This window comes from Pseudomonas sp. DF11 (genome assembly GCF_058148565.1).
The window spans coordinates 460,637-518,082 of record NZ_JBYVYN010000004.1 but is presented as its reverse complement, the minus strand read 5'-3'; the positions used below and the strand labels follow the sequence as shown (position 1 = coordinate 518,082).

The window sequence follows — 57,446 nt, the reverse complement described above, 5'->3', positions numbered from 1 at the left end:
CTGCCCAAGACCTGCGACCAGTCGGCCAGTGTCTCGCTGGCGCTGAAAATGGATTCCAGCGCCGGATCCAGATCCCGCGTGACCGAACTGAGCAGCAGTTGCCCTTCATGGATCACATACACCAGTACATCGCGGGTCTGATCCTGGCGAGTGATGTGCTGCACGACATGAATCACCCCCTGCGCATCCGCCTCGACACGCTGGATGGTGGCGGTCACGTTCCTTGTGCTGCGCAACCAGTAGCGATGGCTCAGCAACCCAGTGACCGCGTCGGCTTGCCAGATGATCAGGTTCTGTGGGTCGTAGAAATAGCAGGAGCCGCCCGCCACCGCGCCCAGCACCGCCGCATCGACGCCTGGCAGCTCATCGCGAATGAACAGGAAACGGTCGTCCTTGGCGTCGTACCAGGCCGTGACGTAGCGGGGCTCGTCCGGCTTCTCGAACGGCACCAGGTAACGATGAACCGGCGTATACGGCATCGCCAGGCGGTGTTGCCTGGCAAGGGTCCTGAAGTGCTCCTGCAAGGCCTGCCTATCCATGCTCGCAGGCACCTCCTGCTCGACAACCACGAGCTTGCCCGCCTCCAGCTTGAACACTTGGTTCTGGCTGATCCGCAGCAGCACGTCATGACGCCCCGATCCACTGAGCGTCACCTGGACGTCACCGATGAACAGCCTCGCGTAGCGCTCGAGCCGGACATCACTTTCCTGGGCCCAAGGAGCGTCCAACACCCAACTCGAGTTCAACGGGCGCGTCGTATCGAGGGCCAGGCTCACGCCGGGATGGAGCAGCAGTGCACAGCGCTTGCCGGCACCCTGGATCTCATAGGTGATTTTTCCGTGCCAGGCCGGTGGCAGCACGGGCACCACCAGAGAGCGATCGATGTCATCGAGCAACACCTTGATCGCTGTCGGTCGATAATCCGGGACCAGGCGATAGAGGATGTAGTCACTGGGGAACGAGTAGAAGGAAAACAGAAACAGCCATCCTCCCTGCGCGTTTTTTTTCTCCAGGCGCCGTGCCGTGTCGAACCCGGTGTCATGGCGCAGCCCGGCGAAGGGTAAGGCCTTGTACTCGTAGCGGTAACAGGTATGCGGTGTGCAGGGCAGGACGATGACCGAGCCTGCCGGTGGCGTGAATCGGGCTCGACCTGGCAGATTCAGCTCTCGACGGATATCGATCGCCCGCGCGTAATCGTCATCAAAGGTAGGCACTCCGAAATGATCGCGCAGCGGATACAACTTGGGGCTGTCCAGCATCAGCTCGGCGCGGGTCAGATCCAGCGTATGAACGATCAGCGATGAACGCGGCAACCACGCACCACCGCTGGCATCAGAGCGATAGGGCTGGAGATGGGCGGTTGCCACCTCATCGAAAAACAGCCCGACCTGCTTGGCTTCTTCGGCAATGGTGGCAAAACCCTGGGCCAACGCCGCCACCCCCACTGCCAACCCACCCAGCATCACGGCAGCACCGCCCAGCACTGCTCCAGCGGTGGTGGCTCCGGCGGCGTAGGCGCCCACCGACAACATCAGGCTGGCCGAGTCGAACGCCAGTTGGGTACCGAACTGAGCGCGCTCGACTTCGTTTTGGGTGGTCGACAGCTGGTAGATGTCGAACCCGACATTCGCCAATTGCAGCAACCCCCCGGTCGCTTCGCTCACACTGCTTCCCACTGCCGCCTTGACCACTGGCGCGACGGTATGGGCAATCAGCTTCTCCTGGGCCAGCGCCTGCCGAACCAGGCCGACCAGGCCGGCGATATCGGCCACGTTGCCATGCACCAATTGCGCGTAATTGACATAGGCATGCAACCGGACCGCCAGGCTCAATGGCCGCTCAGGCCCCTCTCGGCCCCGCAAGGCGTTCATCAGCGCTTGTATGGCGAACCCGGCGTTCAGGGTGTGGACGCTGCCCACCTCGGTCGGATCGTTCGGCACGGAAGGTCTGTTGGCCAGGACCGAAAAGCGTTCCGAGAGGTAGTTCTTTATCCGCAAGAGTCGATGGTCGTCGGTCACGATCCGTACCAACTGCTCAGGCTTTTGCGGATCGATCAGGTTCATCCGGTACGACCCGTTCGACATGACCTCCAGGGTGTCGAACAGCGGCACAAGGTGTGGCGCCAGCTGATTGGCTTGCTGAAGATGGGTCGTCACTTGCTCGATCTGCTGGCCCCACCAATGGCCATCCAGCGCCAGCAGACAGCTACCCAATCGAGGATTGCTTTGCAGCGATTGCCCACGTGCGCTAGCCAACCGCTGCCTGACGGGGCGTGGCGACGGCCCGGACAAAGCGCCGGGTTGCAGCAGGTGCTTGACCGTGACCCCATCGGAGAGTTGCCAGGCCGAGACCTTTTCACTTTGCAGGTCGATCAGATCGAATTCAGGCCGAGCTTCACTACCATAGGCGGCGTAGTAACGGGCCATGCCCTCTTTCTGGAAAAAATGCTCCAGGCCACGCTGGAATGCATCCGGCTGCTCGAATTTACACAAACCAAAGTTGGGATCGAAAAAATGATATGTCGCACGTTCTGCACTGACGGTCTTGGCCACCAGCATCGAATGATTGTCAGAGTTGAGCATCAGCGTACGCGGGCCGGCGTGTTTCTCCAAAGCGGCGGTGACCTGATCGAGGCTAGCCTGTCCAAGCGTGCTACCGACGTCACTCATCGGGACGTCCCGCAGCTCTTCCAACGCTTGTAGAAAGGCTTGGGAATCGTCCTGCCCCGGCTCGAGCACCGCCAGGAAGAAGCGCTCGCGCAAGTGCCCGGAGGCGGCATCACCCTGCGCAAGTGCCGCACTCATCACCAGCGCCAGGGGATAGCAACGCCCACCAATCGTTTCGCCATCGCGGTTGAGCAGCAAATCCTGGGGAACCATCTGCACACCGTTATGCCCGAACCCATCAAGCAATTGCCCTGACCGCTCGATGACCTGGATACGGTGCTCAAGGGTGGCCACCTTCTGGATCCGCCCGACATGCCGCCCCCACTGATACAGGGTCCGCGCCTCCTTCAAGGCGGTTTTTTTCAGTTCCAGAGCGCTGTCGGATGGCATCGACGCGTACGTCGGATCACTCCCCAGGCCACTCATGAACCTCGCGGCCTTGCGCTTGTACAACTGGCGTTCGATGACCGCGTAACGCCCGGAAACGCCCTGCTCGGCGACGCCATTGGCCAGGTTCTCCAGCTCACTGGTGGCCGCATTGAAATGTGGGTTGTCCAGGGAATCCAGCCCCAACAACACGCCCAGCGCCAGTCTTTGCAAAGGACTCGCTTCAATGAAACGACGAGAGCCATTGGCGATGTCACTCAGCACCTCATCGATCCCCTGGTCGCGCATTTTTTTGTCACTCAGGAAGACCGGAACAAGCGCGTCGGACGCCTGACTCTTGATGAGCTCGCGGTCATCGAAACTCAGCGGCAGCGGCTTTTCGAAACGGATCTCACCGTCATGCCCCTGCCTCATCGCCTCGATGAATGGCTCGCCGAGCCCCTCGACCAGTCGCTCAAGCACATCGGTCAGCAGCACCGCGCGCCCTTCGATCAGCGGCCATCCCTGCTGAAACTCAATCGTCGAATGCTTGAGCAACTGCGCGATATCGCCCTTGTAGCGGGCCTTGTACTGACCTTCGCGCCAACGCGCCTGCTCGGTGCTGACCCATTTCTCGGGATCGTTTCCATTCTCTTTCCAGGAGTGATCCTGCTCCTCTTCCGTGGCGCCATTGACCGTCAGATAGGGGGAAACGCCAGCCTCCTCGTGCAAAGTCTTGGCAACTGCCGCGCTCAAGTGCGCATTCGCGTAGTCGGCCATGCCGTCGCGCATGGCGCCGGGGCCCGTCAGATGGACGGTTCCTTCGCTTTCGAAGCGAATGCCGTCGCCGAAGTGGGTCGCGACGCCCGATATCCGCGCTATCGCCCTGAGCACTTCGCCCATCGGCAGGCGGCTCAGCGGCCCATGGTTTTTTTCGAATACTTCTTCCACCAGGGTCAACATGCCGGCAACGTCGCTCAATGCGACATCGCGCTGGGCAGCCAACTGGACCGACGCGTCAACCAACTCATAGTTGGAGCGCAGACGGTCGATCACGCTTTGAAGAATCTCGGCGCCCGGATGGGCCATCAGAAATGCATTGGATAACGACAGTTCCATGCTCAGGGCACGCAACGCGAAAGGTCGGGCCGACCGCTGCGCCGGCAACTCGAAGACCTCACTCAAGCTTGGCCGGCTTCGCGCGAACGCTTCCAGTGCCGACAGATGCTCGGCGGGAATATGCGCGCGATAACGGGAGGAAGCCTGGCGGCCGGGCATCCATTCGGGATTCTCGTTCAGCAGTAATTGCAGGGTCCCCAGACGGGCATCATGGCCAAAACCGCTGATGTCGACTCCGCCCAGGGTGGCCGATAACGGCGGAAGGTGGTCGATATCGGTATACCCGCCACCTTCGGCAAACAGGACTTCCGCGCGCACGACATCCGATGCCGACGCCATATTGCCCAGCAACCGCATCTCTCGGTCATAGACATCCTGCAACTGCAACGAAACTGCACCGGCAGCAAGGTCACGCAACTTGAAGCCGTCCATGGCCAGGATACTGCGACGATTGCGTTCCAACTGTTGGCGCAGCACTTGCGCATCCTGACCATAGGCGCGGGTCAGTAAATCCAGCCGGGCTTCGTCGGCTGATCCGCCCTTCGCCACGGCGGCATTGATATGGGCTTGCATCTGTTGTTTCAGGACAATGGCCCGTTCGTTATACAGGGCACCCAGATCAACTTCGGCAATACGCTCATCTACATCATGTAAGAAGACATCGGCCTTGGCGGCTTCGACAATAAGCTTATTGGTTTGCCACGCCAGTAACGCATCACTGTCATACCAAAGATTCAAGATATAGCCGTGCCGGGCCAATACCTGTCGCCATACATTGAGATAATCGCGCTGGATGTCGCCAAGACCGCCACCGAGCCAGACGAAGTGCAACGTCTTGGGCACCTCCGCTGGCAACTTCCTCATTTGCTCGGTACTGAACTGAAGGCGTGCTTCGTGATGCTCGATTTTGTCGTATATCTGCGCCAGGTCCACACCAGCTCCGGCGGGAGCAGACACACGCCCGTCCTGGCTGCGCTTGACCCTGCGGTTGCTCAATAGCTGGGCCAGCGTCTGTTTCAAAAGCCCCAATGGTTCGAGCAGCCTGTGGGATTCCGGCGTAGCGATACAGGCAAAGTAATAACGGAGGACCGCCTCGTATTGTTCGCTTTTTTTATATGGCGACAACGCCTGCTCAAGATCCGACAACTTGAAAAGACTGATGAACTTCACCAGGCCGTCGCTGCTTTTAACTTCTGCATCCTGCATAAAAACACTCCTCGCCCAACTTCACTAACAGCCAGACTAAAATAAATAAAGATCCACTGCCGCACCAGGCAGAACTAAGAAACGATAGAAGACAGGCAAACTAACGCCTAAAACCCAACAACTCAAACAGGAAGGCTTTCAATGCATTTCAAAGATTCAAGATTCAATTACGAGAATCGAGAGTTGCAATCGAACAGGGCGGCCAGGCAGGCCGCCCTCATTCAGGAGGCTGGCTTGGATCCATACCAGCGAGGCGTATAGACCCAGCTGGCGCCGGACGCGCGCGGGAATACGCAGGTAGTGGAGGAGCCGATCAACACCATGGTGCGCATGTCCACTTGGTCCGGGGTCAGTGCCCCCAGCGTAGTGACACGCAACGTCTGCCCCGGACGACCGATATCGCGCCCCAGCACCACGGGCGTTTGCGCCGTGCGATGTTGTCCGACGATCTCCAGCGCCCGGCCCAACTGCCATGGCCGGGAGCGGGAGATCGGGTTGTAGAAGGCCAGGGCCAGGTCGGCTTCGGCCGCCAGGTCCAGGCGCTTCTCGATGATCGACCAGGGCTTGAGGTTGTCCGACAGCGACATCACGCAAAAATCATGGCCCAGCGGCGCACCGGCCTGGGCGGCGGTGGCCAGGGAAGCCGAGACACCCGGCAGGATCTGCAAGTCGACGGTGTGCCAATGGGCATCCGTCGACTCATGCAACGCTTCAAGCACGGCGGCAGCCATGGCGAACACGCCCGGATCGCCGGACGACACCACCACCACGGAACGGCCCTGGGCCGCCAGCTCGAAGGCATGGCGGGCCCGCTGCATTTCTTCGCGGTTGTCGGTGCAGTGCTGCACCTGGTCGGCCCGAAAGGGCCCGGCCATGCGCACGTAGGTTTCATAACCGAGCACATCGGTGGCACGGTCGAGTTCGGCGCGCACCGCCGGCACCATCAACTCGGCGGCACCCGGGCCAAGGCCGATCACCGCCAGGCGCCCGCGCGGACGACCGACCTGCTGCGGATCGAGGGGTTGCGCGGCCACGGCGATGGCATGACTGCCCATGACCAGTAACGATGCCGGTTGAGCGAGGGCATCGCTCAACCACGTTTCGAGGTTGCCATTGGCCGCGGCAAAACGCAGCGGCACACCCAAGGCCGATGCCATTTCGTGCAACTCTGGACGGGCCATGTCGCTGTCCGCCGCCAGCAGGCACGCCAGCGACTGCGCCGCGAGGCCGGACTCTGCCAATATCGCGCCGATGTCCACCGACGCCCCCGCACTCAACGCCACCAGCACATTGCGCGGATAAATACGCAGTTCATCCGCCGCCGGTGTACCCGCAGCACTGTCGATACGGATCGCCAGCCGTGCCTGCTCATCCTCGGGCAACTGCGCCTGGGCCAGCCACGGCGCGGCGCCTTCGATGCGCACCGATTCACCGGCCAGCAGATCGGAGACAAAACGCTTGCCTTGCTCCAGGTCGCCGAGGCTGTAGCCACTCGGCGGATTGAGCAGGCAAGTGCCAAAACGCAATTCACCGCTGGTGGTGATCGCTGGCGCGACGTGCAGTGCTGCGGCGATTTCCCGGGCCATGACATTCACCCCGCCCAGGCCGCCCAACAGCGGGACCACGGCGCTGCCATCCTCGGCCACCGCCAGCACTGGCGGCTCGACGCCTTTTTCCAGCAGCAGCGGCGCCAGGGTGCGAATGACGATACCGGCCGCGCACAGGGCGATGATCGGTGTGTCCTGTTGATAGAGCTCGCGCAACGTCGCGCCGAACTCATGATATGGACGATCCACGCCCTCGACCCTTCCACTCAGGCCATGGATCAGGGCATCAGGGTAGCGCAGCTGGATCCGTCGGGCGGTGGCGAGACTGCCCGGGCCGAGGATGACGATGGCCGGCACTTTGGAAGTCATCACCCTTGCCACCGTTCGCCCGGTACGATGATCAGCGAGAAGTACGGCGACGACATCGGCTCGACTTCATCCAACGGCACGATCTTCTGGTTGGCCATGGTCGCTCGCTCGACATACAGCGCCCGCCCGTCCATATCCAGTTCCTGAAGCACTTGGCGAACCTTGGGGAAATTGCGCCCCAGTTTCATGATCACCGCCGCATCGGCGTCGGCCAGGCGCCGCTTGAGTTCTTCATGGGGTAGAACGCCGGAGAGCACCGACAGGCTCTGGTTGCGATAGACCAGCGGCGCACCGAGTACCGAGGCGCCGCCGAGCATCGAGCACACACCGGGAATGACTTGGGCCTCATAACGCTCGGCCAGGCGATCGTGCAGGTACATGTAGGAGCCGTAGAAGAACGGATCGCCCTCGCAGATCACCGCCACGTCGCGTCCGGCATCCAGGTGCACGGCCAACTGTTCGGCGGCGGTGTCGTAGAAATCGGCGATCACCTGTTCATAGGACAGCGGCGCCGGCAGCACTTCGGTGGTGACCGGGTAGACCAGCGGCAGCAACGTCTGCGCATCCTGCAAATGCGCCTCGATGATGCCAAAGGCGTTGCCCTTCTTGCCCTTGGCGACGAAGTACGCCACCACGGGCGACTCGCGCAGCAGGCGCAGGGCCTTGACGGTAATCAGTTCCGGATCACCGGGGCCCACGCCGAGGCCGATCAGACGTCCAGGCTGCTGCATCATTCAATCTCCGTAGCGAGGGCGTTGACGGCCGCGGCGGCCATGGCGCTGCCGCCGAGGCGGCCTTGCATGATCACGAACGGCACACCACGGCTGTTGGCCGCGAGCATCGCCTTGGATTCGGCGGCGCCGACAAAGCCCACCGGAAAACCGAGGATCAAGGCCGGTTTCGGTGCGCCGGCATCAAGCATTTCCAACAGGTAGAACAGCGCGGTCGGCGCGTTGCCGATGACCACGACGCTGCCCTCCAGATGCGGACGCCACAACTCCAGCGCTGCCGCCGAACGGGTGTTGCCCAGCTCGAGGGCCAACGCCGGCACGCTTTCGTCGCGCAAGGTGCAGATCACCGGGTTGTTGGCCGGCAGCCGGGCCCGGGTCACGCCTTCGGACACCATCCGCGCATCGCACAGGATCGGCGCGCCAGCGGCCAGCGCCTGACGCCCGGCCGTGCCTGCGCCCTCGGAAAACTGCAGGCCGTCGACAGCCTCGACCATGCCGCAGGCGTGGATCACCCGCACCGCGAGTTTCTCCAGATCGGCCGGAATGCGCGCCAGGTTGGCTTCGGCGCGGATGATCGCGAAGGAGTTGCGATAGATCTCCTGACCGTCGCGGATGTAATCAAGCATCAAGGGGGCTCCGGGGGCGAGCGTCGAGCCAGTGGCCGAGCGCTTCAATAGTCAGATTGTGTGCCTGCAACGCGCCGAAACCCGGCAGCGTGGCATCGTGAAAATACAAGTCATAGCGACCGGGGGCGACCGCCAGCAAAGTGACGGGCGCGACATGGGCCGCCGCGCAGGAGCGCCGGCAGCCCGATAGATGGACCTTCAGGGACCGGCCCTGGGCTTGCAGCAGCTCGGCCAGTCGGCGGGCGTCGGCCTTGGTGTCGGCCAAGGCCTTGGCGCAACCACTGGAGCCGGTGCAGGCGATGAGTTGCGCCAGGGGTTGCTCGACAGAGCACAACAAGCCCAACCCCTCGAGCCCTGCCAGCACTTCGTCGGCATCCGCACGGCGCACATTGGGCAGCAACAGGCTTTGCCAAGGGGTGAAGCGCAGGCTGCCGTCGCCCTTCTCCCGCGCCAACCGCGCCACGCCCCGCAGCATGCCGGCGTCGAGCCGGCCAAGGGGTGCGGCGGCGCCGACGTAGACACGCTCGTCGTGCTGGGGATGGCTGCCGATGTGCAGTCCGTCGTTGGACATGTCCCGCTGCCAATCCAGGCAAGCTTGCAGCGGCACGCGACGGGCCAACCGGGCCATGAATTCATCCATGGGGATTTCAGCCAGCAGGTGGCGCATGCGGATCTGGTCCGGGCGAGCCAGGTCGAGAAACAATTCCAGCACCGCCACCACCAGGGCATGCCCCAAGGCCAGGGGCACCCTGCCCGCCGGTCTATCCAACGGGACACCAGCCAAGCCGAAGGCCAGCCAGGGCTCGCCGTCGCGGACCAGGGCCGACAGCCACAGGTCGTGGTGATGTTCGAGCATCGCCAACGCTTCGCCACCGTCCAGTTGCACGGCGAACTTGGCCGACAACTCATGGAAGCGCGCATGGGTTTGCAGGGTGACGAGGATCTGCGCGGCCAACGGGCGGGTGTTGAACAACATCTGCCGGTCGATCCCCGCCGAAGGGCTGAGCATCAGGTTGCGCACATCATCGCCAGCCGGGGTTCGGGGCCCAAGCCCGGCGACCAGCAATGGTTCGATCAGCGCGTCGTGCCCTGGACCGATGCCGCGAATTTGCAGGTTGCCACGGTTGGTCGCCTCGATCACGCCCCCGGCAAACCGCTCGGCCACCGCCGCCACGGCGTCAGCCTGATCCGCCAGGATGGAACCGCCATCGAGCTTGATCCGGCAGATCCCGCCATCCAACGCCTGGACGACACGCAGCAACCCCGGGCAACCGGAGGGGCGTACGACGTTGGAGGATGGACGTTCGTTCAAGGGCAGACCGAGAAATGAGGCACGCCATGACGGCGAAGGAGCGCCATTATGCCTGCTTTGCCGGGGGTCATGAAAAGCTTGCCTGTCGGATTCTCAGGGCTGGGCACAAAACTTGTGAACAACCCCACTCAAATTGTGGGAGCGGGCTTGCTCGCGAAAGCGGTTTGCCTGAGACGGTGATGTTGAATGGATCGACGCCTTCGCGAGCAAGCCCGCTCTCACAGGAGGATTGTGGCGAACACACACTTTGCGGACACCCCAATCAAAACTGTGGGAGCGGGCTTGCTCGCGAAAGCGGTTTGCCTGAGACGGTGATGTTGAATGGATCGACGCCTTCGCGAGCAAGCCCGCTCTCGCAGGAGGATTGTGGCGAGCACACACTTTGCGGACACCCCAATCAAAACTGTGGGAGCGAGCCTGCTCGCGATGGCGGTCTGGCTGTGACGAAGATGTTGCGCCAGGCGCCTGATCCGCCGGGGCACGGTATGATAGCGGCCCGGTTCGCGGGAGAGACAGACCCGCCGATCAAACAGAACTATTCGAGGAACACAGATGACACCCTGGCTGACCGTAGTGGGCATCGGCGAAGAGGGCTTCAAAGGCCTGGGCAAGGTTGCTCGCCGCGCGCTGCTCGGTGCTTCGCGGATCGTTGGAGCGCAGCGTCAGCTGGATCTGCTGCCGGTGTGTATCCGTGGCGAACGAGAGCTGTGGCCCATCCCGTTCTCCCTCGAACCGCTGCTGGCCCGACCAGGTGAAGCGGTGTGTGTGCTGGCCAGTGGCGATCCGATGTTCTACGGCGTGGGCGCCAGCCTGGCTAGACAGGTGCCGGGCGATCAGATGCTGATCATCCCGGCCCCCTCCTCCTGTTCGCTGGCTGCGGCGCGCATGGGTTGGCCACTGCAGGACGTGGTCACGCTATCGCTGGTGGCACGCCCGCTGGCGGCGCTCAATGTGCATTTATCCACAGGCGTCAGGCTGTTGCTGCTGAGCAATGACCGCCACAGCCCCGCCGCCGTGGCGACATTGCTGCGCGAGCGCGGGTTCGGCCCCAGCCCCATGACCGTGCTGGAACACCTCGGCGGGTCGGCAGAACGACGGATCGAAAGCACTGCAACGCAATGGTCCGACCCGGCCGTCGCCGACCTGAACCTGATCGCCATCGAATGCCGGGCCGAACCTTCGGCACCGCGCCTGTCACGCCTGGCCGGCTTGCCGGACACCGCGTTCGAACACGACGGCCAATTGACCAAGCGCGACGTGCGCGCGATCACCCTGGCCCGCCTCGCCCCGACGCCCGGCGAACTGCTCTGGGATGTCGGCGCCGGCAGCGGCTCCATCGGCATCGAATGGATGCGTAGCCACCCCAGTTGCCGGGCCCTGGCCATCGAAGCCGACGAGGGCCGCCAAGCCTTGATCGAACGCAACCGCGACACCCTCGGCGTGCCCGGCCTGCAACTTATTCGCGGGAAAGCCCCGCAGGCTCTGGAAGGACTCGAACGCCCGGACGCGGTATTCATCGGCGGCGGTGTCACCCGCGAAGGCGTACTCGACGCCTGCTGGGCCCAGCTCAAGCCCGGCGGCCGACTCGTCGCCAACGCCGTGACCCTGCAAAGCGAGATGACGCTCATGACCTGGCGCGAACGTCACGGCGGCGAGCTGACCCGGATCCACATCGCCCAGGCCCAGCCACTGGGCGAGTTCGACACCTGGCGCCAGGCCTTGCCGATCACCTTGCTCGATCTGGTCAAACCCCTCGATGCGTGACGAAACCGCCGAACAACCCGCCCCCCTGCGCAGTGGCCTGACCACCGGCAGCTGCGCCACCGCCACCAGCCTGGCGGCGGCCCGCTTGCTCCTGAGCGGCATCCACGCCGATGCCGTGGAAATCGTGCTGCCCAAGGGCAAGCTGGTGCAGATGCGCCTGGAATTCTGCCGACTGACCGAGCAGGGTGCCGAGGCCGGGACGATCAAGGACGCGGGCGACGACCCGGACGTGACCCACGGCGCCCTGCTGTTTTCCCAGGTGCGCCTGATCGCCGAACCCGGCGTGCGCTTCGTCGCCGGTCGCGGCGTGGGCACGGTGACGCGACCGGGGTTGGTGCTGGGTGTCGGTGAACCGGCGATCAACCCGGTGCCGCGCAAAATGATCAACGACCACCTGGGACGGCTGGCCGAGGAAAGCGGTTATGCCGGTGGTTTCGAAGTCACGGTCAACGTCGAGGGCGGCGAAGCCCTGGCGCTGAAAACCATGAACCCACGCCTGGGCATTCTCGGCGGCCTGTCGATCCTCGGCACCAGCGGCATCGTCCGACCGTTCTCCTGTGCGGCCTACATTGCCTCGATCCACCAGGGTATCGACGTGGCGAAAACCAACGGCTACCTGCACATCGCCGCCTGCACCGGCAATGCCAGCGAAGACACCATGCGCCGGGTCTACAACCTGCCGGAAATCGCCCTGATCGAAATGGGCGATTTCGTCGGCGCCGTGCTCAAGCACGTGCGCAAGGTGCCGGTGGAAAAACTCAGCCTCTGCGGCGGCTTCGGCAAAATCAGCAAACTCGCCGCCGGCCACATGGACCTGCACAGCCGTCACTCGAGCATCGACCTGCCACAACTGGCCGAATGGGCCGCCGCCATCGGCGCCGATGAGGCGTTGCAGCAAGGCATCCGCCAGGCCAACACCAGCCAGCAAGCCCTGGCAATGGCCAGCGCCGCCGGCATCGCCCTCGGCGACGCGGTGTGTGAGCATGCGCTGGCTTTCGCCCGCAGCGTGGTGCCGGCCCAGGTCCAGGTCGAAGTCTTCGCCATCGACCGCCAGGGCGGCATCGTTGGCCACGCTGGAGCCTTGCAATGAAACGCATCTTGCTACTGGGCGGCGTCACCGAAGCCCTGGCCATCGCCCGCACCCTCGGGCCCCAGCATATCTACAGCCTGGCCGGCATTGGCCGTATCCCCACCGACCTGACCTGCCAGGTGCGCGTCGGCGGCTACGGCGGCGCCGAAGGCTTGGCGCAGTTCATTCGCGCCGAAGGCATCGACCTGTTGCTAGACGCCACCCACCCCTACGCCGCCCAGATCAGCCACAACGCCGCCCAAGCAGCGCGCGCCTGCGCCATCCCCTGCTGGGCCCTGCGCCGCCCGGCCTGGCAACCCGAGGCCGGCGATGACTGGCGAGAAGTGGCTGACTGGAACGAACTGATCCAGGCCTTGCAACCCTTCCACCGTCCGCTGTTCACCCTTGGTCGCGAGCCACTGCAACACCTGGACGAAATTCCGCCAGAGCAATTCTGGACCCTGCGGGCCCTGGACATTTACCCCGGTAATGAACGCTGCGAAGTGATCGGTGCCCGTGGCCCGTTTCACATCGAGGGCGAGCGTGAACTGTTCGAACGGCGGCGGATCGATGTGCTGGTCAGCAAGAACAGCGGCAGCACGGCTACTGAGCCGAAACTGGAGGTGGCTCGGGAGCGAGGGGTGCCGGTGTTGGTGTTGAAGCGACCGGTGTTGCCGGGGGCGGATCGGGAGTTTGGGACGGTGGATGAAGTGTTGCAGGGGCTACGGCATTTGGTCTGACAGAGACCTGTCCTACAAGCCTATCCTGTTGGAACTACGCCAGCAGGCTACGTCACTTTGCGCCGCTGCCTACAACTACGCCAGAATCCGCCGGCTTGTGCGCCTTGGAGGCCGCCGGTAACTTGATTCCCGTCACTGCCCATCAGTGATCGGGTTTAGTCGCCCTAGGTTTTCAGCAGGTTCACAAGCTCCGTCAGTCAGGTATCTCATCCCTGCACTCGATGGTGGTTGTGCGCAGGGCGCCTTGTGGCGAGGGGATTTATCCCCGCTGGGCTGCGCAGCAGCCCCAAAAAATCAAATGCAATCTATCTGATACACCGCGATGCCAGATCTCAGGGCTGCTTCGCAGCCCAACGGGGATAAATCCCCTCGCCACAAAAATCTCATGCACTCGCCACGACTGCGTTTGTTGCTACTGTTAACACCAGCCCTGCGACCCTACACCGCACGTGGCCTTTTTACTTATCAACCCCGATCAGGCTAAATACCGCCACCTGATCGCCCAACCGAGCGGATTGCCCCCATGTCCCGACAACGGCTTGCATTTGCCTGGATCGCCTGCTTCGCAGTGCTGTTCAACATGCTTGCCATGCCCCTTTCCGGCAGCGGTGGCACGGTGGCGAGTGCACCGACCGAACAAGTGCTGTGGGGTAGTTTCTGTTCCTCCAGCGGCACGAAAATGCTGGCGATTTCCCTGGGCAAGTTCGAGCAGGGCACGCCGCAGAAGGACAATCATTCGACGATGCAGCATTGCTGGTGCTGCTCAGGTTCGGCGCCGCTGGTGGCGCTTACCGGGCATACTCCACAGTTGTATCTGGATGCAGAGCTGGCGCATCGCAGGAGCGCCCATTCGAAACTCGACAGCCCGACACCGCGCCAGCAATGGCCGAGCCTCAATCCCCGCGCCTCACCTCTGGTCTGATTCCTCCGCATTTGAACCTGCGCCTCGAATCGTTCTGGAGAATCATCCATGTTGAACAGACTTATCCTGCTGGCTGCCCTGCTGCTTCCCGTCGGCTTCGCCCAAGCTCACCAGTACAAAGCGGGCGAGCTTGAAATCGCCCATCCGTGGTCCCAGGAATTGCCGCCCAATGCGCCGACCGTGGCCGCGTATTTCGTGATTCACAACAACGGCAGCACCGCCGACAAACTGCTCGGCGTCGACTCGCCGATTGCCGGCAAGGCCGAGCTCCACGAACACGTGATGCAAAACGACCTGATGAAAATGCAACCGGTGCCTGTCGTGAATATCGCCCCCGGTGCCACCGTCACTTTCGCACCGATGGCGTATCACGTGATGCTGCTGGACCTGAAAGACCGCAGCCTGCTCAGCGATGGCAAACGCTTTGCCATGACCCTGCATTTCGAAAAGGCGGGGGATGTCACGGTCGACGTCGCGGTCCAGAAAAAAGCCCCCGGCGGCGACAAAAACCAGATGCACATGCACTAAGCGCGTCTGCCCGTGGCTCTTCCTCGCAACAGGTCCGCCATGCCCCGCCGTCAGCCCATGAGCCTGACACGCGGCAGCCGGCTCAGCCTGTTCGCCATGCTGATGATCTTTATCGGTCCACTGATTTCTCAGTCGATGCCGATGGATCAGCGCATGTCTTCGTCCATGCCTGTGTCTATAAGCATGAGCATGGAGATGGACATGTCGGCAGGAGCCCACGCCGAGCACGCGGCACCGGCGGCCGAACACTGCCAGCCCAAGAGCGAGCATCACGCGCTGTGGGAAAAATGCGGCTATTGCAGCCTGCTGTTCAATTGTCCAGCGCTGACTGGCGGTCATAGCTTCACCGTCTTCGATACACCGCTCGTCAACATCTACACCAGCCCCTCCCCACGCCTGGGCCACGCCCGGCAAGCGTTCTTCCCGGGTGCTCGCACCCGCGCACCGCCCCTCGACGCGTAAGCCCGACACTTACCTCACCCGGTCGTACAAGACAGCCCCAGGCTGCCCGACCGTGTCGTCTACGTCTGTTCGATGGAATCATCATGTCCAGGTTTTCTGCTGGCACCGCTTTGGGCACTGCCCAGGTTCGCTGCCCCCCGAACGAGCCACGGGTTCGTTTACGTCATACGGTCGCCGCACTGTGCGGCCTGCTGCTCACGCCCTACGCATTTGCCGACGAGCATGAGCATCAAGACCATCAGGTCGAGGAACTGAGCCCGACGGTCATCACCGCCATCGCCCCCAGCTCACCCCTGACCGTCGTCACCACCCCCAAGGACCCACGCCAACCGGTGCCGGCCAGTGATGGCGGCGACTACCTCAAGACCATTCCCGGCTTCGCCCTGGTACGCAACGGCGGCACCAATGGCGACCCGGTGCTGCGCGGCATGTTCGGCTCGCGGCTGAACATCCTCACCAACGGCAGCATGTTGCTGGGCGCCTGCCCAGGCCGGATGGACGCGCCGACCTCCTACATCTCGCCGGAAACCTACGACAAGCTCACCGTGATCAAGGGCCCGCAAACCGTGCTCTGGGGCCCCGGTTCATCGGCGGGGACCATTCTGTTCGACCGCGAACCGGAACAGTTCGGCGAACTCGGCACGCGGGTCAACGCCAGCGTGCTGGCCGGCTCCGACGGCCGTTTCGACAAAGTGGTGGATGCCGCCGCCGGTGGGCCGCTGGGTTATGTACGGGTAATCGGCAACACCGCCCATTCGGACGATTACCGCGACGGCAACAACGACACCGTGCCGTCGCGCTATGACAAGTGGAACGGCGACGTCACCCTCGGCTGGACCCCGGACGCCGACACCCTGCTGGAGTTGACTGCGGGCAAGGGCGACGGCGAAGCGCGTTACGCCGGGCGCAGCATGGACGGCGCGCAGTTCAAGCGCGAAAGCCTCGGGCTGCATTTCGAGCGCTCGAACATCGGTGACGTGCTGGACAAGGTCGAGGCACAGGTCTACTACAACTACGCCGACCATGTGATGGACAACTACACCCTGCGCACACCCTCCGGCACCGGGATGATGGCCGGGCCCATGGCCTCCAACGTCGACCGCCGCACCCTCGGCGCACGTATCAAGGCCACCTGGCGCTGGGCCGATGTGCAATTGATCAGCGGCCTGGACGCCCAGACCAACGAGCATCGCCAACGCAGCAGCATGGGCGTGGACACCTATAAGGACCTGCCCTACACCAAGGACGCCGACTTCCACAATTACGGCGTGTTCAGCGAATTGACCTGGTACGCCGCCGACCGCGACAGAGTTATCACCGGCGCCCGCCTCGACCGCGCCTCGGCCAAGGATTACCGCCAGAGCATCGGCTCCGGCATGTCCGTGCGGCCCAATCCGACTGCCGACGAGACACGTGCCGACACCCTGCCCAGCGGCTTCGTGCGCTACGAACACGACCTGGACGACAGCCCCACCACCCTCTACGCAGGCGTCGGTCACGCGCAACGCTTCCCCGACTATTGGGAGCTGTTCTCGGCGAACGCCGGCCCCAGCGGATCGCTGAATGCCTTCGACGCGATCAAGCCGGAGAAAACCACCCAGCTCGACTTCGGCCTGCAGTACAAGACCGAAACCCTCGAAGCCTGGGCCTCGGGTTACGTCGGGCAGGTACGCGACTACATCCTGTTCGATTACACCCCCGGGATGATGGGCACCACTTCCCGGGCCGAGAACATCGATGCGCGGATCATGGGCGGTGAGCTGGGCGCGGCCTACAAGCTGACCGAGCGCTGGAAAGCCGATGCGACCCTGGCCTACGCCTGGGGCAAGAACAGCAGCGACGGCAGTGCCCTGGCGCAAATGCCGCCGCTGGATGCACGCCTGGGCCTGACCTACAGCGAAGACCGCTGGAGTGCCGGCGCCTTGTGGCGGGTAGTGGCGGCGCAGCACCGGGTCGATGAGAACAAGGGCAACGTGGTCGGCAAGGACTACGGCAAAAGCTCGGGCTTCGGCGTGTTCTCAGTCAACGGTGCCTACCGTATCAACCAGCATTGGAAGGTCAGCAGCGGCGTCGACAACCTGTTCGGCAAAGCCTACGCCGAGCACTTGAACCTGGCCGGCAACGCCGGGTTCGGCTACCCGGCGAACGACCCCCAGGCCATCAACGAACCAGGGCGCACGCTCTGGACCAAGGTGGATATGAGTTTCTAAAAACTTGCCCGAAGCAAACATAAAACCTGTGGGCGCGAGCCTGCTCGCGATGCGATCTATCAGACACATTGGTGCTGAATGTACCGCCGTTATCGCGAGCAGGCTCGCTCCCACAAAGGGTTCCATCGTTCAACCCAATTTGCCCTGCGGAGCGCTTTCTAATGAGCCAACCGAAACCCAATTTCTACAACCTGGCCTGGCGCTGGCATTTTTACGCCGGGCTGTTCGTGGCGCCTTTCATGGTGATGCTGGCCCTGACCGGGATCATTTACCTGTTCAAGCCGCAACTCGACCCACTGATGTACGGCAGCCTGCTGAACGTACCCGCCGGGCATCACACCCTGGCGGCGGACGACTTGCTCAAACAGGTCCGCCAGGCCTATCCCGAAGGCCAGGTCAAACAGTACCTGCCACCGATCAACGCCGAGCGCAGCGCGCAATTCGTGGTGATCGACCAGGGGCGGGAACTGAACGTGTTCATCGACCCGTACCACGGCGATGTCCTCGGCGAGCAGGATGCGAAGAACAACCTGCAAGCCATGGCCCGGGCCATCCACGGCGAGCTGCTGATCGGCACGGTCGGTGACCGCCTGGTGGAAATGGCCGCCGGTTGGGGCGTGGTGCTGGTGGTGTCGGGGTTGTACCTGTGGTGGCCGCGCGGGCAATCGTCGGCTGGCGTGCTGTGGCCACGCTGGAACGCGCGCGGTCGGCTGTTCTGGCGCGACCTGCATGTCGTCGTCGGCTTCTGGGGCGCAGCGTTGCTGCTGGTGATGCTGCTCAGCGGCATGACCTGGACCGGCTTCTGGGGCAAGCAATACGCCAACCTCTGGAACCGCTTTCCGGCGGCGATGTGGAACGACGTGCCCAAGTCCGACGTCGAGGCCGGTAGCCTCAACAACGCCCACCGCCAGACCGTGCCCTGGGCGGTGGAAAATACGCCGATGCCGATGTCCGGCGACCATGCCGAACACATGGCCCATGGCGGCATGCACGAAGGCCCAGCCGCCCCGACCGTCAGCCTGCAAGCGGTGCAGGACATCGCCACTGAGCGCAAGGTCGAACCCGGCTACAGCATCACCCTGCCGACCACCTCCACCGGCGTATTCACCATCGCCGTGTTCGCCGACGACCCGCGCAACGACGCCACCTTGCACGTGGACCAGTACACCGGCAAGGTCCTGGCCGACGTGCGCTGGGCGCATTACAGCGTCGTCGCCCGTGCCACCGAAACCGGCGTGATGCTCCATGAGGGCAAGATGTTCGGCCCGCTGAACCAGATCATCGTGCTGTTGATTTGCCTGATGATCCTGCTCAGCGCCGTGAGTGGCCTAGTGATCTGGTGGAAGCGCCGACCGGAAGGCAAGTTCGGCGTGCCGCCGCTGCGTCACGATCTGCCGACCTGGAAGACCGGGGTGTTTATCATGTTGGCCCTGGCGCTGGTGTTTCCGTTGGTGGGGGCCTCACTGGTGGTGGTGTGGTTGCTGGACCGGCTCGTCAGCCGACTCAATCGCCAGCCTGAGATCGCTTCATCTTCAAGCTGAAGACGGTGCATTAACGGAAGGCGGCGCGAAACCTCTACAATCGCGCCCGCTATCAAGCTGCAACCACAGTCCCTTGTGGGAGCGAGCCTGCTCGCGATAGCGGTGGATCAGCCAACAGAGATGTGACTGACCTACCGCTATCGCGAGCAGGCTCGCTCCCACAAGGGACTGTGTGTCGACCCAATAATTTGAGTAGCTGCATGACCTTCCTAACCCTCTCCCACCTCGCCTGGACACCCCTGGGCCATGGCCACTGCCATCACCAGTTCCAACTGCGTGACGTGACGTTGCAGGTGGCGGCCGGGGAGTTCGTCGGCTTGATCGGGCCCAATGGCAGTGGCAAGACCAGCCTGTTGCGCTGCGCCTACCGCTTCAACCGGCCGGAACATGGCGAGGTCAAACTCGAGCATCACAACGTTTGGAGACAGTCCTCGCGCTGGTGCGCCCAGCGCATCGCCGTGGTGCTGCAAGAGTTTCCCGACGCCTTCGGCCTGACGGTGGAAGAAGTGGTCGCCATGGGCCGCACGCCCCACAAAGGCCTGTTCGACAGCGACAACCTCGAGGACCGCCGCCTGGTCGCCCAAGCGCTGCAATCGGCGGGGCTTGAAGGCTTCGGTGACCATGGGTTCGCCACCCTCTCGGGCGGTGAAAAACAACGGGTGATCCTCGCCCGCGCCCTGGCCCAGCAACCGCAATTGCTGATCCTCGACGAACCGACCAATCACCTCGATCCCCACTATCAATTGCAGTTGCTGCAACTGATCAAGGGCCTGGGCATCGGTACCCTCGCCAGCCTCCACGACCTGAACCTGGCCGCCGCCTTCTGTGACCGCCTGTACGTGATCGAACACGGGCGCATCGTTGCCAGCGGCACGCCCAAGGACGTCCTCAGCGCCGAGCTGCTGCGTGAGGTGTTCGGCGTCGACGCCCTGGTGGATGAACACCCGCTGTCCGGCTACCCACGAATCACCTGGATAACCCAACCATGACCTTGCGTTCCCTGCTGTCGCTCGCCCTGCTGCTGGGCAGTACCCACGCCCTGGCCGAGCCCACCCGCTACCCGCTGACGATCCAGAGCTGCAACCGCCAGGTGGTGTTCAACGAAGCCCCCCGCCATGCCGTCAGCCATGACATCAACATGACCCAGATGATGCTCGCCCTGGGCCTCAAACCACGCATGGTCGGCTACAGCGGCATCAGTGGCTGGAAATCGGTGACGCCCGAGATGGCGAAGATCCTCGACGGCCTGCCGGAATTGGCGGCCAAGTACCCGTCGGTGGAAACCCTGCTCAACGCCAACGTCGATTTCTTTTTCGCCGGGTGGGACTACGGCATGCGAGTGGGCGGTGACCTGACGCCGCAGACCCTGCAACCGCTGGGTATCAACGTCTACGAGCTGACCGAGTCCTGCGCGTTCGTGATGAAACGCCCGGCGGCCTCGTTGGAAGACACCTATAACGACCTGCGCAATCTCGGCAGGATTTTTGACGTGCAGGACCGCGCCAACGAACTGATCGCCACGATGCAGGCCCAGGTGGCTGAAGTGCGCAAGCACCTGCCAGCCGACCAGCCCCGGGTGTTCCTGTATGACAGCGGCGAAGACCGCGCCATGACTTCCGGTCGCCTGGGCATGCCCCAGGCCCTGATCGACGCCGCCGGTGGACGCAACATTCTGGATGATGTGGAAACCAGTTGGACCCGGGTGAACTGGGAGAACGTGGTCGAGCGCAACCCGCAGGTGATCGTGATCGTCGACTACGGCGAAGTCAGTGCCGAACAGAAGAAACAATTCCTGCTGGACAACCCGGCCCTGCAATCGGTGGACGCGATCAAGCAACGACGCTTCATCGTGATCCCTTACGTGCAGGCCACGCCGGGCATCGATAACGTGCTGGCGGTGCAAACCCTGGCACGAGGGTTTCACCACCAATGAACGGTCGTCGTTATGGCGCCCTGTTGGTGCTCCTCGGTGCGCTGATGCTGGTGTCGTGCGTGGCGTCCCTGGGTTTTGGTCCGGCACGGGTGCCGGTGGCGGTGGTCTGGGACATCTTGCTGAACAAGGCTTTCGGTATGGGCGAGGTGCATTGGACGCCGGGCCAGGAGCATATCGTCTGGTTGATCCGTGTACCGCGCTTGTTGCTGGGGGCCTTGGTAGGCGCCGGACTGGCGTTGATCGGCGCGGTACTGCAAGCGGTCACGCGCAACCCGCTGGCCGATCCACACCTGCTGGGCGTGACGTCCGGTGCGACCTTGGGCGCGGTCATCGTGGTGCTGCATCTCGGCGAAATCATCGGCTTGCTGACCCTGCCGCTGGCGGCGTTCATCGGTGCGTTGCTGAGCATGCTGCTGGTGCTCGCCATCGCCAGTCGCCAGGGCCGCCTGGAAAGTGACCGGTTGTTGCTGTGCGGCGTAGCGGTGTCCTTCGTGATGATGGCGGCGGCCAATCTGCTGCTGTTCCTGGGGGATCACCGCGCCAGCTCCGCGGTAATGTTCTGGATGCTCGGTGGCCTGGGCCTGGCACGCTGGGAGCTGCTGGCAGTGCCGGCGGCCAGTGTGTCGCTGGGGCTGGTGTTACTGCTGGGCATGGCCCGGCCGCTGAACGCGTTGATGGCCGGCGAACAGACCGCCGTGACCCTGGGTTTGAACGCGGCGAAGGTGCGCTTGTGGATCTTCTTGATCGCGTCGCTGATGACCGGTGTGCTGGTGTCCATCAGCGGCTCGATTGGTTTTGTCGGGCTGATGGTGCCGCACATTGCCCGGCGCCTGGTGGGTGCCGAACATCGGCGGCTGTTGCCTGCCTGCGTGCTGCTGGGTGGCCTGTTCCTGGTGTGGGTGGACGTGGCGGCGCGGACGCTGATCGCGCCGGAAGACTTGCCGATTGGTGTCGCCACGGCGGCCATTGGCGGCTTGTTTTTTATCGGTCTGATGCGCCGTCGCTAACCTTGTGGGAGCGGGCTTGCTCGCGAAGGCGTCGGCACTTTTAACATCCCTGTGACTGGCCCACCGCTTTCGCGAGCAAGCCCGCTCCCACAGTTGATAGAGAGCGACAATGATATCTGCGCCCTAATGTGGCGCACCTCCTCGCACCAGCCCCCGCAATGCGTTCATTCATGGTGCATTACCTCGCACGCAGCCCACGCCAATCCCGCATTTCCAAGCCTTTTCCGGACCGGGCACACCCCTTGCAAAAGCACCTTCAGCGTTTGCATCTGCCCTCGAAAAAAAACTCATAAGTCCACGGAGATCGCACAATGAAGCGTCGTAGCTTGATCAAGGCTTTTACACTCTCGGCAAGCATTGCCGCGATGGGCATGGCCTGGACCGTCCAGGCCGCCGAGACCATCAAGGTCGGCATCCTGCATTCGCTGTCCGGCACCATGGCGATCTCCGAAACGTCCCTCAAGGACATGGCGCTGATGACCATCGATGAGATCAACGCCAAGGGTGGGGTGAACGGCAAGAAGCTTGAAGCGGTGGTCGTGGACCCGGCGTCGAACTGGCCGCTGTTCGCGGAAAAGGGCCGTCAGCTGCTGACCCAGGACAAGGTCGCCGTAGTGTTCGGCTGCTGGACGTCGGTGTCGCGCAAGTCGGTGTTGCCGGTGTTCGAAGAGCTCAACGGCCTGCTGTTCTACCCGGTGCAATACGAAGGCGAAGAGATGTCGCCGAACGTGTTCTACACCGGTGCCGCGCCGAACCAGCAGGCGATTCCAGCGGTGGAATACCTGATGAGCGAAGAAGGCGGCAGTGCCAAACGCTACTTCCTGCTGGGCACCGACTACGTCTACCCGCGCACCACCAACAAGATCCTGCGCTCGTTCCTGCACTCCAAAGGTGTGGCGGACAAAGACATCGAAGAGGTCTACACCCCGTTCGGCCACAGCGATTACCAAACCATCGTTGCCAACATCAAGAAGTTCTCGGCCGGCGGCAAGACCGCGGTCATTTCCACGGTCAACGGCGACTCCAACGTGCCCTTCTATAAAGAACTGGCGAACCAGGGCCTGAAGGCCACCGACGTACCGGTCGTGGCGTTCTCGGTGGGCGAGGAGGAACTGCGCGGCATCGACACCAAACCGCTGGTGGGCAACCTGGCGGCGTGGAACTACTTCGAATCCGTGGATAACCCGACGAACAAGAAATTCGTCGATTCCTGGAAGGCCTACGCCAAGGCCAAGAACCTCCCAGGGGCCGATAAGGCGGTGACCAACGACCCGATGGAAGCCACTTACGTCGGCATCCACATGTGGGCGCAAGCGGTGGAAAAAGCCAAGTCCACCGACGTCGACAAAGTCCGCGAAGCCCTGGCCGGCCAGACCTTCGCCGCACCGTCGGGCTACACCCTGACCATGGACAAGACCAACCACCACCTGCACAAGCCGGTGATGATCGGCGAGATCCAGGCCGACGGTCAGTTCAACGTGGTCTGGCAGACCGAAGGCCCGATCCGCGCCCAACCGTGGAGCCCCTTCATCGCCGGCAACGACAAGAAGCCTGACTATGCGGTGAAGAGCAACTGAGCCAATGGGTGTCGGTCCCGAATCCCGGAACCGACACACAACCCTTGTGGGAGCGAGCCTGCTCGCGATGGCGGTGGGTCAGCCAGAAAAGATGTGACTGACCCACCGCCATCGCGAGCAGGCTCGCTCCCACATAGAAAGAAGTTCGCGCAAGGCCTAGCATATGCCCACCGCCCTTTACCGCCTCATCCTCGCCCTGGTGCTGCTGTTGCCACTGGAGGCCCACGCCGGTGACGCCGAAGACTTCGTCGCCGCCAACCCGACCCAGCAGGCCAAGCTCCTGGAAACCTGGGCCGCGCAGCCCGAGCCGGAGCGTGTCGAACTGATCAATGCCTTGCAGCAAGGCCAGTTGACCGTCGATGGCCAGCCCAAGACCCTGCGCCTGAACAACCGCTTGCGCGGGCTGATCGAAACAGCCCTGGCCAGCCATCAATTGCTCGCCGTCGATGCCCGCGTACGCCTGGCTGCCGCACAGCAATTGCAAAAAAGTGCCCGCCCGGCCCAACTGGCCTTTCTCGATCGGCAACTGGCCGGCGAGCAGGACGAAGACGTGCACGCCGCCCTGAGCCTGGCCCTGGCGAACCTGCAACTGGTGGACGCCAACCCGAGCGTGCGCCTGGCCGCCGTGCGGTTGCTGGGAGAAACCGGCGATCCGCTGGCCCGCACCCGCCTCGAAGGCTTGCTCGAACCCGGCGTCGAAACCGATGTCAGCGTACGCACCGCCGCGCAAACCAGCCTCAACCAGGTCAAGCGCAAACTGCTGGTGGGCGAGTTGCTGGGCCAGGCCTTCAGCGGCATGTCCCTGGGCTCGATCCTGCTGCTCGCCGCCCTCGGCCTGGCAATCACCTTCGGCCTGCTGGGGGTGATCAACATGGCCCACGGCGAGATGCTCATGCTCGGCGCCTACTCTACCTACGTGGTGCAGATGCTGTTCCAGCGCTTCGCCCCGAACGCCATCGAGTTCTACCCGCTGATCGCCCTGCCGGTGGCGTTTTTCATCACCGCCGCCATCGGCATGGCTCTGGAGCGCACGGTGATTCGCCACCTCTACGGACGGCCATTGGAAACCCTGCTCGCCACCTGGGGCATCAGCCTGATGCTGATTCAACTGGTGCGCCTGGTGTTCGGCGCGCAGAACGTCGAAGTCGCCAACCCGGCCTGGTTGTCGGGCGGGATCCAGGTGTTGCCGAACCTGGTGCTGCCATACAACCGCATCGTGATCATCGCCTTCGCCCTGTTCGTGGTGGCGCTGACCTGGCTGTTGCTGAACAAGACCCGCCTGGGCCTGAACGTGCGCGCCGTCACCCAGAACCGCAACATGGCTGCCTGCTGCGGCGTGCCCACCGGTCGCGTGGACATGCTCGCCTTCGGCCTCGGTTCCGGCATCGCCGGGCTCGGTGGCGTGGCCCTGAGCCAGATCGGCAACGTCGGCCCCGACCTGGGCCAGAGCTACATCATCGACTCGTTCCTGGTGGTGGTGCTCGGTGGCGTCGGCCAGTTGGCCGGTAGCGTGTTCGCCGCGTTCGGCCTGGGCATCGCCAACAAGATTCTCGAACCGCAGATCGGCGCCGTGCTCGGCAAGATCCTGATCCTGGCGTTGATCATTCTGTTCATCCAGAAGCGTCCGCAAGGCCTCTTCGCGCTCAAAGGACGGGTAATCGACTGATGAACCAGCCCCTGATGCTCACGGCCTCGCAAAAGGCCGGTCCCAAAGTCACCCTCGCCGTCGGTGCGCTGATCCTGGCTGTGCTGCTGAGCCTGCCGTTGCTGTCGTTGTTGGCGGCGGACAATCCGTTGCACGTCTCGGCCTATACCCTGACCCTGGTGGGCAAGATTCTCTGCTACGCCATCGTCGCCCTGGCCCTGGACCTGGTCTGGGGCTATGCCGGTCTGCTCTCCCTCGGCCACGGCTTGTTCTTCGCCCTGGGCGGCTACGCCATGGGCATGTACCTGATGCGCCAGGCCGCCGGGGATGGCTTGCCGGCGTTCATGACCTTTTTGTCGTGGACCGAATTGCCCTGGTACTGGACCGGCACCGACAGCTTCCTCTGGGCCATGTGCCTGGTGGTGCTGGCGCCGGGGTTGCTGGCGTTGGTGTTCGGCTTCTTCGCCTTCCGCTCGCGGATCAAGGGCGTGTATTTCTCGATCATGACCCAGGCCCTGACCTTCGCCGGAATGCTGCTGTTTTTCCGCAACGAAACCGGGTTTGGCGGCAACAACGGCTTCACCAACTTCCGCTCGATCCTGGGGTTTGGCATCACCGAGCCGGGCACCCGGGCGGTGCTGTTCCTCGCCACGGTATTGTTGCTGGTGGCGAGTCTGTTCATCGGCTGGCGCCTGGCCCGCAGCAAGTTCGGCCGAGTGCTGACCGCCCTGCGCGACGCGGAAAACCGCCTGATGTTCTGCGGCTACGATCCACGTGGCTTCAAGCTGTTCGTCTGGGTGTTGAGCGCGGTGTTGTGCGGCCTGGCAGGCGCGTTGTATGTGCCGCAGGTGGGCATCATCAATCCCAGCGAAATGTCACCGACCAACTCCATCGAGGCTGCCGTGTGGGTCGCACTGGGCGGGCGCGGTACGCTGATCGGGCCGCTGCTGGGCGCCGGCGTGGTCAATGGCATGAAGAGCTGGTTCACCGTGGCCTTTCCTGAGTACTGGCTGTTTTTCCTCGGTGCGCTGTTCATCGTCGTGACGCTGTATCTGCCCAAGGGCGTGATCGGCCTGCTGAAGAAAAGAGGTGAACAATGAGAATTACAGCGAGTGCCGAATTCATGCTCGAACCCGCTTTTTTTCCGCCCGAACCCAACCAGGACGCCGGCAGCAGCCGCGACGCCATCGGCCTCGGCCAGGCGGCGGGCGTTGGCCTGAACACCCGTCACGGCACCATCCTGACCCTGGAAGACATCAGCGTCAGCTTCGATGGCTTCAAGGCCTTGAATGATCTGAACCTGTATATCGGCGTCGGCGAATTGCGCTGCATCATCGGCCCCAACGGCGCCGGCAAGACCACGCTGATGGATGTGATCACCGGCAAGACCCGGCCCAGCCATGGCAAGGCCTGGTTCGGCGAAACCCTGGACTTGACCAGCATGAGCGAGGTGCAGATCGCCCAGGCCGGCATCGGTCGCAAGTTCCAGAAGCCCACGGTGTTCGAAGCCTTGAGCGTGTTCGAAAACCTGGAGCTGGCGCTCAAGACCGACAAGTCGGTGTGGGCCAGCCTGCGGGCCAAACTCACTGGCGAGCAACACGCGCGCATCAGCGAAGTGCTGGAGACCATTCGACTCACGACATCGGTCAATCGCGCCGCCGGGTTGCTGTCCCACGGGCAGAAGCAGTTCCTGGAGATCGGCATGCTGCTGGTGCAGGACCCGCAACTGTTGCTGCTCGACGAACCGGTAGCGGGCATGACCAACGCCGAAACCGAGTTCACCGCCGAGCTGTTCAAATCCCTGGCGGGCAAGCATTCGCTGATGGTGGTGGAACACGACATGGGCTTCGTCGGCGCGATTGCCGACCACGTCACCGTGCTGCACCAGGGCAGTGTGCTGGCCGAAGGGTCGCTGGAACAGGTACAGGACAATGAGCGGGTGATCGAGGTGTACCTCGGTCGCTGAGGCGCTAGGTTCCGGCTTTTATGTGGGAGCGAGCCTGCTCGCGATGACTGCGGCACATTCAACAATGATGCAAGCTGAACCACCGCTATCGCGAGCAGGCTCGCTCCCACAGAAGTTCGAGGAGATTGAAGATGCTGCAAGTCGACAAGCTGCACCAGTACTACGGCGGTAGCCACATCCTGCGCGGCCTGTCGTTCGAGGCCAAGGTCGGCGAGGTGACGTGCCTGCTGGGGCGCAACGGCGTGGGCAAGACCACCCTGCTCAGATGCCTGATGGGCCTGTTGCCGGCCAAGGAAGGCGTGGTGAATTGGGAAGGCAAGGCCATCACCACCTTCAAGCCGCACCAACGGGTGCACGCCGGCATCGCCTACGTGCCCCAGGGTCGGGAGATTTTCGGGCGGCTGACGGTGGAAGAAAACCTGCTGATGGGCCTGTCGCGGTTTCCCGGCTCCGAGGCCAAGGAGGTGCCGGCGTTCATCTACGAATTGTTCCCGGTGCTGCTGCAGATGAAACAACGCCGTGGCGGTGACCTGTCCGGCGGCCAGCAACAGCAGCTCGCCATTGGCCGGGCGTTGGCCAGCCGTCCGCGCCTGCTGATTCTCGACGAGCCCACCGAAGGCATCCAGCCCTCGGTGATCAAGGAGATCGGCGCGGTCATCAAGAAACTGGCGGCCCGGGGCGACATGGCGATTTTGCTGGTGGAACAGTTCTACGACTTCGCCGCCGAGCTGGCCGATCAATACCTGGTGATGTCCCGGGGCGAGATCGTGCAGCAGGGGCGCGGAGAAAATATGGAAGCCGAGGGTGTGCGCGGGCTGGTTACGATCTAGTCTGTAGCGTCCTGACGATAATCAGAAATCATGAATCTACCTGTCTCATTACTGGCCCCTTCTGCGGTGTTCACCCCCAGTTGGCATGCCGAGCTAGATCTGGGTTACGCCCGCTTTGGCGATTGCACGCGCCCGGTCCAGCGGCGCCACAAAGGCCCGCTGCGGGTGCAGAAGCACCTGTACGCCGAAGGCCCCGAGGTGTGCCAGCACATCATCGTTCACCCGCCTGGCGGGATTGCCGGCGGTGACCGCCTGGACATCTCGGCCCACGTCGGCCCCGGCGCCTGGGCGCAGCTGACCAGCCCCGGCGCGGCCAAGTGGTACCGCGCCGCCGGCCCGGCGTACCAGCAACTGAACCTCAGTGTGGCCGCCAGCGCGACCCTGGAATGGCTACCCCAGGAAACCATCGTCTTCAGCGCGGCCCAGGCCGAACTCAGCACGAGCATCGACCTGCACGGCGATGGGCGGCTGTTCTACTGGGACATGGTTGCCCTCGGCCGACCAGCCAGCGGCGAGCGGTTCGACCTGGGGCATTTCCAGTCACGGCTGGACATTCGCCGCGACGGCCAGTTGCTGTGGCATGAGCGCCAGCGCATTGTGGGCGGTGACGGGTTGTTGGACTCGCCCATCGGCCTGGGCGGTGATCCGGTGTTCGCCACGTTGTTGGTGACCGGCGAAATCGACAGCGAGCTGCTGGAGCAATGCCGATCCCTGGGCCATGACGTGCGCGGCGACCTGACGCAATTGCCCGGGCTGGTCGTGGCCCGCTGCCTGGCGAGCGAGGCGTTGCTGGCGCGGGGGTGGTTGATTGAATTGTGGCGGCTTTTGCGCCCGGCGTTGCTCGGCCGAGAAGCTGTACCACCGAGAATCTGGAGTACATGAATTTGCTTTTCTGTGGGAGCAGGCTTGCTCGCGAAGGCGGTGTGTCAGCCAACTCAAATGTTGAATGTGAGTCCGCATTCGCGAGCAAGCCCGCTCCCACAGGGGGACATGTTTTTAGCCCAATTTTTCTATCTGCCCTTATGGATTGCACATGGACCTGACCCCACGCGAAAAAGACAAGCTGCTGATCTTCACCGCCGGCCTCGTCGCCGAACGGCGATTGGCCCGTGGCTTGAAACTCAATTACCCGGAGGCCATGGCCTACATTTCCGCGGCCCTGCTCGAAGGCGCCCGTGACGGCCAGACCGTGGCCGAGCTGATGCATTACGGCACCACGCTGCTGACCCGCGAGCAAGTGATGGAAGGCATCCCGGAAATGATTCCGGAGATCCAGGTCGAGGCGACGTTTCCCGACGGTACCAAACTGGTCACCGTCCACCAGCCCATCGCCTGAGGCCGTGTCATGACTCATCACATTCGTGACGCCCTGCCTGCGGACCTTCCAGCGATTCGTGACATCTACAACGAAGCCGCCTTGAACACCACGGCGATCTGGAATGAACAGGCCGTAGACCTGGCTAATCGCCAAGCCTGGCTCAGTGCCCGGCAATCCCAAGGCTACCCGGTGCTGGTGATCGTCGACGCCGACGAAAACGTGCTTGGCTATGCTTCCTTCGGCGACTGGCGACCCTTCGATGGTTACCGGTACACCGTGGAGCATTCGGTCTACGTGTGCAGCGACCAGCGCGGCAATGGCCTCGGCCCACGGTTGATGACCGCGCTGATCGAGCGCGCCCGGACGTGCGGCAAGCATGTCATGGTGGCGGCCATCGAAAGTGGCAACGCCGCCTCGATTCGCTTGCACGAGCGCGCCGGTTTCGTCACCACCGGGCAAATGCCGCAGGTGGGTACCAAGTTCGGCCGCTGGCTGGACCTGACTTTCATGCAGTTGGTCCTCAATCCCGGGGCGCAACCGCCCGCCTTCGACAAGGAGTGATGCCTATGAACCCCGCCCAGTTGCGCCGAGTCCACGCCGAGAGCTTTGCGCATTATCGCCAGGGCCTGATCGATCTGTTGCTCGATGCCGTCGGCTACGGCGCCAGCGTGGGGTTCATGGCCGATCTCGATGCTGTCCAGGCCCGCGCCTATTTCGACGAGGTCCAGGCCAGCCTCAACCAAGGCCACCTGTTGTTGTGGGTGGTGGTCAAGGATGAACAGGTGCAGGCCAGTGTCCAGCTCGCCTTGTGCCAGAAACCCAACGGCCTCAACCGCGCCGAGGTGCAGAAGCTGCTCGTGCGCGGCGAGGCTCGCCGTCGGGGCCTGGGCCAGCAATTGATGAGCGCCCTGGAACTCGGCGCCCGCCAACACAAACGTGGCCTGCTGTACCTCGACACCGAGGCCGGTTCCGAGGCCGAGGCGTTCTACCGCGCCATGGGCTATACCCGCGTCGGCGAACTGCCCGACTACTGCCAGAGCCCGGACGGGACTTACACCCCGACCGCCATCTACTACAAGCTTTTGGGGCAACCGCAATGATTCCAGGCCAATACCAGGTCCAACCCGGCGATATCGAACTCAACGCCGGCCGCCGCACCCTGACGCTGAACGTCGCCAACAGCGGCGACCGGCCGATCCAGGTCGGCTCGCACTATCACTTTTTCGAAACCAACGACGCCCTGACCTTCGACCGCGCCGCCAGCCGTGGCATGCGCCTGAACATCCCGGCCGGCACGGCGGTGCGCTTCGAACCGGGCCAGAGCCGCGAGGTGGAACTGGTGGACCTGGCTGGGCATCGGCGGGTGTTCGGGTTTGCCGGGCGGGTGATGGGCGACCTGTAAGTCATAGGGTGTCTGCACTGGCCCCATCGCGAGCAGGCTCGCTCCCACAGGGGAATGCGATCAACTGTGGGAGCGAGCCTGCTCGCGATGAGTGAGCGAAGCGAACGGTTTCCACATTCAATTGAATTCCAAGGCAAGCACATGAAGATTTCGAGACAAGCCTACGCCGACATGTTCGGCCCCACCGTCGGCGACAAAGTCCGCCTGGCCGACACCGAGTTGTGGATCGAAGTAGAGAAAGACTTCACCACCTACGGCGAAGAAGTGAAGTTCGGCGGCGGCAAGGTGATTCGCGACGGCATGGGCCAGAGCCAGTTGCTGGCCTCCGAGGTCGTCGATACCTTGATCACCAACGCGCTGATCATCGACCACTGGGGCATCGTCAAGGCCGATGTCGGCCTCAAGGACGGGCGCATCGCTGCCATCGGCAAGGCCGGTAACCCGGACATCCAGCCCGACGTGACCATCGCCATCGGTGCCAGTACCGAAGTGATCGCTGGCGAAGGCATGATCCTCACGGCAGGCGGCATCGACACCCACATCCACTTCATCTGCCCGCAGCAGATCGAAGAAGCGCTGATGAGCGGCGTCACCACCATGATCGGCGGCGGCACCGGCCCGGCCACCGGGACCAACGCCACCACTTGCACCTCCGGGCCGTGGCACCTGGCGCGCATGCTCCAGGCCGCCGATGCCTTCCCCATGAACATCGGCTTCACCGGCAAGGGCAACGCCAGCCTGCCGGAGCCGTTGATCGAACAGGTCAAGGCCGGCGCCATCGGCCTGAAGCTGCACGAAGACTGGGGCACCACGCCGGCGGCCATCGACAACTGCCTGAGCGTGGCCGACCAGTACGACGTGCAGGTGGCGATCCACACCGACACTCTCAACGAATCGGGTTTCGTTGAAACCACCCTCGCCGCGTTCAAAGGCCGGACCATCCACACCTACCACACCGAAGGCGCCGGTGGCGGTCACGCGCCGGACATCATCAAGGCCTGCGGCTTCGCCAACGTGTTGCCCAGCTCCACCAACCCGACCCGGCCGTTCACCCGCAACACCATTGACGAACACCTGGACATGCTGATGGTCTGCCATCACCTGGACCCGAGCATTGCCGAAGACGTCGCCTTCGCCGAGAGCCGCATCCGCCGCGAGACCATCGCCGCCGAAGACATTCTCCATGACCTGGGCGCGTTCTCGATGATCAGCTCCGACAGCCAGGCCATGGGCCGCGTCGGCGAAGTCATCACCCGCACCTGGCAGACCGCCGACAAGATGAAAAAGCAACGCGGCGCCTTGCCCGGTGACGGCGAAGGCAACGACAACTTCCGCATCAAACGCTACATCGCCAAGTACACCATCAACCCGGCGATCACCCACGGCATCAGCCATGAAGTGGGCTCCATCGAAGTGGGCAAGTGGGCCGACCTGGTGCTGTGGCGCCCGGCGTTCTTCGGCGTCAAGCCGACGCTGATCCTCAAGGGCGGGGCGATTGCCGCCAGCCTGATGGGCGACGCCAACGCCTCGATCCCGACACCGCAGCCAGTGCACTACCGGCCAATGTTCGCCAGCTATGGTGGCTCACGACACGCCACCAGCCTGACCTTCATCAGCCAGGCCGCCGCCGAGGCCGGGTTGCCGCAACAGCTTGGGCTGAAAAAGAGAATCGCCGTGGTCAAGGGTTGCCGCGATGTGCAGAAGACCGACCTGATCCACAACGATTATCTGCCGAGCATCGACGTCGATCCGCAGACGTATCAGGTCAAGGCCGACGGGGTGTTGTTGTGGTGCGAACCGGCTGACGTGCTACCGATGGCGCAGCGCTATTTTCTGTTTTGAATGGAGTGAGGGCCTGAGAGCAAGACTTGTGGGAGCAAAGCTTGCTCGCGATACAGGCGCCTCAACGCTTGAGGACCGAGTTGAATTCATCGCGGGCAAGCCTTGCTCCCACAGATTGGCGCTTGCTCATCGAGCATTTATCACTCCACCAACCGCCCCAACCGCTGCTTGAGCATGCGGTTTTCGCTGCGCAGTTGCTGCACCTCTTCCAACAGATCCAGCGCCAGGGCGACGCCTTCCCATTCCAGTTCCAGCTCGCGGCGCAGCTTGGCCGCACGGCGAGCCAGGACCAGTTCGTAATCGGTGAAACGCCAATCGGTCGGCGCCGCGCCGTGGGGCTCGAGGATGCCATGGGCGACGATTTCGATCACATGCACATCCGCCAACGCGGCGGCCTCGCAGAATTCCGTCAGAGTCAGTTCAATGATCGGGTTGTTCATGGTCTGCTTCTCCCAATGCTTTAACTGTCGAGTCTAGCCCCTCAAAACAATCAGAAGTTCTCCCGCGGATCGAATGCGGCCTTCTTCGCCAACTCCGCCCACAGCGCCTTGACCGCCTCGTCGTTGGCCTTGGGCATCACGGCCTTGAGCTGTACGAACAGGTAGCCGCGCTCGCCGGCCTTGTTGCGCAGGCCGTGGCCCTTGGCGCGCATGCGCTGGCCGTTCTGGCTGCCAGCCGGGACCTTGAGGTTGATCTTGCCGGTCAGGGTCGGCACCGCCACCTCGGTGCCCAGCGCCAATTCCCACGGCGCCAGGGGCAAGGTGATGATCAGGTCCTGGCCTTCGACGTCGAACTTGGGGTGCGGCGCGAAACGAATGGTCAGGTACAGATCGCCGTTGGCACCGCCGCCAATGCCGGGGGCCCCCTGGCCCTTGAGGCGGATACGTTCGCCGTCGGTCACACCCAGCGGAATCTTCACATTCAGGCTTTTGCTGGTGTTGCTCACATGCTGGCCGGCAGCGTTGTACTGCGGTACCTGGAAGCTGACTTTCTTCGACTCGCTCGACAGGGTCTCTTCCAGGAAAATCGGTAGTTCCATTTCCACGTCTTGCCCTCGACGGCCGGCGCTGCGACCTGACTGTCCGCCACCGAAACCCGACCCGCGATTGCCGAAGATCGAACTGAAGAAATCCGAGAAATCCCCGGTGTCCTGGCCACCAAAACCGCCACGGCTCTGCCAGCCCGGCGGGCCCTGGAACGGTTGGCCATGCTGGCCGTAGCGGCGCAGGTCGTCGTATTCGGCGCGTTTGTCGGCGCTTTTCAGCGCTTCATAGGCTTCGGAGACGTCCTTGAACTTGGTCTCGGCGTCCTTTTCCTTGCTCACATCCGGGTGGTACTTGCGCGCCAGTTTGCGATAGGCGGCCTTGATCGTGGCGTCGTCAGCCGTCGGCTCCACACCCAGAATCTTGTAATAGTCTTTGAAGTCCATCGAAGGATCACCATCCGTTATCGATATCGCACCGCCACCCGCAGCATGCTCGTGATACAAGTCCTGGGGTTTGACCGATCTCAAGGTTTGTGACCGGGCGGCGCTTCAGAAGTTTATCGGCAGCCGGTGGCGGTTCTTGTACCGCCCTGTGCTACCAGGCCCATGCCAGCAAGTTTGGGGGTACAAGCGTCGCTTTCAAGGCCAACGTTTACGAATTAGCGGATAACCGGCCTTCGAATCCGCGCCGCACTGGCATACACTGCGCGGCCGTTTTTTCAACTGGAACCCGAAAGACATGAAAAACGCATCCCCGGCCCGTGCCTGCGGCATCGACTTTGGCACGTCCAACTCCACTGTCGGCTGGCTGCGCCCCGGCATGGAAACGTTGATCGCGCTGGAGGACGACAAGATCACCCTGCCCTCGGTGGTCTTTTTCAATCTCGAGGAGCGCCGTCCGGTGTATGGCCGTCTGGCCCTGCACGAATACCTGGAAGGCTACGAAGGCCGACTGATGCGCTCGCTCAAGAGCCTGCTGGGCTCCAAGCTGATCAAGCACGACACCAGCGTGTTGGGCACGGCGATGCCGTTCAAGGATCTGCTGGGGTTGTTCATCGGCCAACTGAAGAAACGCGCCGAAGCCACCGCCGGTCGGGAATTCGAAGAAGTGGTCCTGGGGCGCCCGGTGTTTTTCGTCGACGACGATGAAATGGCCGACCAGGAAGCGGAGAACACCCTGGTGGACGTCGCCCGCGCCATCGGTTTCAAGGAAGTGTCGTTCCAGTACGAACCCATCGCGGCGGCCTTCGATTATGAATCGACCATCGAGAAAGAAGAGCTGGTGCTGATCGTCGACATCGGCGGTGGTACCTCGGACTTCTCCCTGGTGCGCCTGTCCCCCGAGCGTCGCACCCACGACAACCGTCATGCCGACATCCTCGCCACCGGTGGCGTGCACATCGGCGGCACCGATTTCGACAAACAACTGTCGCTGGCCGGCCTGATGCCGCTGTTCGGCTACGGCAGCCGCATGAAAAGCGGCGCCTACATGCCCACCAGCCACCACATGAACCTGGCGACCTGGCACACCATCAACGCGGTGTACTCGCAGAAATCCACCCTGGCCCTGGGCAGCATGCGTTACGACATCGAAGACACTGGCGGCATCGACCGGTTGTTCAAGTTGATCGAACAACGCGCGGGGCACTGGCTGGCGATGGAAGTGGAAGAAACCAAGATCCAGCTGACTCACAGCGACCAGCGCCACGTGCCACTGGACCGAATCGAACCGGGCCTGAGCGTGGACCTCAGCCGGGCCTTGTTCGAGTCGGCCATCGACGGCTTGCTGGAGCGGGTGCGCGGCAGCGTCTCGCAGTTGCTCAACGATGCCAACGTGCGGGTCGATCAGGTGGACACGGTGTTCTTCACCGGCGGTTCCAGCGGCATCCCGGCGCTGCGCAACAGCGTCTCGGCGATGCTGCCCCAGGCGCGGCATGTGGAAGGCAATATCTTCGGCAGTATTGGTAGCGGGTTGGCGATCGAGGCGATGAAGCGCTACGGCACTCAGGTCTGATCCAGGACCGAGGCGCAGCTATCGCGAGCAGGCTCGCTCCCACACTTGGCCGGGTTTCTTCAGAAGGAATGCCGTTGACTGTGGGAGCGAGCCTGCTCGCGATGGCGCCAGATCAGACGCCACACCCACCGGTTCAAACCATCCCCACCTGCTTCAACTCACTCTTCAAGTAAGCATAATAAATCGGCCCCGCCACCACCCCCGGCAGGCCGAATGCGGCTTCGAACACCAGCATCGCCATGAGCAATTCCCAGGACTTGGCGCTGATCTGTCCACCGACGATACGGGCGTTGAGGAAGTATTCGAGCTTGTGGATCACGATCAGGTAGCCCAGCGCCGCCACGGCGACCCAGATCGATAGCGACAGGCCGACAATGGTGATCAGCGTGTTGGACATCAGGTTGCCGATGACCGGCAGCAGCCCCAGCAGGAAGGTCATCACGATCAGGGTCTTGGTCAGCGGCAGTTTGATCCCGAATAGCGGCAGCACCACCGCCAGGAAGATCCCGGTGAAAAAGGTGTTGAGCAGGGAAATCTTGATTTGGGCGAAGACGATGTTGCGAAACGCCTTGACCAACAGGTTCAGGCGATCGAACAGCGCCGCGGCCAGGGGTTTGCGCTTGGTCAGGTCGGGGATGCGCTGCAAGGCAACGATGGCCCCCAGGACCATGCCGATCAGCAGCGTCACGAACATGTGGGCCGCGTCCTTGCCCACCAGTTGCAGGTCGCTCAGGTGCTTGCTCACCCAGTCACCGATCGCCACGCGGAACTCGGCGGCACTGGCTGGCAGGTAAGCGTCGATGAACGGCGGCAACTGTCCGCGAGCACGATCGACCACCGCCATGAACTTGTCCAGGGACGCGCCAGGGTTCTCCGCTTCATGCAACAGGAAACTGAAGGCACCGGCGAAGATCAACGTCAGCACACTGACCACCAGCGTGCCCAGCAACGCCACCGCCAGCCAGCGAGCGCGGCGCCCTTCGATCAACCGTTGCAACTGCGGGGTGAGCATGTTGACCAGCTCGAACACCAGCAACCCGGCCAGCAGGCTCGGCAACAGACGCAGCGGCAGCACTAGTAACAGCCCACCAAAAATGATCACCCAACTGATCACCAACAACACATGACGCTGAGAAAACGTTGGCATACAGCCTCAGGACAAAACGGCGTGAAAGGATCGGCAGTCTGCCAGCCTTCCACCAGCAGCACTAGGGATTGTATCGGCCGACCTTGGTCGCAGTTCAGGGGTTTTTGTAACTTTTGCGCCGGCCCATCGCGAGCTGGCTCGCTCCCACGATGGACCGGGCACGACAAATCCACTGTGGGAACGAGCCTGCTCGCGATGAGGCCCCCACAGGTGCCATTTACTTGTTCTTCAGGCAATCACTCATGAACGCCTTGCGGGCATCGCCCTTCAGGGCCTGGGTGGTGGCCGTGGCGTTGCAGGTCTTCATGCGTTCCTGAGGCGTGCTCGGCGCAGCAGGGGTAGCCTTGAGGCAGTTGCTCATGAACGCCTTGCGCTCGTCGCCCTTGAGCGCCTTGGCGGTGGCGTCGGCGTTGCAGGTGGTCATCTTGGTCTGCTGCGCCGTCGCGGCGAAGCCCTGGGAACACAGCAGCAAACCAATCATCAACAAAGGCACACGAAGCATCTTCATGGTGTTTCTCCTGGCTGCCGCACGAGGGTACGGCGATGAAGTGCAGTGTAGACAAAGCTTGTTACACCTTCACCCGATTGATCCTCAGTGCCTGATATGCCGCTTTCGCGAGCAAGCCCGCTCCCACAGTTGACTGAGTTTCATCAGGAAGAATGCGATCAACTGTGGGAGCGGGCTTGCTCGCGAAGAACGATAACGCGGTCCAACCAGCTACACCCCGGCAGCCTTCAACCGCTCGGCATGCTCGACAAACAACCGGATCGGCTCGGCCCCCTTGCCCACCAGTCCCAGCGACTGGTTGACGATGTCGAAGTGGTCCAGCGGATAGTCATCGCGGATGACCGTACCCAGGTGCGAGCTATAGCGTCCGACCATGCCGTCGCATTGCCCTGCCTCTCTTACAAAGGTGCGGGCGAATAAACGGCAACTGCGGTTGGTGCCATCGAACAGGTTGCGTCCCTTATCGGTCTTGCCCGGCTGCAAGGTGCCGGACCATGAGTAATAGCGCACGCCGTTGACTTCTTCCGGGCCATGTCCGCCCCAGGTCACCGGCAAGCCCTGTGGATAACGTTGGTTGAACAGCGTTACCCCGGCGGTGGTCAAGGAGGCATGGGAAGCATGGATATCCACCGGTAGTTTCGGCCCGCGATAGCCAGTGTCCAGCAGGCTCATCAGGGCGTTGATCAGTCGCAGCACGGCACTGAGCAGGCGCCCCCCGGCGCTGTCGGCCGGGTAGTGGAGTTGCAGGTAATCAGCCAGCTCGGAACCGTGATTGGTGCCGGCCACCGACGTGACCGACGCCACCAGGTCCGGGCGCTTGGCGGCTGCATAGCGGGCGGTGAGGCTGCCCTGGCTGTGGCCGATCAGGTTGACTTTCTGCGCACCGGTCTGCCGCAGGATCTCTTCGATCCGCGCCAGCAATTGCTCGCCGCGCACCTCGGACGAATGCAGCGGCGAAACCTTCACCGCCACGACCACGGCCCCGCCGCGACGCAACGCCGAGACGATCCCATACCAGTACGGGAACAGCACCAGGCGTATGAACCCGAGCATGCCCGGGACCAATACCAGCGGGTAGCGAGTGGCGCAGCGTTGCGACATAGCGACATCCTTGTGATCAAGAGGTGGTCCAGCATCGGTACCGATGATGACCAGTCTATGACACCCATGTCACTTGCGAGCCACGAAACTGTGGGCGCTTGCTCCCGTTGGGCTGCGCAGCAGCCTTTTCTCAAAAGGTTCGTGCCAACGCCAGCAAGCGCTCCTCGGCCTCGGCACAGGACAAGGCAAAACTGCGCTCGGCCGATTCTTCGCCTTCGGCCGCCACCACCGTCACATCGGTGATACCGATAAACCCCAGCACGGTACGCAGCAGCGTGTCGGCGTGGTTCATGCTCTCCAACTGGCCGCCGGGCCCGAAACCGAAATCGCCGCGACTGGTCACGATCAGCGCTTTCTTGCCCAACACCAGCGGCTCGTAGTGCGACACGCCGTTATCCAGGCGGTGGTTGAACGTCAGCCCGATGCGCACGATCTGGTCGATCCAGGCCTTTATGCCGCTGGGCACGCTGAAGTTGTGCATGGGCGCGGAGATCACCAGTCGATCATGGGCTTGCAACTCCTCGACCAAGGTATCGCTCAGGGCCAGGTCCGCTTGCATGACCAACGGTCGCTCCTGAGGCTCGGGGTAAAACGCCGCGGCGATGAAGGCTTCGTTGACCGGCGCGATCACCGTCCGTCCGACTTCGCGACGGGTCAATTGCGATTGTGGATGGGCAGCCTGCCACGCCGAGACAAACGCCTCGGCCAGGCGCCGGGAATGGGAGCGTTCGCCACGAGGGCTGCCGTGCACTACAAGAATCTTGCTCATCTGAATCTCCTTTTATGCGGCTACAATCAACACTGTTCGTGCCTTGCAGCTTGATATCCGGCGCTGCTTTCAGACAAATGAGCGCTAGTTCACCCGGATGAATTAATTTCATCTATCGTGTTTTCAGGAGAGTTCAGATGTTCGCCAACCTGCCGCTCAATGCCTTGCGCGCCTTCGAATCAGCTGCGCGGCTGCTCAGCTTCAAGGCGGCTGCGGCGGAGTTGTCGGTGACGCCGACGGCGGTCTCCCATCAGATTCGAGCCCTGGAGAGCTGGCTAGGGCTGATGCTGTTCGAACGCCTGCCGCGCCAGGTACGCCTCACCGAAGGTGGGCAACGCTTGTTCCACAGCCTGCATGGGGCCTTGCTGGAGGTGGCGCAAAGCGTCGACACCCTGCGCCCGCAACGCAGCACCAGCCACCTGACACTGTCCACCACCGCAGCGTTTGCCACCCTGTGGCTGGTGCCACGCCTGGGCCGGTTTTATGCCCGGCACCCGAATATCAACGTGCGCCTGGACACCCATTGCGAGGTGATCGACCTGCACCAGGACGCCAGCGTTGACCTGGTGGTGCGTTACAGCCTGGATGCCTACCCGAACCTGTACGGCATGTGCCTGTTCGATGAAAGCTTCGGGGTCTATGGCTCGCCTGAACAGGTGGCCCTGGCTGCCCGGCAAGCGCCGACGCTGATCAGCGTACGCTGGCACAACTCCAAGCTGTACGCCCACGGTTGGGATGCCTGGTGCGCCCAGGCTGGGGAGACCTGGCTCACCCGACAGCCGTGCATGCGCGAGTACGATGAGGAGCACTACGCCTTGCAAGCGGCGATTGCCGGGCAGGGCCTGGTGCTGGCGAGCAATATCCTGGCGTCGGAAAGCATCGCCAGCGGCTTGCTGGTGGGCTATCGCCCGGATGTCCAGGTCAATGGCGCCGGCTACAGCGCCCTGTGCGTCCCGGGTCGCGAACGCCATCCGCCGGTGCGGGCATTCTTCCAGTGGCTGGGAGAGGAAGCGCGGATGTCCGGTCATGCGCTGAAAAATTCGGTAAAACTTTTTCAGGACCGCGTCACTCACATTTAGAGTGATCGCGCCAGCAGAGCGTGACGCCCAAACCGGATCAGCCTCCAGGAGAACGAGATGAGCGACATGCACTTATCCGATGTAACCACCCTGCGCGAACGTGCACGGCAGAACGTGCAGAACGGCGCCGTGACCGAAGGCTACGGCGCCGATCGGCAGGAAGTCATCCGCCTGCTCAACGAAGCACTGGCCACCGAACTGGTCTGCGTGCTGCGCTACAAGCGCCACTACTTCATGGCCGCCGGCCTCAAGGCCAGCGTGGCGGCCAGTGAGTTTCTCGAGCACGCGAACCAGGAAGCCGAGCACGCCGACAAACTCGCCGAGCGCATCGTGCAATTGGGCGGCGAGCCGGAGTTCAACCCCGACCTGTTGACCCGCAATTCCCACGCCCAGTACGTGGCGGGCAACACCCTCAAGGAAATGGTGTACGAGGACCTGGTGGCCGAGCGGATCGCTATCGACAGCTATCGGGAAATCATCCAGTACATCGGTGAAAAAGACCCGACCACCCGGCGCATCTTCGAAGACATCCTGGCCCAGGAAGAAGAGCATGCCGATGACATGGCCGACATTCTGGCCGACCTCTGATACCGCTATCGCGAGCAGGCTCGCTCCCACATTTGATCGGGTTTCTCCAGGAGGAATGCGATCTAGTGTGGGAGCGAGCCTGCTCGCGATGGGGCCAGTAGCCTCACTGCAAGACTTGGCTACCGCGTGGGCTTGACCGTCACCGGCGCCTTGCCCGCCTTCATCTGCTCCAGCAGCGGCGCGCACTGGTTCGGCTCACCGCCGCTGGGCGCCACCAGTGCCAGCAATCCGGCGGCCGGTGCGGCGATTACACCCAATGCCACCATCCCGGCACCGCGCAGCATCAGCGGCACCGCCTTGACCCCGGCGGCGGGCTTGGCGAACGTGCCCCGTACGTACAACGGCGAGCGCAGGGAAATCAGGCGCCAGCCCTTGGACTCGGGGGTGATGGTCAAGTCCAGCTGTTCACTCGCCATGTTCGCCGTACCATCGATGTAGATGATCGCGTTCTCGGTGTCGAACACGAACAGGCGTGTGGTTGCCAGGCCGGTCTTGATGTCGAAGTCCGCCGCCGCGCAATTGATCTTCACTTCCTTGTCGCCGAAGATTTTCCCTACCACGTAGTTACCGACGTTCAGCCCCGCCAGCTCCATCAATTCCCGGCTGATGGCACCATCGTTGATGAGCATTTTCAGTGTGCCGTTGGAAGTCCCCAGCAGCGCCGCCACCGAATTGCCGCGCCCGGAGATATCGGCATCGCCGTTCAGTTCACCGAAGCTGGTTTTCATCGGCTCAAACCCCGGGAACAGCTGCTTGAGCTTGAACCCACGCGCCGTCAACTTCGCCTGGCCTTCAAGGGGCTGGGTGTGCCCGTTCAGGCGGACCTGCGCATCGAGCCGGCCACCGGCCACGCCGAAGCGCAGGGGTTCAAGGCTCAACTGCCCATCGTTGAGCACCAGGTGGGTATAAAGATCGGTGAACGGCAACTGCTCGCTATGGACAATACGCTTGCCGGTGAACTCCACATCGGCGTCCATCACGCTCCAGCGCTCGGTGCGAAACTCTTCCACGGGCAAGACCTTGTCGGCCGGCTGCTTGCTGGCGCCGCCCCGGGCCTTTTGCTCGGTATTGGAGTCAGCACCGATCAACGGCGCCAAGTCGCTGAACAGCAGTTGATTGGAAACCAGCGCGCCACTGAGTTTCGGCCGCGGCTCACTGGCGACATAGGCCAAGTCACCGTGGATATCGCTGTCGCCGATCTTGCCGTTGAACGCCTCGTAGCGAAACAGCGCCCCACCCGGCTCATGCAACTTGGCAATCAAGCGGCCATCGGTGGCATAAGGCGGCGAATCCGGCAGGGTCACGCCCGTCAGGGGGTAGAGATGGGCCAGGCTGGCGCCGGCCAGTTTCAGACGTAAATCCAGGGCCCCCAGGTTCATCGGGTCGGTCAGGGTCCCTGCCAGTTCGACGCGGGTATCGGCGATCTTCGCCTGGGCCTGGAGCGGAAAGGGTCGTGACGCATCCTGCAATGCCAGCAAGCCGCCGACCTTGCCGGAGCCGCTCAAGCTTTGCCCGTGATACTGCCCGTTGACCTTGAGGGCGAATGCGTAGTCCTGCGGTGTCGCACCTTGGTCCTGGGCTTTTTTCGCGGCCTTGTCACCGACGATATCGCTGAACGGGATGGGTTTGCCCAGCGGGTCGATCAGCAGATCGAGGCGGGTCTTGAGCGTCTGGTCATCAAGGGTGACGTGGCCTTTGTCGAAGCCGATGGCACCGATGTCCACCGCCCAGCTGGATGGCTCGGCATCCGGGTCTTTCGGGTCGAACTGGAAGGTCCAGTTGGCACGCCCGTCAGCCAGGCGTTGCAGGTTGGCGTCGGGCTCAGTCAGGTCGATGCGTGGAATCGCCACCCGCCGGGCCAGCAGCGCCAGGGGCGAAATACGCAACTCAACACGCTTGAGCGTGACCATTTGCGGAGTTTTCGACCAATCCGGGTTACCCAGGCTCAAGTCCTCGGCCACCACATGGGGCCAGGGCAACCAGGCGCGCCAGCCACCTTCCTCCGGTTCACGCTGCCAGGCCACCGCCAGGTTGCCGTTGATGGCGAAGGGGCGATGCAGCTCCTCGGAAACCTTGGCATTGAGCGTGGGCTTGATGCGGTTCCAGTCAAAGAACGCAATGACCAGGACCAGCACGGCCAGCAGGATAACAAGGCTGGCAAAGCTCCAGGCGAGGATTTTCGAGGTGCGCGTCATGCACAAGGCTCCAGATGAACAAATCAGCGTGCGCAACCGCGACGCCTTGAAAACACGAACCAGCAGTCGGTTCGTTATGAAGGGTTGGACTGGTAGAACGGCCCGCAGGTGCCGATGAACGGCGCAAAAAAATGCCAGGATCCTGACCAACCAGCCAACAAACCGTTACCGCACCCGCACATTTGCGAGGCACCGATGGGTACAAAATACCCACCACGGTGCAAAACCGCACCTCGGAAACGCCCGTTCTAGAGCCTTCCGCGCAAACAATCAATTCCGTTGATTATTACCATTGCCTTTATGAACTTTTATATCGACTTATCGAGAGTAGCATTGCCCTCGTACCCACTTTATCGCCCTCCCAAGGAGCAACGATCATGAAACGCCAAATACTGATGAGCCTGTCCCTTTCACTGCTGGCCTCGACTGCTTTCGCACTGCCAGCGTCCGAACAAGCCACGCCACAGGTCAAGGACAGCCATTCTGTCTACAGCCAGACGGTTGCCGAAGGTGGAAATGAACGCATGAAAGAAAAAGGCCTGGCCGAAGGCGGCGGTGACCGCACTCCACAAGGCGTTGAACTGGCAGCCGATGGTTCCAGCCGTACTCCACAAGGTCAATTTCTTGCCGAAGGCGGCGGTGACCGTACCCCACAAGGCGTAGAACTGGCAGCCGATGGTTCCAGCCGTACTCCACAAGGTCAATTTCTTGCCGAAGGCGGCGGTGACCGTACCCCACAAGGCGTGGAACTGGCAGCCGATGGCGCCAGCCGCACTCCACAAGGCCAGTTTCTTGCCGAAGGCGGTGGTGACCGCGTGAAAGAACGCAACAGTACAGCGAGCTGAGCCCATGGTGGCCCGGAAAAAAGCCCGATTCCTCCAATCGGGCTTTTGACTTTTCAAACCCTTCGTTTTCCCCAATCGATCCCCCTCTACCGTTCGACGTTGGCAAAGCCGATTTGCTAGAGTGCGTCGCTCCGATGAATCAGAAGTCAGCTTGCGATGCTGCCCCGCGCCGAACAGAAACAACAGACCCGAATTGCCCTGATGGATGCAGCCCGTCATTTGATGGAGTGTGGCCGGGGATTCGGTAGCCTGAGCCTGCGGGAAGTCGCCAGGACGGCAGGCATCGTGCCCACCGGGTTCTACCGGCACTTCGACGACATGGACCAACTGGGCCTGGCACTGGTCTGCGAAGTCGGCCAGACCTTTCGCGAAACCATCCGCCTGGTACGTCACAACGAATTCGTCATGGGCGGCATTATCGATGCCTCGGTGCGGATCTTCCTCGACGTGGTGCAGGCCAACCGCTCACAGTTCCTGTTCCTCGCCCGCGAGCAATACGGCGGCTCCCTGCCAGTGCGCCAGGCCATCGCCCAACTGCGCGAAGACATCAGCTCGGACCTGGCCGCCGATCTGGCCTTGATGCCCAAGCTGCAGCACCTGGACCTGGCCGCCCTGGGGGTGATGGCCGACCTCATCGTCAAGAGCGTGTTCGCCACCCTGCCGGACATCATCGACCCGCCCGCCCACGCGCTCCCCGAACACCTCACGCCCCAGGCGAAGATTACCCAGCAACTGCGGTTCATCTTCATTGGCCTCAAGCATTGGCAAGGGCTGGGCAGTACCGAATAACCCATAGCCTTCTTTGTAAAGCCGCAAAATGGTGCGAAATATTTCATAGCGCACCAATATGGCACGCAATCCGCCCCATCCTGAAACGCCATCCCAGCTATTTCCTACACCTTCTTCGATTGGCAAGCCCCTTGCTCTAAACACAGCACCGTTCATTGCTGGAAGCACTCCGATGCTGGTGATTCACCGCAGAATCGACACTCAACCGCGCTGGGACGCCGAGCTGCACCTGACCTTCGACGCCCGCAGCAAAAGCCGCCTGCGCTGTTTCAGTGCTGAGGGTGAAGATGTGGGGTTGTTCCTGGAACGAGGCCAGCCGCCGTTGTACGACGGCGAATGCCTGCAGGCCGAAGACGGTCGCATCGTGCGTGTCTGCGCCCGTCCCGAACAACTGCTGCATGTCACCTGCGCCAATGCCTTCGAACTGACCCGAGCCGCCTATCACCTGGGCAACCGACATGTCGCCCTGCAAGTGGGCGATGGCTGGTTGCGCCTGCTGGACGATTACGTACTCAAGGCGATGCTCGAACAACTGGGTGCCCGTGCCGAATCCATCGAAGCGCCATTCCAACCGGAACACGGCGCCTACGGTGGCGGCCATCATCATTCCCGGCACGGCGACGAAGATTTCAACTACGCGCCACGCCTGCATCAATTCGGCGTACGCACATGAACCCGGCCTGGGCGCTGCTGCGTCTGGCCAGCCCGCAGTTGCCGATTGGCGGCTACAGCTATTCCCAGGGGCTGGAGATGGCAGTGGACAATGGCCAGGTAAAAAATCCCGACGATGCACATCGCTGGATCAGCGATCAATTGCTGCTGAACCTGGCCCGCTTCGAAGCCCCCTTGTTGTTGGCTCACTGCACAGCCGCCGCCGCTGACGATTGGGACGCGCTGCTGCAACATTGTGAAGCGCACCGCGCCAGCCGGGAAACCCGTGAGCTGTATCAGGAAAGCCGGCAAATGGGCTACTCGTTGCAGCAACTGCTCACCGGCCTGCCGGAACTCGACGCCGCCGCACGGGGCTTTCTGGAACAACGCAGCGAACCGCACCTGGCACTGTGCTGGGCCCTGGCCGCTCGCGCCTGGCATATCGCCCCCCAGGACGCCCTCGCCGCCTGGCTGTGGAGTTGGCTGGAAAACCAACTGGCAGTGCTGATGAAAACCCTGCCCCTGGGCCAGCAAGCCGCCCAGCGCCTGACCAGCGAACTGCTGCCGCTGCTGCAACAGGCCCAGCACAACGCCTCGAACCTCGACCCCGATCATTACGGCAGCGCCGCGTTTGGCCTGTCCCTGGCGTGCATGGCCCATGAGCGCCAGTACAGCCGTCTGTTCCGTTCCTAGGAGACACCCATGAATACACAACCTCTGCGCGTCGGTATCGGCGGCCCAGTGGGCTCCGGCAAGACCGCCCTGACATTGGCCCTGTGCCTGGCCCTGCGTGAACGCTACAACCTGGCGGTGGTCACCAACGACATCTACACCCGTGAAGACGCCGACTTCCTGGTGCGCAACGAAGCCCTGGCGCCGGAGCGGATCATCGGCGTGGAAACCGGCGGCTGCCCGCACACGGCGATTCGCGAAGATGCATCGATCAACCTTGAGGCAGTGGACCAGTTGAACCGACGCTTCCCGGGCCTGGACCTGATCCTGGTGGAATCGGGCGGTGACAACCTGTCGGCGACCTTCAGCCCCGAGCTGTCGGACCTGACGATCTATGTAATCGACGTCTCGGCCGGCGACAAGCTGCCGCGCAAGGGCGGACCGGGCATCTGCAAATCCGATCTGCTGGTGATCAACAAAATCGACCTGGCTCCGCTGGTGGGCGCGTCCCTGGAAATGATGGACAGCGACACCCGGCGGATGCGCAACGGCAAGCCCTTCGTGTTCAGCAACCAGAAGACCGGCCAGGGCCTGGACGACATTATCGCCTTCATCGAGCGCCAGGGCCTGCTGACCGCCGCCTGATCTTTACGACTGACCACAAGGAAGCCTATCCATGACCTTCAAACGTATCCTCGGTGCCCTCGCCCTGCTGCTGACCCCTGCCCTGGCCTTCGCCCATCCCGGCCATGGCGACAATGGCCTGATCGCCGGCCTCGGCCACCCCATCGGCGGGCTCGACCATTTGCTGGCGATGCTGGCGGTCGGTTTATGGGCCGCACAACAACAGGGGGCCGCACGTTGGGCGCTGCCGTGCACCTTCGTCGGCGCGATGCTGCTCGGCGGCCTGCTGGGCTTTGAAGGCCTGGCGCTGCCGGCGCTGGAAAGCGGGATCGCCGCTTCGGTGCTCGCCCTGGGCCTGGCGGTGGCACTGGCGGTGCGTCCGCCGTTGAGCCTGGCAGTCGGTGCGACGGCCCTGTTTGCACTGTTCCATGGCGTGGCCCATGGCCTGGAACTGCCAGACATGTCGAGCCCCTGGGCCTATGCGGCAGGGTTCGTCGCGGCCACGGCGGCGTTGCACGGCGCAGGTTTTGCCCTGGTGCGGGTGATGCCGCGAGCCGCTACGCCACTGGTACGACTGGCCGGGGCGGCTTCGGCGGCGACCGGGGTTTGGTTGTTGGCCGGTTGATTTCAAGCGCCCGTCAAGGCCTCATCGCGGGCAGGCTCGCTCCCACATTAATCGGTGTACACCACACCCTGTGGGAGCGAGCCTGCTCGCGATGGCGGACTCGCAAGCCCCTCATCTCTCGGGCCTGCCACTCTGCTACCATGTCGCGCAATCGCCCCCCAGCCGTGACGACGTCCGCCAATGCCTGATGCTTCCCGCCCCGCCCCCCAGCCTGAATTGACCACCCTGTTCGCCACGGTGCGTGAGCATTTTCACAAGGTGATCGTGCCAATGTGGCAAGGCCCGGGCTGGAATGCCGAACTGGCGTTGCCCTACGAATCCCTGGATGCCGGGCATGCGCCGCTGCCGCCCCAGCGCTACCGCGCCATGGCTTGTGCACGGCAGTTGTATGTGTTCGCCAGCCTGATTGGCGAAGTGCCCCAGGCCGAGGAGCGGGCCAGCGCACTGTTCCGCTCGCTGCAACGGCATTTCCATGACGCCGAGCACGGCGGCTGGTTCTATAGCATCGACCCGCAAGGCACGCCGCTGGATACCAGCAAGGACCTCTACACCCACGCCTTCATCCTGTTCGCCTGTGCCCATTACTGGGGCAAAGTCCGCGAACCGCTGGTGGAATCGGTGCTCAACGCCAGCCTGGAAGTCATTGCCCAGCGCTTTGCCAGTGCAGACGGTCTCTACGAAGCCAGTCTCAAGCGCGACTGGTCGTCAACCGGATCCGGCCCGTTGCAAAACCCTTTGATGCACCTGGCCGAAGCGTTCCTCGCCACGCTCTCGGTTCGCGAAGACGCCAACGTTCGCCAGGCACTGCTGAGTCTGTGCGACGGCATGTTCAAGCACTTCATTGACCCGCAACAACGCGTCATGATGGAGAAGCCGCTCAAGGCTGTGGATAACTGGTTCGAGCCGGGACACCAGTTCGAGTGGTATTTCCTGTTGGCCTCCTCGCCCCTGCTGCGCGGTGGCAAGTTGCACACCGCTCTGGAGCGCAGTTTCGGCCTCACCGAGCAACAAGGCGTGAGCCCGCAGTCTGGCGCGGTGTGCGCCATGCTGAGCCTGGAGTCGCCCGCCACCCCGCGAGATGCGACCCAGCGTATCTGGGCCCAGGCCGAGTACTTGCGCGCACTCACATTGCGCTCCGATAGCCAAGCGGCGTTGCTGCATCAATTGCAGGCGCTGCAGCAACACTTCCTGCATGCCCAGGGCTGGCATGAATGCCTGGACGCCGACGGCATCGTCAGCCGTCGGGACATGCCGTCCACTACGCCGTATCACCTGCTGACTTGCTATCGCGGGTTGGCCGATTATCTGGCGTAACACCCCTGTGGCGAGGGGATTTATCCCCGCTGGGCTGCGCAGCAGCCCCAAAAAGATAGATCGGGAACTCAGGTCCTAGGGGAGCTACGCTCCCCAACGGGGATAAATCCCCTCGCCACAAGCTCTCCCCTATGCCTTGTTGCGCTCGATGGCGAAGCCGGCCCAGGTCTGGCTCACCGGCATCAGCTCCAGGCTGTTGATGTTGATGTGCGCGGGGGTGTTGAGCACCCAGAAAATCGTCTCGGCGATGTCCTGTGGCTGGATCGGCTCGGCGCCAGCGTAGGTGGCGTTGTAGCGCTCCTGGTCGCCACCGAAGCGCACCAGGGAAAACTCGCTTTCGCACAGGCCCGGCTCAATATTGCTCACCCGCACGCCCGTGCCTTGCAGGTCGCAACGCAGGTTCAGGGAGAACTGTTTGACGAACGCCTTGCTCGCGCCATACACATGGCTGCCCGGATACGGGTAGTTGCCGGCGATGGAACCCAGGTTGACGATCCCGGCCCCTCGGCCGTGGGCGATCAGGCGCGGCAGCAGCAGGCGAGTGCTATAGATCAGCCCTTTCACATTGGTATCGACCATGGTGTCCCAGTCATCGAGATCACACTTGGGCGCCGGGTCGACGCCCAGGGCCAGGCCAGCGTTGTTGATCAGCCCGCGCAATTTGGCGAAGGACGGCGGCAGGTTGGCGATTGCCTCTTCCATGGCCTTGCGATCACGCACGTCCAGGACCAGGCCATGGACTTCAGTCTGCTTCGACAGCTCGGCACAGAGAGCATTGAGGCGTTCTTCACGACGACCGGTCAACACCAGTTTCCAACCGGCCTCGGCAAAACGACGGGCACAGGCTTCACCAAAACCGGACGTCGCGCCGGTGATAAACAGGGTGTCAGACATCGTGTTCTCCTTGTTTGAACTTCAAAAGCCGTTGAATGGAAATCGGCCCACAGCATGCCCGGCCTGGCACGCTGGGAGCAAGGCTTGCACACGCGCTTTTGCCCCACAATTGCTCAGAAAACAACCAATCCATGCCAGCCCTTGTCCAACAAGACCCGCAGCCGGTTGCCCGCACCTTATCCACAGGCACGTCCACAGTAATCGGGGGCAGGTGCAAACCCCGCAAGCCGCTGTGCATAAGGCTTTGCGAGGTATTTGGAAATTTTTTTCGCTTGACCCTGCAAGTGAGGTTGTGCAGCGCAAGTTATCTGCTATAAGCCAGCGCTGGAATGGGCGATGGCTCCAAGCCAGTAACGACGGCCCTCAGCGCGGTCTTTCCAGAGTTTAATCACAGACTTATCCACAGGCTTGCCCACAGAGTTTCGAGCCCATTTCGGCACTCACAAAAGGGTTGACAACTGCCACTTGCGCTTGACCAAAAACGCCTGATCAAAAAATAACCGCAGCCCTGCAAGCCACGTATTCAAAGGCTTGCAGCCAGCTACTCCCACGTTACCCACAGCCGGTTCCACAGCAAACGGGGACAAGTCAAAACCGTGACAAAACAACTGTTTGCGGCGACTTTATGTCGCGGTTTCGCAGGGGCTCAGGATTGTTGTCCACAATTCTTCGGCACAGCCAAAACCCCATTGTGGGAACGGGCTTGCTCGCCAAGGCGGCGGGTCAGTCAACATTGATGTCCCTGGCACTTCGCTTTCGCGAGCAAGCCCGCTCCCACAGGCAATGCTGTTCACTTAAGGCGTGCCTGATTCATTGTGGCGAGGGGATTTATCCCCGTTGGGCTGCGTAGCGGCCCCAAAAGCTTGAATGCGATTCACCTGGCCCTGCGGCGACCGGGGTCAGGGCTGCTGCGCAGCCCAACGGGGATAAATCCCCTCGCCACAGGTTCATCTACCTTCTTAAGTGAACAGCATTACGCTCCCACAGGGGTTTTCGGTGGGTTGAAGAATAAAAAAACCCGGCGATCACTCGCCGGGTTTTGTTATTGCTGTACCCGCCTCAGTGCCCGCCCAGATACGCGTTGCGCACTTCCTCGTTGGCCAGCAGCTCCTTGCCTGTGCCGGTCAGGCGGATTTCGCCGTTGACCATCACATAGGCCCGGTCCGACAACCTGAGGGCGTGGTTGGCGTTCTGTTCCACCAGGAAGATGGTCATCCCGGTGGAGGCCAGCTCACGCAGGGTGGCGAAGATCTGTTTCACCACGATCGGCGCCAACCCCAGGCTCGGCTCATCGAGCAGCAACAACTTTGGCCGGCTCATCAATGCCCGGGCGATAGCGAGCATTTGCTGCTCGCCGCCGGACATGGTCATGGCCCGCTGGTTGCGCCGCTCCTTGAGCCGCGGGAACAGTTCGAACATGCGCTGCATGTCTTCACTGGCGTACTTGTCACCGATGGGAATGGTGCCCATCAGCAGGTTCTCCTCGACGGTCATGTCCGGGAAGACCCGCCGCCCTTCCGGCGACTGCGCAATGCCGTTGGAGGCAATGTAGTGCGACGACTTGTGGGTGATGTCCACGCCCTGGTAGATGATCTGCCCGCCGGCCGCACGCGGCTGGCCGAAGATCGACATCAGCAACGTGGACTTGCCGGCCCCGTTGGAACCGATCAGGCTCACGGTCTCGCCCTCGCCAATGTGCATCGAGACTTTTTTCAGGGCCTGGATCGGCCCATAGAACACGTCCAGCTCCTTGAGTTCGAGGATAGGTCCACTCATACCAGTTCCTCTTCATCGGCACCCAGGTAGGCCGCGATTACCTTCGGATCGTTGCGAATCGCCTCGGGACCGCCCTCGGCGATCACGTTGCCGTGGTCCAGCACCACGATGTGGTCGGAAATGCTCATTACCATGCCCATGTCGTGTTCGATCAGCACCACGGTCAGATCGTGCTCGTCGCGCAGCAGCCGGATCATCGCGCTCAGCGCTTCGGTTTCCTGAGGGTTGAGGCCGGCGGCCGGTTCATCGAGGCAGATGATCTGCGGCCGGGTGCACATGGCCCGGGCGATTTCCAGGCGCCGCTGCTGGCCATAGGAAAGCTCCCCGGCGAGGCGGTTGGCACAATCCACCAGGTCCACCACTTCCAACCAGTAGAAGGCATGGTCCAGGGCATCGCTTTCAGCCTTGCGGTAGCCCTTGGTGTTGAGGATGCCCGCCACCAGGCTGCGATTGACCCACATGTGCTGGGCCACCAGGAGGTTTTCCAGCACCGACATTTCCTTGAACAGGCGAATGTTCTGGAAAGTACGCGCCAGGCCGGCACGGTTCACCAGGTGGGTGCCACCGAACATCTTGTAGTAAAGCCGGCTGGCGAAGGATGCCGGCGACACGAAGTCGGTTGGGCGAAACGCTTCGCCCAACAGCTTGATGACGTTGGTTCGCTCGCCACGTACGTTGAGTTCGATCTTGCCGCCCGAAGCCTTGTAGAACCCGGTCAGGCAGTTGAACACCGTGGTCTTGCCCGCGCCGTTGGGGCCGATCAGGGCGAAGATCGAGTTGCGTTTGACTTGCAGGCTGACGTCGCTGAGGGCCTTGATGCCACCGAATTGCATCATCAGGTTTTCGACGGAGAGTACGACTTCGCTCATGGCGCTACTCCTTTACGCGGCGTCACCCCAGTACGGCTGATACGGATCAGGCCGCGCGGGCGCCAGATCATCATCAACACCATCAGTACGCCGAACAGCAGCACCCGGTACTCAGAGAAACTGCGCAGCAGCTCCGGCGCCACGGTGAGCACGAACGCAGCAATCACCACGCCGACGGTCGAGCCCATGCCCCCCAGCACGACGATTGCCAGGATCAGCGCCGACTCGAAGAAGGTGAACGACGCCGGGTTGACGAAGCCCTGGTAACTGGCGAAGAACACCCCGGCCAGGCCCGCCGTGGACGCGCCAATGGTGAAGGCCGAGAGCTTGACCAGCACATGGTTCAGGCCCATGGAGCGGCAGGCGATTTCATCCTCGCGCAGGGCCTCCCAGGCACGCCCGACCGGCATGCGGGTCAGGCGATGCTTGATGTAGAGCACCAGCAGCACAACGATGAACAGCACGATGTAGATAAACAGGAATTTCAGGTTCGGGTTGTAATCGATGCCGAAGAACTCATGGAACGGCACCCCGCCATCTTTCGCCCTGCGACCGAACTCCAGGCCGAAAAAGGTCGGCGAAGGCACAGGCATGCCGTTCGGCCCGCCGGTGAACGAAAGCCAGTTGTTGAGTACCAGGCGAATGATCTCACCAAAACCCAGGGTCACGATGGCCAGGTAGTCACCGTGCATTCGCAATACGGGAAAACCCAGTATGCATCCGGCCATCGCAGCCGTAATGGCCGCCAGCGGCAGCACCGTCCAGAAACCCAGCCCCAGGTATTGATAACCCAGCGCCAGGCCATAGGCGCCGATGGCGTAGAACGCCACATAACCCAGGTCGAGCAGCCCGGCCAGGCCAACCACGATATTCAGGCCCAGCCCCAACAGCACATAGATCAGCCCGAGGATGACCACCGTGAGCACATATTTGTTGGCAAAGAACGGGAACACGATGGCAATCACGATCAGCGCCGGGATGATCCAGCGCAGGTTCGACTTGTAGTCCGGTGGCAGTACATGCACGCCAGAGCCTGTGCTTTCGAACCCTTGGAGCACCTTCAGGCCCTTGGGTGTTTGCAGGAACAGGCTCAAGGCAAAGCGCCCGACCATCACGATCGCCACCAGCCAGCCGACGCGGGCCGGTTGCAGGTTGAAGCTGTAGCCGTCGAGCACCACGCCGACAATCGGCCCGAACACGATCAGCGAGATCAGGCCGGCCAGGATCGCGTCGATGACGCTCTTTTTGATATCAATCGGTTTATTGGCAGCAGACATACTTATACCTTCGCCACGAGTGGGCGACCCAACAGGCCTTGGGGACGGAAAATCAGAATCAGCACCAGCAGCGAGAAACTGAACACGTCTTTGTAGTCAGAATTGATCAGACCGGAGAACAGCGACTCGGAAATTCCGAGGATGATCCCGCCGAGCATCGCCCCAGGCAGGGAGCCGATACCGCCGAGTACCGCCGCGGTGAACGCCTTGATGCCGATAATGAAGCCGGCATAGAAGTCGAACGTGCCGTAGTTCATGGTGATCAGCACACCGGCCAGGGCCGCCATGGCTGCACCGATGATGAACACGTAGGAAATCACCCGATCGGTGTTGATCCCCAGGATCGAGGCCATCTTGCGGTCTTGCTGGGTGGCGCGGCACATGCGCCCGAGCTTGGTGTACTTGATGATGTAGGTCAGCAAGGCCATCCCGGCGAATGCAGCGACCAGGATGAAAATCTTGGTGTAGGTGAGCTGGACGAAACCACTGCCGATATCGACGCGCATGGCGCCTTCGAGCAGTGTCGGCACGCCCTGTTGGCGGGCGCCCTGGCTGATCTGTGCGTAGTTCTGCAGGATCAGCGAGATACCGATGGCACTGATCAGCGGTGCCAGCCGGGTCGAGTTGCGCAGGGGTTTATAGGCGACGCGTTCGATGACCCAGCCATAGACCCCGGTGACCACGACCGTGAACACGAGAGTGCCGAGGATCATAAGCGGAAAGGATTCGATACCGAAGTAAGCCAGCAGAGCCAGACTGATTGCCGCGAGGTAAGCGGAAATCATGTAAACCTCGCCGTGGGCGAAGTTGATCATGCCGATGATGCCGTAGACCATTGTGTAGCCGATGGCGATCAGACCATAGACCGACCCGAGGGTCAGGCCATTGATCAGTTGCTGCAGGAAAATACCATCCATAACGCAATCTCACGCAGTGAGAACCTGCACACCCTGGGGTGTGCGGTTCTTCTAAGGAAAATACAGATGTACGTCGGAGCAATATCAGGCACGACCGCTGCGCGTCCCTTGGCAACCGGGGCTTGCCCGGTTCCCAAAGGAGGCCTGGACGGCCGCGTCAGACCTTACTTCTGTTTTTCCAGCTGGTGGTATTTGCCGTCCTTGTCCCACTGGTAAACCACGTAGTCGGAGACTTTCAAGTCGCCCTTGGCGTCCCATTCCTTCTTGCCCATCACGGTCTGGACAGGGTTGGCCTTGAGCCACTTGGCCGCGTCTTCGCCTTTATTGGACTTGGCGCCATTGAAGCCGGCGGCCAGGGCCTGGACCGAAGCGTAGGCGTACAGGGTGTAGCCTTCAGGCTCGGTGCCGTTCTTGCGGAACTCGTCAACCACGGCCTTGCTGTCTGGCAGCAGGCGCGGGTCGGCGCCAAAGGTCATGTACACACCATCGACGTATTGCGCGCCGCCGGCGGTGGTGACCAGTTCGTCGGTCACGATGCCATCGTCGGACATGAACTTCACGTCCTTGAGGCCTTGTTCACGCAATTGGCGAACCAGCGGGCCGGCTTCCGGGTGCAGGCCACCGAAATAGACCACGTCGGCACCCGTCGAACGGATCTTGGTCACCACGGCGCTGAAGTCTTTTTCGCCACGGGTCAGGCCTTCGTACAGCACCGGCTTCACGCCACGCTTGGTGAGCTGGGCCATGGTTGCATCCGCCAGGCCCTGGCCGTAGGTGTCCTTGTCGTGCAGCACGACGACTTTCTTGCCCTTGAGCACGTCGACAATGTAGTCACCCGCCACGATGCCTTGCTGGTCGTCACGACCGCACATGCGGAACATCGCGCTCAGGCCGCGTTCGGTAACCTTCGGGTTGGTCGAGCCCGGGGTGATGGCGATGATGCCGGCTTCGTCATAGACCTCGGAGGCCGGAATGGTGTTCGACGAGCAGAAGTGCCCGACCACGCCGATCACCTTGTCCTGCTCGACCAGGCGGTTGGCCACGGCCACGGCCTGCTTGGGTTCGCAGGCATCGTCGCCAGGAACCAGGACGATCTTCTCGCCGTTGACGCCACCCGCTTTGTTGACGACATCGGCTGCCGCCTGGGCCCCCTTCATGTACTGCTCACCAAATGCAGCGTTGGCGCCGGTCATCGGCCCCGCCACACCAATTTTCACATCAGCTTGAGCAAACGCAGAAACACCCAGCGCAGCTGCCACTGCGAGGGCCAGGAAACCTTTCTTGTAAAACGTCTGGGACATGAGGTGGTGCTCCAAGGTTTTTTTTAGTTGGCACTGCGACTTCATTTCACTGAAAAGCTCAGAGCAAGGGCCGTGCCATCGGTTTTTTATTCTGAAAAAAGTCGCTGCTTTATTGTTATTTCGACTGTTTCGGGCCCTTTTTCATAGGGCGTGCAACCGTCTAAACCGCACGAGGTGCAACCTTTTACTTAAATGGGTGAAACCCTCCTTGAGCCATCATTGCAACCATCACACGAAACGGCGTGCAACCACTGTGTAACAACCCACGTCACCGAACTGCACACTGTCGGTGCGCGACTGCTACAACCCGCACCATAACAGGCTAGACGCTATGCCGGAAAAACGTGGCTTCCGGCAACATTTTTCAACACTCAAATGACGATCCGCAGGCACTGGCCCGCGTGATACAGCGAAAAGCCCGCCTCATACAAGCAACTGCGCAGGCCCACCCCGGCCAACGGCTGCATGGGTGCGAACGGAATCGGCAGCGCCTGGGCATTGCCGTGGCACAGGTAGTCGGCGAAAGCCTTGCCGACCACGGTACCGGTGGTCACGCCCCGGCCGTTATAGCCGGTCACGGCCACCAGCCCCGGGGCCGGTTCGAACAGACGCATCAGGTGATCGGGGGTGAAGGCAATACAACCGGTCCAGGTGCATTCCCACTCCACCGACTTGAGGTAAGGGAAATAGTGCTGCTGCACCCGGTCGGCCCAGGCCTTGAGGAACCACGTCGGCTTGCGGTTGCCGTTGCCCAGGCTGCCCAGCAGCAAACGGCCGTCCTTGTCCCGGCGGATGCTGCTCAACACCTGGCGGGTATCCCACGAGCCCTGCCCGCCCGGCAGAATGCGTTGGGCGGCCTCGTCGGCCAGTGGGGTGGAAGCGACCTGATAGTAATAACCGGGGAAGAAATTTCGCCGCAGCTCGGTCCAGTCGCCTTCGGTATAGGCGTTGGAGGCGATCACTACCTGCTCGGCCAATACCGAACCCTGGGCGGTCTGCACCGACCAGCGCTGGCCTTGGCGTTCCAGGCGCGTCACCGGGGAATGGTCGAACAACTGGCCGCCAAGGTCCGTGGCTGCCTTGGCCAACCCACTGGTGTAGGCCATCGGATTGAGGGTGCCGGCGCGGCGGTCGAGCAATGCCGCGGCGATTTTCGACGTACCGGTCGCCTCGGCGCAGGCCTGGCCGGTGAGCAATTCCACCGGCGCGCCACGGCGTTTCCATTGTTCTTCGCGACTGCGCAGGTCAGCCTCGCCCCGGGCGTTATGGGCCATGTGCAAAGTGCCTTCGCGGCGCAACTGGCAATCAATGTTGTATTTGTCGATGAGGCTGAACACCAGGGCCGGCGCGGCGCCGAGCATGCGGTTGAGCTGGCTGCCAACCGCCTCGCCGAACCCGGCCTCGATGTCGTCCGGCGGGATCCACAGGCCGGCGTTCACCAGGCCGACGTTACGCCCAGATCCGCCATGCCCGGCCCGGTGGGCTTCCAGCACGGCAACACGCTTGCCCTGCTCCAACAAGTGAACCGCCGCCGACAGCCCGGTGAAACCGGCACCGATCACACACACATCGACGGTGATTTCGCCCGTCAGCGCGGTGTTTTCAGGCCTTTGTGGCGTCAGTTTTTCCCACAGACATTCTTCGCGTAACGGCATTGCCAGACTCCGAAAAAGAAACCCAACCACTACACAATTCAAATGTGGGAGCGGGCTTGCTCGCGAAGGCGGTGGGCCAGTCGACATCAATGTTGAATGACAGTCCGCCTTCGCGAGCAAGCCCGCTCCCACATGGAGCCACCGCTTGGCTCA

Annotated in this window: 51 protein-coding genes (1 of these 51 cut by a window edge); 32 read left to right on the top strand and 19 right to left on the bottom strand. The window is 62.4% G+C overall.

Translation table 11 applies throughout. From position 1 onward, the window contains the following. The 5 genes from AC30D9_RS15775 to cobG form a co-directional block, all read right to left on the bottom strand. Positions 1-5,357, bottom strand: the 5' portion of a protein-coding gene (locus tag AC30D9_RS15775; protein ID WP_490144364.1) for a TcdA/TcdB catalytic glycosyltransferase domain-containing protein. It extends 1,699 nt beyond the left edge of the window; the window shows 5,357 of its 7,056 coding nt (coding positions 1-5,357); it begins with the start codon at positions 5,355-5,357; its stop codon lies off the left edge, out of view. A gap of 221 nt (positions 5,358-5,578) precedes the next feature. Beyond that, positions 5,579-7,273 carry a precorrin-3B C(17)-methyltransferase gene (cobJ, locus tag AC30D9_RS15770; protein ID WP_490144363.1) on the bottom strand — a complete coding sequence of 565 codons (1,695 nt, stop codon included), beginning with the start codon at positions 7,271-7,273 and terminating at the stop codon, positions 5,579-5,581. Then, complete coding sequence (locus AC30D9_RS15765; protein WP_134926575.1) at positions 7,273-8,004, bottom strand: precorrin-2 C(20)-methyltransferase; 732 nt, start codon at positions 8,002-8,004, stop codon at positions 7,273-7,275. Before AC30D9_RS15765 ends, cobJ begins: the two co-directional genes overlap by 1 nt. Then, positions 8,004-8,630, bottom strand: coding sequence for a precorrin-8X methylmutase (locus tag AC30D9_RS15760; RefSeq protein WP_047227378.1), 627 nt, complete (start codon positions 8,628-8,630; stop codon positions 8,004-8,006). Before AC30D9_RS15760 ends, AC30D9_RS15765 begins: the two co-directional genes overlap by 1 nt. Next, complete coding sequence (gene cobG, locus AC30D9_RS15755) at positions 8,623-9,942, bottom strand: precorrin-3B synthase (RefSeq protein ID WP_490144362.1); 1,320 nt, start codon at positions 9,940-9,942, stop codon at positions 8,623-8,625. Before cobG ends, AC30D9_RS15760 begins: the two co-directional genes overlap by 8 nt. 552 nt (positions 9,943-10,494) lie before the next feature. Here cobG and cbiE point away from each other — a divergent pair. From cbiE to ureC, 22 genes are all read left to right on the top strand, one after another. Then, complete coding sequence (gene cbiE, locus AC30D9_RS15750; protein WP_490144361.1) at positions 10,495-11,706, top strand: precorrin-6y C5,15-methyltransferase (decarboxylating) subunit CbiE; 1,212 nt, start codon at positions 10,495-10,497, stop codon at positions 11,704-11,706. Beyond that, positions 11,699-12,796 (top strand): cobalt-precorrin-5B (C(1))-methyltransferase, encoded by a 1,098-nt coding sequence (locus AC30D9_RS15745; protein WP_134922676.1) that lies wholly within the window; start codon positions 11,699-11,701, stop codon positions 12,794-12,796. The genes cbiE and AC30D9_RS15745 overlap by 8 nt, the downstream gene beginning before the upstream one ends. Beyond that, complete coding sequence (locus tag AC30D9_RS15740; protein WP_490144360.1) at positions 12,793-13,515, top strand: cobalt-precorrin-6A reductase; 723 nt, start codon at positions 12,793-12,795, stop codon at positions 13,513-13,515. The genes AC30D9_RS15745 and AC30D9_RS15740 overlap by 4 nt, the downstream gene beginning before the upstream one ends. A 523-nt stretch (positions 13,516-14,038) precedes the next feature. Then, positions 14,039-14,437 carry a DUF2946 domain-containing protein gene (locus AC30D9_RS15735; protein WP_134922674.1) on the top strand — a complete coding sequence of 133 codons (399 nt, stop codon included), beginning with the start codon at positions 14,039-14,041 and terminating at the stop codon, positions 14,435-14,437. Positions 14,438-14,485: 48 nt separating this feature from the next. Next, a complete protein-coding gene (locus AC30D9_RS15730; RefSeq protein ID WP_134922673.1) occupies positions 14,486-14,965 on the top strand; it encodes a copper chaperone PCu(A)C in 480 nt (159 codons plus the stop codon). Positions 14,966-15,022: 57 nt separating this feature from the next. Then, the gene (locus tag AC30D9_RS15725) at positions 15,023-15,427 is read left to right on the top strand and encodes a DUF2946 domain-containing protein (protein ID WP_490144394.1); all 405 of its coding nucleotides are present in this window, start codon (positions 15,023-15,025) and stop codon (positions 15,425-15,427) included. Positions 15,428-15,510: 83 nt separating this feature from the next. Then, positions 15,511-17,637, top strand: a complete 2,127-nt coding sequence (locus tag AC30D9_RS15720) for a TonB-dependent copper receptor (RefSeq protein ID WP_490144359.1) — start codon at positions 15,511-15,513, stop codon at positions 17,635-17,637. A gap of 161 nt (positions 17,638-17,798) precedes the next feature. Further along, positions 17,799-19,178, top strand: coding sequence for a PepSY-associated TM helix domain-containing protein (locus tag AC30D9_RS15715; RefSeq protein ID WP_490144358.1), 1,380 nt, complete (start codon positions 17,799-17,801; stop codon positions 19,176-19,178). A 200-nt stretch (positions 19,179-19,378) separates the two neighbouring features. Continuing rightward, positions 19,379-20,167 (top strand): ABC transporter ATP-binding protein, encoded by a 789-nt coding sequence (locus AC30D9_RS15710; RefSeq protein ID WP_307575940.1) that lies wholly within the window; start codon positions 19,379-19,381, stop codon positions 20,165-20,167. Beyond that, on the top strand, positions 20,164-21,111 hold the full coding sequence (locus AC30D9_RS15705) for an ABC transporter substrate-binding protein (RefSeq protein ID WP_490144357.1): 948 nt from the start codon (positions 20,164-20,166) through the stop codon (positions 21,109-21,111). The genes AC30D9_RS15710 and AC30D9_RS15705 overlap by 4 nt, the downstream gene beginning before the upstream one ends. Beyond that, complete coding sequence (locus tag AC30D9_RS15700; protein ID WP_490144356.1) at positions 21,108-22,118, top strand: FecCD family ABC transporter permease; 1,011 nt, start codon at positions 21,108-21,110, stop codon at positions 22,116-22,118. Before AC30D9_RS15705 ends, AC30D9_RS15700 begins: the two co-directional genes overlap by 4 nt. A gap of 311 nt (positions 22,119-22,429) precedes the next feature. Next, entirely contained in the window at positions 22,430-23,695 is a 1,266-nt protein-coding gene (gene urtA, locus AC30D9_RS15695) for an urea ABC transporter substrate-binding protein (protein WP_134922666.1), read from the top strand. Between the two features lie 163 nt (positions 23,696-23,858). Further along, complete coding sequence (gene urtB / locus AC30D9_RS15690) at positions 23,859-25,361, top strand: urea ABC transporter permease subunit UrtB (RefSeq protein WP_490144355.1); 1,503 nt, start codon at positions 23,859-23,861, stop codon at positions 25,359-25,361. Further along, complete coding sequence (urtC, locus tag AC30D9_RS15685; protein ID WP_490144354.1) at positions 25,361-26,440, top strand: urea ABC transporter permease subunit UrtC; 1,080 nt, start codon at positions 25,361-25,363, stop codon at positions 26,438-26,440. Before urtB ends, urtC begins: the two co-directional genes overlap by 1 nt. After that, positions 26,437-27,306: an urea ABC transporter ATP-binding protein UrtD gene (gene urtD, locus AC30D9_RS15680; protein WP_490144353.1), complete on the top strand. Its 870-nt coding sequence runs from the start codon at positions 26,437-26,439 to the stop codon at positions 27,304-27,306. Before urtC ends, urtD begins: the two co-directional genes overlap by 4 nt. Positions 27,307-27,437: 131 nt before the next feature. After that, positions 27,438-28,136, top strand: a complete 699-nt coding sequence (gene urtE, locus AC30D9_RS15675; RefSeq protein WP_490144352.1) for an urea ABC transporter ATP-binding subunit UrtE — start codon at positions 27,438-27,440, stop codon at positions 28,134-28,136. 30 nt (positions 28,137-28,166) lie between these two features. Continuing rightward, positions 28,167-29,018: an urease accessory protein UreD gene (locus tag AC30D9_RS15670; RefSeq protein ID WP_307575930.1), complete on the top strand. Its 852-nt coding sequence runs from the start codon at positions 28,167-28,169 to the stop codon at positions 29,016-29,018. A gap of 151 nt (positions 29,019-29,169) precedes the next feature. Further along, on the top strand, positions 29,170-29,472 hold the full coding sequence (gene ureA / locus AC30D9_RS15665) for an urease subunit gamma (protein WP_047227360.1): 303 nt from the start codon (positions 29,170-29,172) through the stop codon (positions 29,470-29,472). Positions 29,473-29,481: 9 nt separating this feature from the next. After that, a complete protein-coding gene (locus tag AC30D9_RS15660) occupies positions 29,482-30,015 on the top strand; it encodes a GNAT family N-acetyltransferase (RefSeq protein WP_490144351.1) in 534 nt (177 codons plus the stop codon). A gap of 5 nt (positions 30,016-30,020) precedes the next feature. Continuing rightward, positions 30,021-30,554, top strand: a complete 534-nt coding sequence (locus tag AC30D9_RS15655) for a GNAT family N-acetyltransferase (protein ID WP_109752206.1) — start codon at positions 30,021-30,023, stop codon at positions 30,552-30,554. Continuing rightward, the gene (locus tag AC30D9_RS15650) at positions 30,551-30,856 is read left to right on the top strand and encodes an urease subunit beta (RefSeq protein ID WP_134922659.1); all 306 of its coding nucleotides are present in this window, start codon (positions 30,551-30,553) and stop codon (positions 30,854-30,856) included. The genes AC30D9_RS15655 and AC30D9_RS15650 overlap by 4 nt, the downstream gene beginning before the upstream one ends. A gap of 141 nt (positions 30,857-30,997) precedes the next feature. Further along, positions 30,998-32,698 (top strand): urease subunit alpha, encoded by a 1,701-nt coding sequence (gene ureC, locus AC30D9_RS15645; protein WP_490144350.1) that lies wholly within the window; start codon positions 30,998-31,000, stop codon positions 32,696-32,698. Positions 32,699-32,838: 140 nt separating this feature from the next. On the opposite strand, the gene AC30D9_RS15640 is transcribed toward ureC, so the two are convergent. Both AC30D9_RS15640 and AC30D9_RS15635 read right to left on the bottom strand, forming a co-directional pair. Then, positions 32,839-33,138 carry a chaperone modulator CbpM gene (locus tag AC30D9_RS15640; protein ID WP_025211589.1) on the bottom strand — a complete coding sequence of 100 codons (300 nt, stop codon included), beginning with the start codon at positions 33,136-33,138 and terminating at the stop codon, positions 32,839-32,841. A 50-nt stretch (positions 33,139-33,188) separates the two neighbouring features. Then, complete coding sequence (locus tag AC30D9_RS15635) at positions 33,189-34,127, bottom strand: DnaJ C-terminal domain-containing protein (protein WP_134922657.1); 939 nt, start codon at positions 34,125-34,127, stop codon at positions 33,189-33,191. Positions 34,128-34,422: 295 nt separating this feature from the next. Between AC30D9_RS15635 and AC30D9_RS15630 the strand changes: the two genes are divergently transcribed. Further along, on the top strand, positions 34,423-35,697 hold the full coding sequence (locus AC30D9_RS15630) for an Hsp70 family protein (RefSeq protein ID WP_134922656.1): 1,275 nt from the start codon (positions 34,423-34,425) through the stop codon (positions 35,695-35,697). Between the two features lie 133 nt (positions 35,698-35,830). On the opposite strand, the gene AC30D9_RS15625 is transcribed toward AC30D9_RS15630, so the two are convergent. From AC30D9_RS15625 to AC30D9_RS15610, 4 genes are all read right to left on the bottom strand, one after another. Beyond that, the gene (locus AC30D9_RS15625) at positions 35,831-36,844 is read right to left on the bottom strand and encodes an AI-2E family transporter (protein ID WP_109752201.1); all 1,014 of its coding nucleotides are present in this window, start codon (positions 36,842-36,844) and stop codon (positions 35,831-35,833) included. A gap of 217 nt (positions 36,845-37,061) precedes the next feature. Then, on the bottom strand, positions 37,062-37,352 hold the full coding sequence (locus tag AC30D9_RS15620) for a PsiF family protein (RefSeq protein WP_109752200.1): 291 nt from the start codon (positions 37,350-37,352) through the stop codon (positions 37,062-37,064). Positions 37,353-37,562: 210 nt separating this feature from the next. Further along, on the bottom strand, positions 37,563-38,453 hold the full coding sequence (locus AC30D9_RS15615) for an alpha/beta fold hydrolase (protein ID WP_490144349.1): 891 nt from the start codon (positions 38,451-38,453) through the stop codon (positions 37,563-37,565). 130 nt (positions 38,454-38,583) lie between these two features. Then, positions 38,584-39,222, bottom strand: a complete 639-nt coding sequence (locus AC30D9_RS15610; RefSeq protein ID WP_490144348.1) for an FMN-dependent NADH-azoreductase — start codon at positions 39,220-39,222, stop codon at positions 38,584-38,586. A 137-nt stretch (positions 39,223-39,359) separates the two neighbouring features. Here AC30D9_RS15610 and AC30D9_RS15605 point away from each other — a divergent pair, with 137 nt between their 5' ends. Next, positions 39,360-40,301 (top strand): LysR substrate-binding domain-containing protein, encoded by a 942-nt coding sequence (locus tag AC30D9_RS15605; protein ID WP_490144347.1) that lies wholly within the window; start codon positions 39,360-39,362, stop codon positions 40,299-40,301. 57 nt (positions 40,302-40,358) lie between these two features. Further along, positions 40,359-40,889 (top strand): ferritin-like domain-containing protein, encoded by a 531-nt coding sequence (locus tag AC30D9_RS15600; protein WP_134922653.1) that lies wholly within the window; start codon positions 40,359-40,361, stop codon positions 40,887-40,889. Positions 40,890-41,008: 119 nt separating this feature from the next. On the opposite strand, the gene AC30D9_RS15595 is transcribed toward AC30D9_RS15600, so the two are convergent. Continuing rightward, positions 41,009-43,084 carry an AsmA family protein gene (locus AC30D9_RS15595; RefSeq protein ID WP_490144346.1) on the bottom strand — a complete coding sequence of 692 codons (2,076 nt, stop codon included), beginning with the start codon at positions 43,082-43,084 and terminating at the stop codon, positions 41,009-41,011. Between the two features lie 377 nt (positions 43,085-43,461). Here AC30D9_RS15595 and AC30D9_RS15590 point away from each other — a divergent pair, with 377 nt between their 5' ends. From AC30D9_RS15590 to AC30D9_RS15560, 7 genes are all read left to right on the top strand, one after another. After that, complete coding sequence (locus AC30D9_RS15590) at positions 43,462-43,929, top strand: hypothetical protein (RefSeq protein ID WP_490144345.1); 468 nt, start codon at positions 43,462-43,464, stop codon at positions 43,927-43,929. 156 nt (positions 43,930-44,085) lie between these two features. Further along, positions 44,086-44,718, top strand: a complete 633-nt coding sequence (locus AC30D9_RS15585) for a TetR family transcriptional regulator (protein ID WP_109752193.1) — start codon at positions 44,086-44,088, stop codon at positions 44,716-44,718. Between the two features lie 172 nt (positions 44,719-44,890). Further along, complete coding sequence (ureE, locus tag AC30D9_RS15580) at positions 44,891-45,391, top strand: urease accessory protein UreE (protein WP_490144344.1); 501 nt, start codon at positions 44,891-44,893, stop codon at positions 45,389-45,391. Continuing rightward, entirely contained in the window at positions 45,388-46,062 is a 675-nt protein-coding gene (locus tag AC30D9_RS15575) for an urease accessory protein UreF (RefSeq protein WP_490144343.1), read from the top strand. The genes ureE and AC30D9_RS15575 overlap by 4 nt, the downstream gene beginning before the upstream one ends. A 9-nt stretch (positions 46,063-46,071) precedes the next feature. Beyond that, the gene (ureG, locus tag AC30D9_RS15570; RefSeq protein WP_003197309.1) at positions 46,072-46,686 is read left to right on the top strand and encodes an urease accessory protein UreG; all 615 of its coding nucleotides are present in this window, start codon (positions 46,072-46,074) and stop codon (positions 46,684-46,686) included. A gap of 31 nt (positions 46,687-46,717) precedes the next feature. Beyond that, a complete protein-coding gene (locus AC30D9_RS15565; RefSeq protein ID WP_490144342.1) occupies positions 46,718-47,290 on the top strand; it encodes a HupE/UreJ family protein in 573 nt (190 codons plus the stop codon). Between the two features lie 180 nt (positions 47,291-47,470). After that, complete coding sequence (locus AC30D9_RS15560; RefSeq protein WP_490144341.1) at positions 47,471-48,604, top strand: AGE family epimerase/isomerase; 1,134 nt, start codon at positions 47,471-47,473, stop codon at positions 48,602-48,604. A gap of 129 nt (positions 48,605-48,733) precedes the next feature. Here AC30D9_RS15560 and AC30D9_RS15555 read toward each other — a convergent pair whose 3' ends face one another. From AC30D9_RS15555 to amaA, 7 genes are all read right to left on the bottom strand, one after another. Continuing rightward, positions 48,734-49,498, bottom strand: a complete 765-nt coding sequence (locus tag AC30D9_RS15555; RefSeq protein ID WP_307575899.1) for an SDR family oxidoreductase — start codon at positions 49,496-49,498, stop codon at positions 48,734-48,736. 1,059 nt (positions 49,499-50,557) lie between these two features. Further along, entirely contained in the window at positions 50,558-51,274 is a 717-nt protein-coding gene (locus AC30D9_RS15550; protein WP_018606262.1) for an ABC transporter ATP-binding protein, read from the bottom strand. Next, on the bottom strand, positions 51,271-52,143 hold the full coding sequence (locus AC30D9_RS15545; protein WP_134922645.1) for an ABC transporter ATP-binding protein: 873 nt from the start codon (positions 52,141-52,143) through the stop codon (positions 51,271-51,273). Before AC30D9_RS15545 ends, AC30D9_RS15550 begins: the two co-directional genes overlap by 4 nt. Then, positions 52,140-53,420 carry a high-affinity branched-chain amino acid ABC transporter permease LivM gene (gene livM / locus AC30D9_RS15540; RefSeq protein WP_116834052.1) on the bottom strand — a complete coding sequence of 427 codons (1,281 nt, stop codon included), beginning with the start codon at positions 53,418-53,420 and terminating at the stop codon, positions 52,140-52,142. Before livM ends, AC30D9_RS15545 begins: the two co-directional genes overlap by 4 nt. 2 nt (positions 53,421-53,422) lie before the next feature. Beyond that, a complete protein-coding gene (locus AC30D9_RS15535) occupies positions 53,423-54,337 on the bottom strand; it encodes an ABC transporter permease subunit (protein ID WP_042732182.1) in 915 nt (304 codons plus the stop codon). A gap of 164 nt (positions 54,338-54,501) precedes the next feature. Further along, complete coding sequence (locus AC30D9_RS15530) at positions 54,502-55,638, bottom strand: branched-chain amino acid ABC transporter substrate-binding protein (RefSeq protein ID WP_134922644.1); 1,137 nt, start codon at positions 55,636-55,638, stop codon at positions 54,502-54,504. 371 nt (positions 55,639-56,009) lie between these two features. Further along, positions 56,010-57,293 (bottom strand): L-pipecolate oxidase, encoded by a 1,284-nt coding sequence (gene amaA / locus AC30D9_RS15525; RefSeq protein ID WP_307575894.1) that lies wholly within the window; start codon positions 57,291-57,293, stop codon positions 56,010-56,012. Positions 57,294-57,446: the final 153 nt, after the last annotated feature.

Bases quoted from the DNA above. Each gene is read 5' to 3' on its own strand.
- AC30D9_RS15560 (WP_490144341.1), top strand. From the start codon at position 47,471: ATGCCTGATGCTTCCCGCCCCGCCCCCCAGCCTGAATTGACCACCCTG.
- AC30D9_RS15715 (WP_490144358.1), top strand. From the start codon at position 17,799: ATGAGCCAACCGAAACCCAATTTCTACAACCTGGCCTGGCGCTGGCAT.
- AC30D9_RS15605 (WP_490144347.1), top strand. From the start codon at position 39,360: ATGTTCGCCAACCTGCCGCTCAATGCCTTGCGCGCCTTCGAATCAGCT.
- AC30D9_RS15635 (WP_134922657.1), bottom strand. From the start codon at position 34,127: ATGGACTTCAAAGACTATTACAAGATTCTGGGTGTGGAGCCGACGGCT.
- ureA (WP_047227360.1), top strand. From the start codon at position 29,170: ATGGACCTGACCCCACGCGAAAAAGACAAGCTGCTGATCTTCACCGCC.
- urtD (WP_490144353.1), top strand. From the start codon at position 26,437: ATGAGAATTACAGCGAGTGCCGAATTCATGCTCGAACCCGCTTTTTTT.
- urtB (WP_490144355.1), top strand. From the start codon at position 23,859: ATGCCCACCGCCCTTTACCGCCTCATCCTCGCCCTGGTGCTGCTGTTG.
- livM (WP_116834052.1), bottom strand. From the start codon at position 53,420: ATGTCTGCTGCCAATAAACCGATTGATATCAAAAAGAGCGTCATCGAC.
- AC30D9_RS15670 (WP_307575930.1), top strand. From the start codon at position 28,167: ATGAATCTACCTGTCTCATTACTGGCCCCTTCTGCGGTGTTCACCCCC.
- AC30D9_RS15725 (WP_490144394.1), top strand. From the start codon at position 15,023: ATGAGCCTGACACGCGGCAGCCGGCTCAGCCTGTTCGCCATGCTGATG.
- AC30D9_RS15585 (WP_109752193.1), top strand. From the start codon at position 44,086: ATGCTGCCCCGCGCCGAACAGAAACAACAGACCCGAATTGCCCTGATG.
- AC30D9_RS15730 (WP_134922673.1), top strand. From the start codon at position 14,486: ATGTTGAACAGACTTATCCTGCTGGCTGCCCTGCTGCTTCCCGTCGGC.
- AC30D9_RS15705 (WP_490144357.1), top strand. From the start codon at position 20,164: ATGACCTTGCGTTCCCTGCTGTCGCTCGCCCTGCTGCTGGGCAGTACC.
- AC30D9_RS15555 (WP_307575899.1), bottom strand. From the start codon at position 49,498: ATGTCTGACACCCTGTTTATCACCGGCGCGACGTCCGGTTTTGGTGAA.
- AC30D9_RS15735 (WP_134922674.1), top strand. From the start codon at position 14,039: ATGTCCCGACAACGGCTTGCATTTGCCTGGATCGCCTGCTTCGCAGTG.
- urtE (WP_490144352.1), top strand. From the start codon at position 27,438: ATGCTGCAAGTCGACAAGCTGCACCAGTACTACGGCGGTAGCCACATC.
- AC30D9_RS15720 (WP_490144359.1), top strand. From the start codon at position 15,511: ATGTCCAGGTTTTCTGCTGGCACCGCTTTGGGCACTGCCCAGGTTCGC.
- AC30D9_RS15710 (WP_307575940.1), top strand. From the start codon at position 19,379: ATGACCTTCCTAACCCTCTCCCACCTCGCCTGGACACCCCTGGGCCAT.
- cobJ (WP_490144363.1), bottom strand. From the start codon at position 7,273: ATGACTTCCAAAGTGCCGGCCATCGTCATCCTCGGCCCGGGCAGTCTC.
- ureE (WP_490144344.1), top strand. From the start codon at position 44,891: ATGCTGGTGATTCACCGCAGAATCGACACTCAACCGCGCTGGGACGCC.
- AC30D9_RS15615 (WP_490144349.1), bottom strand. From the start codon at position 38,453: ATGTCGCAACGCTGCGCCACTCGCTACCCGCTGGTATTGGTCCCGGGC.
- AC30D9_RS15565 (WP_490144342.1), top strand. From the start codon at position 46,718: ATGACCTTCAAACGTATCCTCGGTGCCCTCGCCCTGCTGCTGACCCCT.
- AC30D9_RS15595 (WP_490144346.1), bottom strand. From the start codon at position 43,084: ATGACGCGCACCTCGAAAATCCTCGCCTGGAGCTTTGCCAGCCTTGTT.
- AC30D9_RS15620 (WP_109752200.1), bottom strand. From the start codon at position 37,352: ATGAAGATGCTTCGTGTGCCTTTGTTGATGATTGGTTTGCTGCTGTGT.
- AC30D9_RS15640 (WP_025211589.1), bottom strand. From the start codon at position 33,138: ATGAACAACCCGATCATTGAACTGACTCTGACGGAATTCTGCGAGGCC.
- AC30D9_RS15545 (WP_134922645.1), bottom strand. From the start codon at position 52,143: ATGAGCGAAGTCGTACTCTCCGTCGAAAACCTGATGATGCAATTCGGT.
- AC30D9_RS15535 (WP_042732182.1), bottom strand. From the start codon at position 54,337: ATGGATGGTATTTTCCTGCAGCAACTGATCAATGGCCTGACCCTCGGG.
- AC30D9_RS15650 (WP_134922659.1), top strand. From the start codon at position 30,551: ATGATTCCAGGCCAATACCAGGTCCAACCCGGCGATATCGAACTCAAC.
- AC30D9_RS15700 (WP_490144356.1), top strand. From the start codon at position 21,108: ATGAACGGTCGTCGTTATGGCGCCCTGTTGGTGCTCCTCGGTGCGCTG.
- urtC (WP_490144354.1), top strand. From the start codon at position 25,361: ATGAACCAGCCCCTGATGCTCACGGCCTCGCAAAAGGCCGGTCCCAAA.
- AC30D9_RS15590 (WP_490144345.1), top strand. From the start codon at position 43,462: ATGAAACGCCAAATACTGATGAGCCTGTCCCTTTCACTGCTGGCCTCG.
- AC30D9_RS15740 (WP_490144360.1), top strand. From the start codon at position 12,793: ATGAAACGCATCTTGCTACTGGGCGGCGTCACCGAAGCCCTGGCCATC.
- AC30D9_RS15600 (WP_134922653.1), top strand. From the start codon at position 40,359: ATGAGCGACATGCACTTATCCGATGTAACCACCCTGCGCGAACGTGCA.
- ureC (WP_490144350.1), top strand. From the start codon at position 30,998: ATGAAGATTTCGAGACAAGCCTACGCCGACATGTTCGGCCCCACCGTC.
- AC30D9_RS15660 (WP_490144351.1), top strand. From the start codon at position 29,482: ATGACTCATCACATTCGTGACGCCCTGCCTGCGGACCTTCCAGCGATT.
- cbiE (WP_490144361.1), top strand. From the start codon at position 10,495: ATGACACCCTGGCTGACCGTAGTGGGCATCGGCGAAGAGGGCTTCAAA.
- AC30D9_RS15625 (WP_109752201.1), bottom strand. From the start codon at position 36,844: ATGCCAACGTTTTCTCAGCGTCATGTGTTGTTGGTGATCAGTTGGGTG.
- AC30D9_RS15550 (WP_018606262.1), bottom strand. From the start codon at position 51,274: ATGAGTGGACCTATCCTCGAACTCAAGGAGCTGGACGTGTTCTATGGG.
- ureG (WP_003197309.1), top strand. From the start codon at position 46,072: ATGAATACACAACCTCTGCGCGTCGGTATCGGCGGCCCAGTGGGCTCC.
- AC30D9_RS15745 (WP_134922676.1), top strand. From the start codon at position 11,699: ATGCGTGACGAAACCGCCGAACAACCCGCCCCCCTGCGCAGTGGCCTG.
- AC30D9_RS15760 (WP_047227378.1), bottom strand. From the start codon at position 8,630: ATGCTTGATTACATCCGCGACGGTCAGGAGATCTATCGCAACTCCTTC.
- amaA (WP_307575894.1), bottom strand. From the start codon at position 57,293: ATGCCGTTACGCGAAGAATGTCTGTGGGAAAAACTGACGCCACAAAGG.
- AC30D9_RS15655 (WP_109752206.1), top strand. From the start codon at position 30,021: ATGAACCCCGCCCAGTTGCGCCGAGTCCACGCCGAGAGCTTTGCGCAT.
- urtA (WP_134922666.1), top strand. From the start codon at position 22,430: ATGAAGCGTCGTAGCTTGATCAAGGCTTTTACACTCTCGGCAAGCATT.
- AC30D9_RS15765 (WP_134926575.1), bottom strand. From the start codon at position 8,004: ATGCAGCAGCCTGGACGTCTGATCGGCCTCGGCGTGGGCCCCGGTGAT.
- AC30D9_RS15530 (WP_134922644.1), bottom strand. From the start codon at position 55,638: ATGTCCCAGACGTTTTACAAGAAAGGTTTCCTGGCCCTCGCAGTGGCA.
- AC30D9_RS15575 (WP_490144343.1), top strand. From the start codon at position 45,388: ATGAACCCGGCCTGGGCGCTGCTGCGTCTGGCCAGCCCGCAGTTGCCG.
- AC30D9_RS15630 (WP_134922656.1), top strand. From the start codon at position 34,423: ATGAAAAACGCATCCCCGGCCCGTGCCTGCGGCATCGACTTTGGCACG.
- AC30D9_RS15610 (WP_490144348.1), bottom strand. From the start codon at position 39,222: ATGAGCAAGATTCTTGTAGTGCACGGCAGCCCTCGTGGCGAACGCTCC.